At 52.7% G+C, this 57,671-nt stretch carries 55 protein-coding genes (1 of these 55 running past the window's edge); 21 read left to right on the plus strand and 34 right to left on the minus strand.

The features are described from left to right. The coding region (locus CJP72_RS25645) for a hypothetical protein (RefSeq protein ID WP_238340123.1) at nucleotides 1-106 on the plus strand (106 nt) is incomplete at its 5' end. Nucleotides 107-149: 43 nt separating this feature from the next. Here the strand turns inward: CJP72_RS25645 and CJP72_RS19890 are convergent. Then, nucleotides 150-1,346 (minus strand): nicotinamide mononucleotide deamidase-related protein YfaY, encoded by a 1,197-nt coding sequence (locus tag CJP72_RS19890; protein ID WP_162383051.1) that lies wholly within the window; start codon nucleotides 1,344-1,346, stop codon nucleotides 150-152. 124 nt (nucleotides 1,347-1,470) lie between these two features. Continuing rightward, a complete protein-coding gene (locus CJP72_RS19895) occupies nucleotides 1,471-2,013 on the minus strand; it encodes a YfaZ family outer membrane protein (RefSeq protein ID WP_162383052.1) in 543 nt (180 codons plus the stop codon). Between the two features lie 272 nt (nucleotides 2,014-2,285). Here CJP72_RS19895 and nudI point away from each other — a divergent pair, with 272 nt between their 5' ends. After that, nucleotides 2,286-2,711: a nucleoside triphosphatase NudI gene (gene nudI / locus CJP72_RS19900; RefSeq protein ID WP_162383053.1), complete on the plus strand. Its 426-nt coding sequence runs from the start codon at nucleotides 2,286-2,288 to the stop codon at nucleotides 2,709-2,711. 72 nt (nucleotides 2,712-2,783) lie between these two features. Here the strand turns inward: nudI and CJP72_RS19905 are convergent, their stop codons facing one another. Next, a complete protein-coding gene (locus CJP72_RS19905) occupies nucleotides 2,784-3,389 on the minus strand; it encodes a lipopolysaccharide core heptose(II)-phosphate phosphatase (RefSeq protein ID WP_162383054.1) in 606 nt (201 codons plus the stop codon). 281 nt (nucleotides 3,390-3,670) lie between these two features. Between CJP72_RS19905 and arnB the strand changes: the two genes are divergently transcribed. Genes arnB through arnF form a run of 7 tightly spaced genes read left to right on the plus strand, consistent with a single transcriptional unit; the run spans nucleotide 3,671 to nucleotide 11,044 of the window. Then, nucleotides 3,671-4,810: a UDP-4-amino-4-deoxy-L-arabinose aminotransferase gene (gene arnB, locus CJP72_RS19910; RefSeq protein WP_162383055.1), complete on the plus strand. Its 1,140-nt coding sequence runs from the start codon at nucleotides 3,671-3,673 to the stop codon at nucleotides 4,808-4,810. A gap of 2 nt (nucleotides 4,811-4,812) precedes the next feature. Beyond that, on the plus strand, nucleotides 4,813-5,796 hold the full coding sequence (gene arnC / locus CJP72_RS19915) for an undecaprenyl-phosphate 4-deoxy-4-formamido-L-arabinose transferase (protein WP_162383056.1): 984 nt from the start codon (nucleotides 4,813-4,815) through the stop codon (nucleotides 5,794-5,796). After that, nucleotides 5,793-7,778 carry a bifunctional UDP-4-amino-4-deoxy-L-arabinose formyltransferase/UDP-glucuronic acid oxidase ArnA gene (gene arnA / locus CJP72_RS19920; RefSeq protein ID WP_162383057.1) on the plus strand — a complete coding sequence of 662 codons (1,986 nt, stop codon included), beginning with the start codon at nucleotides 5,793-5,795 and terminating at the stop codon, nucleotides 7,776-7,778. Before arnC ends, arnA begins: the two co-directional genes overlap by 4 nt. Beyond that, nucleotides 7,775-8,674, plus strand: a complete 900-nt coding sequence (arnD, locus tag CJP72_RS19925; protein ID WP_162383058.1) for a 4-deoxy-4-formamido-L-arabinose-phosphoundecaprenol deformylase — start codon at nucleotides 7,775-7,777, stop codon at nucleotides 8,672-8,674. Before arnA ends, arnD begins: the two co-directional genes overlap by 4 nt. Continuing rightward, nucleotides 8,674-10,329, plus strand: coding sequence for a lipid IV(A) 4-amino-4-deoxy-L-arabinosyltransferase (arnT, locus tag CJP72_RS19930; protein ID WP_162383059.1), 1,656 nt, complete (start codon nucleotides 8,674-8,676; stop codon nucleotides 10,327-10,329). The genes arnD and arnT overlap by 1 nt, the downstream gene beginning before the upstream one ends. Further along, a complete protein-coding gene (gene arnE / locus CJP72_RS19935) occupies nucleotides 10,326-10,661 on the plus strand; it encodes a 4-amino-4-deoxy-L-arabinose-phosphoundecaprenol flippase subunit ArnE (protein WP_162383060.1) in 336 nt (111 codons plus the stop codon). The genes arnT and arnE overlap by 4 nt, the downstream gene beginning before the upstream one ends. Continuing rightward, nucleotides 10,661-11,044 carry a 4-amino-4-deoxy-L-arabinose-phosphoundecaprenol flippase subunit ArnF gene (gene arnF, locus CJP72_RS19940; RefSeq protein ID WP_162383061.1) on the plus strand — a complete coding sequence of 128 codons (384 nt, stop codon included), beginning with the start codon at nucleotides 10,661-10,663 and terminating at the stop codon, nucleotides 11,042-11,044. Before arnE ends, arnF begins: the two co-directional genes overlap by 1 nt. Before the next feature lie 4 nt (nucleotides 11,045-11,048). Here arnF and menE read toward each other — a convergent pair whose 3' ends face one another. The 8 genes from menE to CJP72_RS19980 form a co-directional block, all read right to left on the minus strand. Continuing rightward, nucleotides 11,049-12,428: an o-succinylbenzoate--CoA ligase gene (gene menE / locus CJP72_RS19945; protein ID WP_162383062.1), complete on the minus strand. Its 1,380-nt coding sequence runs from the start codon at nucleotides 12,426-12,428 to the stop codon at nucleotides 11,049-11,051. Then, nucleotides 12,425-13,387, minus strand: a complete 963-nt coding sequence (gene menC / locus CJP72_RS19950; protein WP_162383063.1) for an o-succinylbenzoate synthase — start codon at nucleotides 13,385-13,387, stop codon at nucleotides 12,425-12,427. Before menC ends, menE begins: the two co-directional genes overlap by 4 nt. Next, complete coding sequence (menB, locus tag CJP72_RS19955; RefSeq protein WP_162383064.1) at nucleotides 13,387-14,244, minus strand: 1,4-dihydroxy-2-naphthoyl-CoA synthase; 858 nt, start codon at nucleotides 14,242-14,244, stop codon at nucleotides 13,387-13,389. The genes menC and menB overlap by 1 nt, the downstream gene beginning before the upstream one ends. Nucleotides 14,245-14,258: 14 nt before the next feature. After that, nucleotides 14,259-15,017 carry a 2-succinyl-6-hydroxy-2,4-cyclohexadiene-1-carboxylate synthase gene (menH, locus tag CJP72_RS19960; RefSeq protein WP_162383065.1) on the minus strand — a complete coding sequence of 253 codons (759 nt, stop codon included), beginning with the start codon at nucleotides 15,015-15,017 and terminating at the stop codon, nucleotides 14,259-14,261. Beyond that, on the minus strand, nucleotides 15,014-16,684 hold the full coding sequence (gene menD / locus CJP72_RS19965; protein WP_162383066.1) for a 2-succinyl-5-enolpyruvyl-6-hydroxy-3-cyclohexene-1-carboxylic-acid synthase: 1,671 nt from the start codon (nucleotides 16,682-16,684) through the stop codon (nucleotides 15,014-15,016). The genes menH and menD overlap by 4 nt, the downstream gene beginning before the upstream one ends. 84 nt (nucleotides 16,685-16,768) lie before the next feature. Then, complete coding sequence (gene menF, locus CJP72_RS19970; RefSeq protein WP_162383067.1) at nucleotides 16,769-18,067, minus strand: isochorismate synthase MenF; 1,299 nt, start codon at nucleotides 18,065-18,067, stop codon at nucleotides 16,769-16,771. A gap of 104 nt (nucleotides 18,068-18,171) precedes the next feature. Next, the gene (elaB, locus tag CJP72_RS19975; protein WP_162383068.1) at nucleotides 18,172-18,477 is read right to left on the minus strand and encodes a stress response protein ElaB; all 306 of its coding nucleotides are present in this window, start codon (nucleotides 18,475-18,477) and stop codon (nucleotides 18,172-18,174) included. A gap of 53 nt (nucleotides 18,478-18,530) precedes the next feature. After that, complete coding sequence (locus CJP72_RS19980; RefSeq protein WP_162383069.1) at nucleotides 18,531-18,992, minus strand: GNAT family N-acetyltransferase; 462 nt, start codon at nucleotides 18,990-18,992, stop codon at nucleotides 18,531-18,533. A 65-nt stretch (nucleotides 18,993-19,057) separates the two neighbouring features. Between CJP72_RS19980 and rbn the strand changes: the two genes are divergently transcribed. Together rbn and CJP72_RS19990 are read left to right on the plus strand one after the other, a co-directional pair. Then, a complete protein-coding gene (gene rbn / locus CJP72_RS19985; RefSeq protein WP_162383133.1) occupies nucleotides 19,058-19,975 on the plus strand; it encodes a ribonuclease BN in 918 nt (305 codons plus the stop codon). 64 nt (nucleotides 19,976-20,039) lie between these two features. Beyond that, on the plus strand, nucleotides 20,040-21,023 hold the full coding sequence (locus CJP72_RS19990) for a chemotaxis protein (protein ID WP_162383070.1): 984 nt from the start codon (nucleotides 20,040-20,042) through the stop codon (nucleotides 21,021-21,023). 33 nt (nucleotides 21,024-21,056) lie between these two features. On the opposite strand, the gene CJP72_RS19995 is transcribed toward CJP72_RS19990, so the two are convergent. Next, nucleotides 21,057-22,580, minus strand: a complete 1,524-nt coding sequence (locus tag CJP72_RS19995; RefSeq protein WP_446714982.1) for a vWA domain-containing protein — start codon at nucleotides 22,578-22,580, stop codon at nucleotides 21,057-21,059. A 192-nt stretch (nucleotides 22,581-22,772) separates the two neighbouring features. Here CJP72_RS19995 and CJP72_RS20000 point away from each other — a divergent pair, with 192 nt between their 5' ends. Continuing rightward, complete coding sequence (locus CJP72_RS20000; RefSeq protein WP_162383072.1) at nucleotides 22,773-24,008, plus strand: hypothetical protein; 1,236 nt, start codon at nucleotides 22,773-22,775, stop codon at nucleotides 24,006-24,008. Nucleotides 24,009-24,093: 85 nt separating this feature from the next. Beyond that, nucleotides 24,094-25,451 (plus strand): IS3 family transposase gene (locus CJP72_RS20005; protein WP_162383073.1). Its coding sequence is split into 2 segments (ribosomal slippage): nucleotides 24,094-24,556 and nucleotides 24,556-25,451, totalling 1,359 coding nucleotides; the frame shifts between segments, so codons are not numbered across the junction. A 64-nt stretch (nucleotides 25,452-25,515) separates the two neighbouring features. On the opposite strand, the gene nuoN is transcribed toward CJP72_RS20005, so the two are convergent. The 14 genes from nuoN to lrhA all read right to left on the minus strand — a co-directional run bounded on the left by nuoN (nucleotide 25,516) and on the right by lrhA (nucleotide 42,219). After that, complete coding sequence (gene nuoN / locus CJP72_RS20010; RefSeq protein ID WP_162383074.1) at nucleotides 25,516-26,973, minus strand: NADH-quinone oxidoreductase subunit NuoN; 1,458 nt, start codon at nucleotides 26,971-26,973, stop codon at nucleotides 25,516-25,518. 6 nt (nucleotides 26,974-26,979) lie between these two features. Continuing rightward, complete coding sequence (nuoM, locus tag CJP72_RS20015; RefSeq protein ID WP_162383075.1) at nucleotides 26,980-28,509, minus strand: NADH-quinone oxidoreductase subunit M; 1,530 nt, start codon at nucleotides 28,507-28,509, stop codon at nucleotides 26,980-26,982. A 152-nt stretch (nucleotides 28,510-28,661) separates the two neighbouring features. Beyond that, on the minus strand, nucleotides 28,662-30,503 hold the full coding sequence (gene nuoL, locus CJP72_RS20020; protein ID WP_162383076.1) for an NADH-quinone oxidoreductase subunit L: 1,842 nt from the start codon (nucleotides 30,501-30,503) through the stop codon (nucleotides 28,662-28,664). Beyond that, a complete protein-coding gene (gene nuoK / locus CJP72_RS20025) occupies nucleotides 30,500-30,802 on the minus strand; it encodes an NADH-quinone oxidoreductase subunit NuoK (protein ID WP_000612644.1) in 303 nt (100 codons plus the stop codon). The genes nuoL and nuoK overlap by 4 nt, the downstream gene beginning before the upstream one ends. Next, complete coding sequence (gene nuoJ / locus CJP72_RS20030; protein WP_162383077.1) at nucleotides 30,799-31,353, minus strand: NADH-quinone oxidoreductase subunit J; 555 nt, start codon at nucleotides 31,351-31,353, stop codon at nucleotides 30,799-30,801. The genes nuoK and nuoJ overlap by 4 nt, the downstream gene beginning before the upstream one ends. An 11-nt stretch (nucleotides 31,354-31,364) precedes the next feature. After that, nucleotides 31,365-31,907 carry an NADH-quinone oxidoreductase subunit NuoI gene (gene nuoI, locus CJP72_RS20035; RefSeq protein WP_162383078.1) on the minus strand — a complete coding sequence of 181 codons (543 nt, stop codon included), beginning with the start codon at nucleotides 31,905-31,907 and terminating at the stop codon, nucleotides 31,365-31,367. A gap of 14 nt (nucleotides 31,908-31,921) precedes the next feature. Continuing rightward, a complete protein-coding gene (gene nuoH, locus CJP72_RS20040; RefSeq protein WP_162383079.1) occupies nucleotides 31,922-32,899 on the minus strand; it encodes an NADH-quinone oxidoreductase subunit NuoH in 978 nt (325 codons plus the stop codon). Next, on the minus strand, nucleotides 32,896-35,622 hold the full coding sequence (nuoG, locus tag CJP72_RS20045; RefSeq protein ID WP_162383080.1) for an NADH-quinone oxidoreductase subunit NuoG: 2,727 nt from the start codon (nucleotides 35,620-35,622) through the stop codon (nucleotides 32,896-32,898). The genes nuoH and nuoG overlap by 4 nt, the downstream gene beginning before the upstream one ends. Before the next feature lie 184 nt (nucleotides 35,623-35,806). Beyond that, nucleotides 35,807-37,144: an NADH-quinone oxidoreductase subunit NuoF gene (gene nuoF, locus CJP72_RS20050; protein ID WP_162383081.1), complete on the minus strand. Its 1,338-nt coding sequence runs from the start codon at nucleotides 37,142-37,144 to the stop codon at nucleotides 35,807-35,809. Beyond that, on the minus strand, nucleotides 37,141-37,641 hold the full coding sequence (nuoE, locus tag CJP72_RS20055; protein WP_006683660.1) for an NADH-quinone oxidoreductase subunit NuoE: 501 nt from the start codon (nucleotides 37,639-37,641) through the stop codon (nucleotides 37,141-37,143). The genes nuoF and nuoE overlap by 4 nt, the downstream gene beginning before the upstream one ends. A 2-nt stretch (nucleotides 37,642-37,643) precedes the next feature. Next, on the minus strand, nucleotides 37,644-39,446 hold the full coding sequence (gene nuoC / locus CJP72_RS20060) for an NADH-quinone oxidoreductase subunit C/D (RefSeq protein ID WP_162383082.1): 1,803 nt from the start codon (nucleotides 39,444-39,446) through the stop codon (nucleotides 37,644-37,646). Between the two features lie 86 nt (nucleotides 39,447-39,532). After that, a complete protein-coding gene (gene nuoB, locus CJP72_RS20065; protein WP_003028075.1) occupies nucleotides 39,533-40,195 on the minus strand; it encodes an NADH-quinone oxidoreductase subunit NuoB in 663 nt (220 codons plus the stop codon). Nucleotides 40,196-40,210: 15 nt separating this feature from the next. Continuing rightward, a complete protein-coding gene (gene nuoA / locus CJP72_RS20070; RefSeq protein ID WP_162383083.1) occupies nucleotides 40,211-40,654 on the minus strand; it encodes an NADH-quinone oxidoreductase subunit NuoA in 444 nt (147 codons plus the stop codon). A gap of 626 nt (nucleotides 40,655-41,280) precedes the next feature. Beyond that, nucleotides 41,281-42,219 (minus strand): transcriptional regulator LrhA, encoded by a 939-nt coding sequence (gene lrhA / locus CJP72_RS20075; RefSeq protein ID WP_162383084.1) that lies wholly within the window; start codon nucleotides 42,217-42,219, stop codon nucleotides 41,281-41,283. Nucleotides 42,220-43,140: 921 nt separating this feature from the next. On the opposite strand from lrhA, the gene alaA reads away from it, so the two are divergent. Together alaA and yfbR are read left to right on the plus strand one after the other, a co-directional pair. Beyond that, nucleotides 43,141-44,358, plus strand: coding sequence for an alanine transaminase AlaA (gene alaA, locus CJP72_RS20080; protein ID WP_162383085.1), 1,218 nt, complete (start codon nucleotides 43,141-43,143; stop codon nucleotides 44,356-44,358). A 91-nt stretch (nucleotides 44,359-44,449) separates the two neighbouring features. Continuing rightward, nucleotides 44,450-45,049: a 5'-deoxynucleotidase gene (gene yfbR, locus CJP72_RS20085; RefSeq protein WP_162383086.1), complete on the plus strand. Its 600-nt coding sequence runs from the start codon at nucleotides 44,450-44,452 to the stop codon at nucleotides 45,047-45,049. A 101-nt stretch (nucleotides 45,050-45,150) separates the two neighbouring features. Here yfbR and CJP72_RS20090 read toward each other — a convergent pair whose 3' ends face one another. The 4 genes from CJP72_RS20090 to yfbV form a co-directional block, all read right to left on the minus strand. Next, nucleotides 45,151-46,983, minus strand: coding sequence for an SLC13 family permease (locus CJP72_RS20090; RefSeq protein WP_162383087.1), 1,833 nt, complete (start codon nucleotides 46,981-46,983; stop codon nucleotides 45,151-45,153). Between the two features lie 77 nt (nucleotides 46,984-47,060). Further along, the gene (locus CJP72_RS20095; RefSeq protein ID WP_193568807.1) at nucleotides 47,061-47,759 is read right to left on the minus strand and encodes a sugar phosphatase; all 699 of its coding nucleotides are present in this window, start codon (nucleotides 47,757-47,759) and stop codon (nucleotides 47,061-47,063) included. Next, nucleotides 47,731-48,225, minus strand: coding sequence for a YfbU family protein (locus CJP72_RS20100; RefSeq protein ID WP_162383089.1), 495 nt, complete (start codon nucleotides 48,223-48,225; stop codon nucleotides 47,731-47,733). The genes CJP72_RS20095 and CJP72_RS20100 overlap by 29 nt, the downstream gene beginning before the upstream one ends. Before the next feature lie 84 nt (nucleotides 48,226-48,309). Beyond that, nucleotides 48,310-48,765, minus strand: coding sequence for a terminus macrodomain insulation protein YfbV (gene yfbV, locus CJP72_RS20105; RefSeq protein ID WP_162383090.1), 456 nt, complete (start codon nucleotides 48,763-48,765; stop codon nucleotides 48,310-48,312). Nucleotides 48,766-49,102: 337 nt separating this feature from the next. Between yfbV and ackA the strand changes: the two genes are divergently transcribed. Continuing rightward, entirely contained in the window at nucleotides 49,103-50,305 is a 1,203-nt protein-coding gene (gene ackA / locus CJP72_RS20110) for an acetate kinase (protein WP_162383091.1), read from the plus strand. A gap of 75 nt (nucleotides 50,306-50,380) precedes the next feature. Continuing rightward, complete coding sequence (gene pta / locus CJP72_RS20115) at nucleotides 50,381-52,522, plus strand: phosphate acetyltransferase (RefSeq protein WP_162383092.1); 2,142 nt, start codon at nucleotides 50,381-50,383, stop codon at nucleotides 52,520-52,522. Between the two features lie 88 nt (nucleotides 52,523-52,610). On the opposite strand, the gene yfcD is transcribed toward pta, so the two are convergent. From yfcD to yfcF, 3 genes are read right to left on the minus strand one after another with little or no spacing between them, the layout of a single operon-like run. Then, nucleotides 52,611-53,156, minus strand: coding sequence for an NUDIX hydrolase YfcD (gene yfcD, locus CJP72_RS20120; protein WP_162383093.1), 546 nt, complete (start codon nucleotides 53,154-53,156; stop codon nucleotides 52,611-52,613). 55 nt (nucleotides 53,157-53,211) lie between these two features. Further along, nucleotides 53,212-53,763, minus strand: coding sequence for a phosphodiesterase (yfcE, locus tag CJP72_RS20125; protein ID WP_162383094.1), 552 nt, complete (start codon nucleotides 53,761-53,763; stop codon nucleotides 53,212-53,214). 55 nt (nucleotides 53,764-53,818) lie between these two features. Further along, nucleotides 53,819-54,463, minus strand: a complete 645-nt coding sequence (gene yfcF, locus CJP72_RS20130; protein WP_162383095.1) for a glutathione transferase — start codon at nucleotides 54,461-54,463, stop codon at nucleotides 53,819-53,821. Between the two features lie 140 nt (nucleotides 54,464-54,603). Here yfcF and yfcG point away from each other — a divergent pair, with 140 nt between their 5' ends. From yfcG to CJP72_RS20150, 4 genes are all read left to right on the plus strand, one after another. Then, complete coding sequence (yfcG, locus tag CJP72_RS20135) at nucleotides 54,604-55,227, plus strand: GSH-dependent disulfide bond oxidoreductase (protein ID WP_162383096.1); 624 nt, start codon at nucleotides 54,604-54,606, stop codon at nucleotides 55,225-55,227. Nucleotides 55,228-55,303: 76 nt separating this feature from the next. Further along, nucleotides 55,304-55,666, plus strand: coding sequence for a dihydroneopterin triphosphate 2'-epimerase (gene folX, locus CJP72_RS20140; RefSeq protein ID WP_162383097.1), 363 nt, complete (start codon nucleotides 55,304-55,306; stop codon nucleotides 55,664-55,666). 21 nt (nucleotides 55,667-55,687) lie between these two features. Continuing rightward, the gene (locus tag CJP72_RS20145; protein ID WP_162383098.1) at nucleotides 55,688-56,581 is read left to right on the plus strand and encodes a TIGR01777 family oxidoreductase; all 894 of its coding nucleotides are present in this window, start codon (nucleotides 55,688-55,690) and stop codon (nucleotides 56,579-56,581) included. Between the two features lie 70 nt (nucleotides 56,582-56,651). After that, nucleotides 56,652-57,161 carry a GNAT family N-acetyltransferase gene (locus tag CJP72_RS20150; RefSeq protein WP_162383134.1) on the plus strand — a complete coding sequence of 170 codons (510 nt, stop codon included), beginning with the start codon at nucleotides 56,652-56,654 and terminating at the stop codon, nucleotides 57,159-57,161. 70 nt (nucleotides 57,162-57,231) lie between these two features. On the opposite strand, the gene hisP is transcribed toward CJP72_RS20150, so the two are convergent. Beyond that, nucleotides 57,232-57,671 carry the 3' portion of a histidine ABC transporter ATP-binding protein HisP gene (gene hisP, locus CJP72_RS20155; protein WP_162383099.1) on the minus strand. It continues 334 nt past the right edge of the window, so 440 of the gene's 774 nt are visible here — the last part of the coding sequence; its start codon lies beyond the right edge, outside the window; it ends in the stop codon at nucleotides 57,232-57,234.

Here is a 57,671-nt window from a genome sequence, read left to right on the forward strand (position 1 = left end):
AGATATCGTGGTCACCGACTGCGAAACCTGTAAATGGCAAATCGAGATGTCCACCAGCAAACGTTGCGAACATCCGATCACGCTGTTAGCGCAAGCGCTGGGTTGATAGCGTCTTACCCGATGGCGTAGCGCCATCGGGTATTTCAGAGCTATACCGACAGCGATTCAACCACGTCAATCCAGCCATGTTCGCTGGCGATGTCCATCCCGTTTAACCAGCGACGTAACATGTTCAACGCCATCATGGCACAGACCTCCTGACGCACCTGCACACTGTGCCGATTAACGCTGAGATGCACACGTAAAGCGAACGTGCCTTCCGGTGTCGCCAGTGCAAAATTGAGGTGTTCGTTTTCGAGGCCTGAAACAGCTAACGCCAGCCCGGCGTAATGGTTGCTACGCCGCTCCGTCGTCCAGTGCGCGGTCTGATCCAGCGTTTCTTCCTGAGAGGGCACCACTTCACTGGCCAGCAATGGTGCGCCCGCACGTGAGAGCTGAAGCGCTAACAGACCGCCGGTATATTGCTCGCTCAGGGTCAGGCTCAGTTGGCGCTCTTGTAAGCAACGGGCAATTTGCGCCGGCAGCCCTTCAACACCCTCGAAAATCATACTTTGCCCGGCGACACGTTTGATCTGCGGCCATATCGCCTGCATCGCGGCGCGCTGCGAGTCAGGTCCGGTGAGTTTCAGCTCAATGATCGGCATTGAGGAGCGATACCCCATCGTGACGCCCGGCGGCAGTGCCAGTGAATCAAGACGTTGTGCAAGCTCGCTTTCCGAACGCCCGAACGTGGTCAAACGCAGACAAAGCGGAGGTTGAGGCAGTGAAAAACGCTCCCGTAAACGCGGAAGAATTTCATGTTCGACCATCACCTTAAATTCGGACGGGACGCCCGGCGTAAAAAACATCAGACAACGATTGAGCTTTAGGGCGAATCCGCACGCCGTCCCCACTGGGTTATTGATAAACTCGGCGCTGGCAGGCAGTTCAGCCTGCTTGCGGTTAGCGGGCGCCATGACTCGCCCGCGCTCGCGAAAGAAACGTTCCATTTCCGCCAGCCAGGCCTCATGAAGCACCAGCTCTTCACCTTTTGCCGTCGCCGCAGCCAGCGCACTCAGATCATCGCTGGTGGGTCCCAGACCACCGTTGACGATGAGCACATCAGCCTGTTCGCTACGTTCACGTAACACCGCGACCAGGGCGTCAAGATTGTCACCCACCGTATTTCGACGTGATAACGGCACTCCCTGGTTAAAGAAAAAATCAGCCAGCCAGGCGGCATTGGTGTCCACGATTTGTCCGTGCAACACTTCATCACCGGTGGATAACATCTCCACGTTTAACATCGTGTTCTCCTGCAACTTGAAGTATGAGGAGTATATAACGCAAAACGCGCAGAGAGGGGGAAGAAACCGAGAGGAGGAGAAGAGTGAGGATAAAGCAGGCGCGACGAAGGTCGCGCCATCAGGATCAGAAGCTGGCGCTCACACCCACATACGGGCCATCAGCAATCGTATTATCAGGCGCACCGTCTTTCCCTGTGAGGGTCAAATAACGGTATCCGGCTTCGATGCTCAGCGGACGCAGAATATTTAAACGCGCGCCTGCATTCGCCTCTTCATAGCTCTCAATTCCGCTGGAGAGCGAATCCGGAGAGTAGTAATACTCGCCAAACAGGTTAAAGTTTTGGCCGATCTTCCACTGTAAACCACCGCCGACTGCGGCAGCATAACCTTCATCGTTATCTTGCGGGTTGGTCCAAAGACCTTTTCCGCCAACGGTCGCCATAAACGGTCCCAACGGGATGTTCACGCCAAGGCCAAGGCCTGCCGTATCGCCGTCGTCGTCGCTATGCATCCAGTTACCGCTCAACGCCAGTCCAGAAGATTCCGTACCGATACCAACAGCAAGGTTAGTGTACTCCTCACCAGCCTGCCCGCTAATACTGATTGCATTCGCTGACGCAGAAACAAACAGTATCCCAGCAAGACCGAATAAAACGTTTTTTTTCATTTTTTCCCTTTCCAGCAAGCAAATAAATTTAATACCCCAAAACCGCAGGATTGTACTGCCAGTACACCAGGAATCAATGATCTAAAAAAGCGATCCGATAGCATATTGTAACCAAATACTACTCATAACGTTTCTAAATGGTTACATACTTTAAATTAACAGAAACAATAACCGTATTGTGACGATCTTTATGGCAAAATAATCACTTCCACAGGTGCCCCGGTATCCGTATTCTTTATCGGCCCTTCCCCTCTCCTGCAAGGAATATAGTAATGCGTCAAAGGACTATTGTTTGCCCATTAATTCAGAATGATGGCTGTTATCTATTATGCAAAATGGCCGATGACCGTGGCGTATTTCCCGGTCAGTGGGCGCTCTCCGGCGGCGGCGTTGAACCAGGTGAACGTATCGAAGAAGCCTTGCGCCGGGAAGTCAGGGAAGAACTTGGCGAGCAACTCATTCTGACCGGGATTACTCCCTGGACTTTCAGCGATGATATTCGCACCAAGACGTATGCGGATGGTCGTCAGGAAGAAATCTATATGATTTATCTTATTTTTGACTGTGTTTCAGCGAATCGCGATGTACAAATTAATGAAGAGTTCCAGGACTGGGCCTGGGTAAAACCGGAAGACCTTGCAGGTTACGATCTCAATGTCGCCACCCGCAAAACGTTATCGTTAAAAGGTCTGTTGTAATTAGACCCAACATAATTAAAGGTTATTATCACGACGTTTCTCACGCTGTCATAATAACCTCATGCGTTTCACTTATCTGAAAACGAGTTCACCATCCAGTATCAGCTTCCCATTCTCCGAATGCATCACCAGCGAATCCAGATAGTCAGGCTCAAATTTGACACCGCGCTTATCCTTCACAATATAAGATAAACAATGATTGTGCGTAAATATCACCACATTTTTGTTTTGTGATTTTGCCTGTAATGCTTCAATTGAACGATAAATACGGTGACCGCATTCCTGCATATTTTTATCGACGGTGACTTTTTTGTCGGCAGAAAACCAGGTGGCTGACTGGATTGTACGCACCGCATTGCTGGAATAGAGATCGTAATCTTTCATCTTTTCACTAAACGCGCGACCACGTGCTCTGGCGTTATATGCTCCGTTAACAGTAATACCGGTTTTATCCGACAGACATTCGTTGCTGGAGCGATCACAACGCTCAGCGTGGCGGAATAACACCACGACAGGATGCTGCTGGGCGATCGCCGCTACCGTCTCGCTGTCGATCCGGGGTAATCCGTTGCTGCTCCAGGCTAACCGGGTATTGAGTCCAGCCATAATCACGAATGCCATCATCAAGATAGCGATATTTTTTTTAGATTTTACTGAACGTAGTGTCAATGCTAACACGATATTTTCCACCCATCAAAACAGATAAACCGCCCCATCAGGACAGCTCGATAATAAAAAAGCAATAAACGCAAAATGCCTTAAAAAAAGGATAAAGGCAAAAAATAAATAGTTAAAAGCATAAACATTATATTATTTACCACCCATCTTAAGTTCTTAAGGTTAAATTAATATTCAATCTCTAATCTGCATGATCAAATGAAATAGTTAACATTGCACTCTGCTTTTTATCATTTCTAAAAATATACAGGTGACCGCGTTTCACGGCTAAAGGAAATATGATGTCTGACTTTTTGCCTTTTTCCCGCCCTGCGATAGGTGAGGCAGAACTTGCTGCTGTCCGGGAAGTTCTGGACTCTGGATGGATCACCACCGGTCCCAAAAACCAGGCGTTAGAAGACGCCTTTTGTACGCTAACCGGAAACCAGCATGCCATTGCCGTGAGTTCTGCCACCGCAGGAATGCACATCACGCTCATGGCGCTTGGCATCGGCGCAGGCGACGAGGTGATTACACCGTCAATGACCTGGGTTTCCACGCTCAACATGATTGTGTTGCTGGGCGCGACTCCCGTGATGATCGATGTTGATCGCGACACGTTGATGGTCACGCCGGAACAAATCGAATCGGCGATCACGCCGCGTACCAAAGCCATTATCCCGGTGCATTACGCGGGCGCACCGGCCGATATGGACGCGATTTACGCGATTGGCGATCGCTACGGCATTCCGATTATTGAGGACGCCGCCCATGCTGCTGGCACGCGCTATCAGGGACACCATGTCGGCTGGCGCGGCACCGCCATTTTCTCTTTCCATGCCATCAAAAACGTCACCTGTGCGGAAGGCGGGTTAATTGTCACGGATAACAACGCACTCGCCCAACAGCTTCGCAGCCTTAAATTTCATGGACTGGGCGTTGATGCTTATGACCGGCAAACCTATGGCCGTGCGCCACAGGCCGAGGTTATCTCTCCCGGTTTTAAATACAATTTGACCGACATTAATGCCGCTATCGCTCTGGTACAGCTGCGTAAGCTGGAGCAACTTAATGCCCGTCGGGCGGAGATTGCCCAGCGCTATCAACAGGCGCTGGCGAATACCCCCTTTCAACCGCTGGCTCTGCCCACCTGGGCGCATGTCCATGCCTGGCACCTGTTTATTATCCGCGTTGATGAAGCACGTTGTGGAATCGACAGGGACGCGCTCATGGAGGCGCTGAAGGCCAAAGGGATGGGTACAGGTCTTCATTTTCGCGCCGCCCATACACAAAAATATTACCGTGAGCGTTTCAAAGATCTGCGGCTTGCGAATACCGAGTGGAACAGCGCGCGTATCTGCTCACTGCCGTTATTTCCCGATATGACTTCCGATGATACTGAGCGCGTCATTACGGCGCTCCAACAGTTAGCAGGACAATAACGATGTTTGACGCCGCCCCCATTAAGAAAGTTTCGATTGTTATCCCTGTTTATAACGAACAAGAAAGCCTGCCTGAACTGCTCAGAAGAACGAATGCCGCATGCCAACAGCTTGGCAAAGAGTATGAAATTTTGCTGGTGGATGATGGCAGTAGCGACAGCTCAGCAGAACTGCTGATCAATGCCTCTCAGGGCTATGGCAGCCATGTTGTGGCTGTGTTATTGAATCGCAACTATGGTCAACATTCGGCCATCATGGCCGGTTTCAGTCACGTCACAGGAGATTTGATCATCACTCTGGACGCCGATCTGCAAAATCCGCCAGAAGAGATCCCGCGCCTGGTCGCGACCGCAGACGAGGGATTTGATGTCGTCGGCACAGTACGCCAAAACCGGCAGGACAGCCTGTTTCGCAAAACAGCCTCCCGAATGATCAATCATTTGATTCAACGGACCACGGGCAAAGCGATGGGAGACTATGGTTGCATGCTGCGTGCTTACCGTCGTCACATCGTCGATGCCATGCTGCATTGCCAGGAACGCAGCACATTCATCCCCATTCTGGCCAATATTTTCGCCCGTCGCGCCACGGAAATTCCGGTGCATCATGCAGAGCGTGAATTTGGTGATTCCAAATACAGCTTCATGCGTCTGATCAATTTGATGTATGACCTTGTGACCTGCCTGACGACCACACCTCTGCGTATGTTAAGTCTGTTGGGCAGCGTGATCGCCGCTTCCGGTTTTACGCTGGCAGTACTTCTTGTCGTCCTTCGACTGACGCTCGGACCTCAGTGGGCCGCTGAGGGGGTGTTTATGCTGTTTGCCGTTCTGTTTACGTTTATCGGCGCGCAGTTTATCGGTATGGGGTTACTTGGCGAATATATCGGTCGCATCTACAACGATGTCCGCGCCCGTCCCCGCTATTTTGTCCAGCACGTTATCCGTCCGGAAAACCCGCAGTCAATTGAGGAAAGCCACGCATGAAAACCGTCGTCTTCGCGTATCACGATATGGGATGTCAGGGAATTGAGGCATTACTGGACGCAGGTTATGAAATAGCCGCTATTTTTACGCACACCGATAACCCCGGAGAAAAAGCATTTTTTGGTTCGGTGTCCCGCCTGGGCGCGGATGCCGGCATCCCGGTTTTTGCCCCGGACGATGTCAATCACCCTTTGTGGATCGAACGTATTCGCCAGTTCGCCCCTGATGTTATTTTCTCATTTTACTATCGCCATTTACTGAGTGATGACATTTTGTCTCTCGCCCCGGCAGGCGCATTCAATCTTCACGGTTCACTGCTGCCCAAATACCGGGGTCGTGCGCCGCTAAACTGGGTATTAGTCAATGGCGAAACCGAAACGGGCGTGACGCTTCACCGCATGGTGAAACGGGCTGATGCGGGGGCGATTATCGCTCAACAACGCGTCGCCATCGCTCCAGAAGATGTCGCAATCACCCTGCATCGAAAATTATGTCAGACCGCCCGTCAGTTACTGGCCGACATTCTGCCCGCCATTAAAAAAGACCACATTGAAGAGGTACCTCAGCGGGAGTCCGACGCCAGTTGTTATGGACGTCGCACACCAGAAGACAGTGTTCTTGACTGGAAGAAACCCGCGGCAGAATTACATAATATGGTTCGCGCGGTGACAGATCCCTGGCCTGGCGCCTTTAGCTACGTCGGCACCCAAAAGTTCACAATCTGGTCATCACGCGTACATCCTGAGATACCTGTTAAACATCCGGCGGGCACTGTTATCTCCATTAACCCGTTACTGATCGCCTGCGCTGATGGCGCACTGGAGATTGTCACCGGGCAAGCCGGTGACGGTATCTATATGCAAGGCTCGCAGCTGGCGCTGGCGCTGGGCCTGGTGACGGGGTCTCGCCTGAATACGCCGTCTGTTTCCACCCGCACACGGCGTACCCGCGTGCTGATCCTCGGTGTTAACGGCTTTATTGGTAACCATTTGACCGAACGGTTGCTGCGCGAAGAGAACTACGAAGTTTATGGTCTGGACATTGGTAGCGATGCGATTGGACGTTTTCTCAATCATCCGCGCTTTCATTTCGTGGAAGGTGACATCAGCATTCATTCTGAATGGATTGAATATCATGTCAAAAAATGCGATGTCGTGTTGCCGCTGGTAGCGATTGCGACGCCCATTGAATATACCCGTAACCCGCTGCGCGTTTTCGAGCTCGATTTTGAAGAAAACCTGAGAATCATCCGCTACTGCGTGAAATACCGTAAACGGATTATTTTCCCGTCGACCTCTGAAGTCTACGGTATGTGTACAGATAACGTTTTTGATGAGGATAGCTCGAATCTCATTGTCGGACCGGTGAATAAACCACGCTGGATTTACTCGGTTTCCAAGCAATTATTGGACCGCGTAATTTGGGCTTACGGCGAGAAAGAAGGCTTACAGTTCACCCTTTTTCGCCCTTTCAACTGGATGGGACCGCGTCTGGACAGCCTTGATGCCGCCCGTATTGGCAGTTCGCGCGCCATTACCCAGTTGATCCTGAATCTGGTTGAAGGTTCTCCCATCAAGCTCATTGAAGGCGGAAAACAGAAACGCTGCTTTACCGATATTCGCGACGGCATTGAGGCGTTATTCCGCATCATTGAAAATGAAGGGGGACGTTGCGATGGCGAAATCATTAACATCGGTAACCCGGATAATGAAGCGAGCATCCAGGAGCTGGCGGAAATGTTGCTCAGTCGTTTCGAGAAACACCCGCTGCGTCAGCATTTCCCGCCATTTGCCGGTTTCCGGGTGGTAGAAAGCAGCAGTTATTACGGTAAAGGTTATCAGGACGTCGAGCACCGCAAACCCAATATCCGCAATGCAAAGCGCTGTCTGAATTGGGAACCGTCCATAGCTATGGATGAAACCATCGAAGAGACGCTGGACTTCTTCTTACGCAGCGTGGATTTAACGGAACACGCATCATGACAACCGTGGGCTTGCGTATTGACGTCGATACCTTCCGGGGGACGCGCGAAGGCGTACCTCGTCTTCTGGAGACGTTGAACCGATATCAAATTCGGGCAAGTTTTTTCTTCAGTGTCGGTCCCGATAACATGGGGCGCCATCTCTGGCGTCTCGTGAAGCCCCAATTTCTGTGGAAAATGTTGCGTTCAAACGCGGCATCGCTTTACGGCTGGGATATCCTGCTGGCAGGCACCGCCTGGCCGGGTAAAGAGATTGGGACTGCGAATGCACAAATTATCCGTGATACCGCAGAGCGTCACGAAACGGGGCTGCACGCCTGGGATCATCATGCCTGGCAGACCCACAGCGGAAGCTGGGATGACTCCGCGCTGATTAACGATATCGCACAAGGTATCACGGCGCTGGAGGCGATAACCGGACGCCCCGTCACCTGCTCCGCCGTCGCGGGCTGGCGCGCCGACCAGCGCGTCGTTGACGCAAAAGAAACCTTCCATTTGCGCTATAACAGCGACTGTCGGGGGACATCATTATTTCGCCCCATACTGGATTCAGGCCAAATGGGCACACCGCAGATCCCCGTCACGCTCCCCACCTGGGATGAAGTGGTAGGACGGGAAGTGAAGGCAGAGGATTTCAATACCTGGCTCCTCTCCCGTATAGCGATGAGCGAAGGCACCCCGGTCTATACCATTCACGCCGAAGTTGAAGGTATTGCCCATCATCAAGAATTTGAAGACCTGCTCATTCGTGCTGCACAGGCGGGGATTGTTTTCTGCCCTCTTGGCGATTTACTTCCGGCCTCGCCGGAGGCATTACCTGCGGGGAAAATTGTTCGTGGCAAAATCGCAGGCAGAGAAGGCTGGCTGGGCTGCCAGCAACAGGTGAGTGACACTTGATGAAATCTCTACGTTACTATCTGGCATTCGCCACATTTTTTGCGCTCTATTATATTCTCCCCATAAACAGTCGCCTGCTCTGGCAGCCTGATGAATCACGCTACGCCGAAATCAGCCGTGAGATGCTGACCTCCGGCGACTGGGTAGTTCCGCATTTTCTGGGATTACGCTATTTTGAAAAACCCATTGCGGGTTACTGGCTCAACAGTCTCGGGCAGTGGTTATTTGGCTCCACCAATTTTGGCGTTCGGGCTGGAGTCATCGTTGCAACATTCCTCACCGCATTACTGGTGGGCTGGCTTGCATTCCGACTCTGGCAGGATAAACGCACCGCCACCCTCGCCTGTGTTATCTATCTGACAATGTTTGCGGTGTACAGCATTGGCACTTACGCCGTACTCGACCCAATGATCGCCCTGTGGTTAATGGCCGGTATGTGCTGCTTTTGGGAAGGCATGCAGGCGACGTCAACAAAAGCCAAAATCATCGCTTTCCTTCTGCTGGGCGTAGCCTGCGGTATGGGGGTGATGACCAAAGGTTTTCTTGCGCTGGCCGTGCCGGTGGTTAGCGTGCTGCCGTGGGTGGTTGTCCAAAAACGCGGGAAAGATCTGTTCATTTACGGCGGACTGGCGATCCTGAGCTGTATTGCTATCGTACTTCCGTGGGGGATTGCCATCGCCCTGCGCGAGCCGGATTTCTGGCACTATTTCTTCTGGGTCGAACACATTCAACGTTTCGCGATGGACGACGCCCAGCATAAAGCTCCGGTCTGGTACTACCTGCCTGTGTTAGTCGCGGGAACGCTTCCGTGGCTGGGACTCCTCCCCGGTTCACTGTGGGCGGGCTGGAAAAACCGCGATGCCGCACGCACTACCGGCTATTTGTTATGCTGGATCGTGATGCCTCTGCTCTTTTTCAGTATCGCCAGGGGAAAATTGCCAACCTATGTGCTTTCCTGTTTCGCACCGTTAGCCATCTTAATGGCGCATTACGGCCGACAGGCGGCCCAAAAAGAGAGCCGCGCGCTGCATGCCAATGCCTGGATTAACATCGCTTTTGGCGTTATCGGGATCATCGCGACCTTTATCGTCTCCCCCTGGGGACCGTTGAAGTCCCCCATCTGGGTACATATCGAACTGTACAAAGTCTTTTGTTCATGGGGAATCTTCGCTATCTGGACATTTTTTGGCTGGTATACCCTGGGTAACCCCCGCGCCACATGGATCTACTCTGCGTTGAGTCCACTGGGACTGGCAATATTCTTTGGTTTTTCGATCCCCGATCGGGTTATGGAATCGAAGCAACCGCAATTTTTCGTCGAGATGACCCGGGAGTCGCTGGCATCAAGTCGTTTCATTCTGACTGATGGCGTTGGTGTCGCTGCCGGTCTGGCCTGGAGTCTGAAGCGAGATGACATCATCATGTACGGGCAGAAAGGAGAGCTAAAATATGGTCTCCATTACCCGGATGCAAAAGGCCGTTTTGTTAGCCGCGCTGATTTTAATGACTGGCTCAGTCAACATCGTCAGGAGGGGAAAATTTCACTCGTGCTTTCCGTTTCAAGAGATGAAGACATCAAAGACCTTGCCATACCGCCTGCTGATAATATTGATAATCAGGGGCGTCTGGTGCTAATTCAGTACTATCCCAAATGATTTGGCCTGTCTTAGTGTTAGCCAGTTTGCTCAGCGTTGGCGGACAGTTATGCCAGAAGCAAGCAACCCGCCCTGTTCATTCGCGCGACCGAAAACGTCACATTGCCCTGTGGCTCGGTCTTGCGCTGGCCTGCCTCGGTTCGGCAATGGTGCTGTGGTTACTGGTTTTACAAACGATTCCCGTCGGCATTGCCTACCCGATGCTCAGTCTTAACTTTGTCTGGGTAACGCTGGCAGCCTGGAAAATTTGGCATGAGCCCGTCTCTGTTCGCCATTGGCTTGGCGTCGGGCTGATTATCACCGGCATTTTTTTGCTTGGGAGCGCGGTATAATGGGATTACTGTGGGGACTTCTCAGCGTCTTGATGACGTCGGCAGCCCAGTTGAGTCTTGGCTTTGCCATGGCGTCATTGCCGCCTATGCTGCATCCAGTCGCCTTCATCGCGGCGCTGTTTGCCGATCACGCCAGTACCATCGCGTTATTTTCCGGACTGCTGGGCTATCTGGCTTCCGTCTTTTGCTGGCATAACGCACTGCATCATCTCGAACTCAGTAAGGCCTACGCCTTACTGAGTCTCAGTTATATTCTCGTCTGGATTGCATCGATGGTGCTACCTGGAATGCAGGGCGCGTTCTCTCTGAAAGCGCTGCCAGGTGTTGCGTGCATTATGGCCGGGCTAATGATGATTTTTATACCCTCAGCACGCCGAACCTGACCCGTCACTTTTCATCATCAGACGCTTCCACTGTCTGAACCCACTCCAGCAGTGCGCGGCGAGAAATTTTGATGCCACCGGTTTTCAACGCTGACGGGAGTGTCAACCAGCGAACAGGTTGCTGAAAGCGCGCCAGTTTACCCTGAACCCACTCGGCGAGGTCCATGTTTTCAGCCTGAGCGTCATATTCAACCACCGCCACCGGACGATGGCCAAATTCGCGGTCTTCAACAGGCACCACAAAGGCCTGTAACACGTGGGGGTGCGCGGTGATCACACGCTCCACTTCTTCAGGCTGGATCCCCTCACCGCCGCTGAAAAACAGATTATCCAGACGCCCCGCAATCGTCAGCCTGCCGTTTTGCAACACACCGCGATCGCGAGTGGCAAACCAGCCCAGGTCATTGACTAACGGTATCAGTTGGCCGTTGCGCCAGTATCCTTCTGCCATGCTGGCGGCACGCAACCAGACCTCGTCATTGACGATCTTAACTTCCCGCCCCGGCAACGCCGAGCCAACATCGCCCAGTCCATCCGCCTCTTTCGCACACACCGTGGAAGCAAACTCGGTCAAACCGTAACCGCACCAGCAGCGAATTCCCTGCTCCTGTGCCTTTTCTGTCAGCTCAACCGGGATCGCCGCACCGCCTAACAGCACCGCTTTTAAGGTGACCGATGAACGGTTGGTAAGCAAACGCCAGAGTTGCGTCGGCACCAGAGAGGCGTGAGTACAGCCTGCCAGCATCTGCTCCAGCGGCTGTTTGTCGCGCACGGTCATTCGCGCGCCGGCAAACAGCCAACGCCATAAAATACCCTGACCAGAGACATGAAACAGCGGCAACGAGAGAAGCCAGTCATCGCCTTCCCCAAAAGGCATCAACGATAAAACACCCTCTGCACTGGCCAGATGCGCGTGACAACTGTGCACCGCCGCTTTGGGCAATCCCGTCGAGCCAGAAGTCAGCGTCATGGAACTCAGACGCTGCGGCTGCCATGTACAGGCATAACCGCTTTCCATTTCCTGCATCTGCAACGGAGTCAGCTCAGGAAAGCTATTGTCCCCGTCCAGCACCAGCGCAAAGCGCAAAGTGAGTTCAGGTAACAGAGCGTCCAACAGGGGTTGAGGCAGTTGCGGATTGACGGGCAGAATTCTCGCGCCGCATTGTAACAGGGCGAGCCAGGCCAACAGGGACTGCGGATGATTCCAGGCGCGTAGCATCACACCACGGCCTTCTTCCACGCCCTGGGCGGCAAACCCCGCCGCCAGGCGATCAATACGTGTACAGAGCGCGCGCCAGCTTAACACCTCGTCATTCAGGCGTAAGGCTGGCGCATCCCCCCGAACCTGCCGCCAGTACCGCCACGGCCAGTCAGGGAAGATCATAGCAGACGTTCCAGGGCATCAACGTCCACGCACGGCAGAGCACTTCCCGGCCAGGTACGCAACTGTTGAATTTGCATCAGGCTTAACGTATCCAGACCAGGAATCGTGTCTGGCGTCAGCCAGGCTGCAATGCGCGCCAGCTGCGTCAAACCCAGACTGGATTCGATGGAAGAGCTGATCACGGCGGTCAGTCCGAGCGCATGCGCTGCCTGAACCTGTTCGCGTACTTTTGCCAGACTGCCGGTCAAGGTCGGTTTGATCACCACCGCGCTGACGCCCTCTTCGGCCATAAAGGTAAAATCGGCCTCGCGCAGACTTTCGTCCCAGGCAATTGCAATGCCAGTTTCACGGGCAAACGCGCGGGAATCATCCCGGGTTTTGCACGGTTCTTCGAGAAAGGCAATGCGGGAACGGAAATCCGGGTTCACATATTTCGCAAACTGCTGCGCTTTCAGCGGTGTCCAGGCACGGTTGGCATCCAGGCGTAAATGCAGATCCGGAATCGCCTCCAGTAACAGATTAACGACCATGCCATCGCGGACAGCTTCGTAGAGACCGATTTTTACCTTCGCCACTTTTTCGCCAGGCATATCAGCAAGCTGGAGTACCAGATCATCAGGATCACCGGTACACAACGGCGCTGCACGGTAATCAGCCGTTTCGGGCAAGGTGCCTTCCAGCTCCGCCAGCGCACAGCTGGCGCCAAAGGCCACGGACGGCGTCTCCGGCAGCGAGGATACCCCCGCAAGCCAGTCGTTAACCCACGCTAACAGGACGGTCTGCGCCTCTTCCCAGGTTTCCTGGCTAAAGCCCGGCAGTGGGGAGATCTCCCCCCACCCTTCGCGCTCGCCGTCACGAAGACAGACATACAAACCGTCGCGAGTTTTTAACCGCCGATCGCGCAGAACCACCCCCGCGTCCATGGGGATCTGCCAGCGGTATACCTGCGCGCTACGCATTACGGATTCCGTTTGAATTTACTGAAATCAGGCTGACGTTTCTGGTTAAAGGCGTTACGGCCTTCCTGACCTTCTTCCGTCATATAGAACAGCATGGTGGCATTACCGGCCAGTTCCTGCAGACCCGCCTGACCATCACAGTCAGCGTTCAGCGCCGCTTTCAGGCAACGCAGCGCCATCGGGCTGTTTTGCAGCATTTCACGGCACCAGCGAACGGTCTCTTTTTCCAGATCCGCCAGCGGAACCACGGTGTTGACCAGGCCCATGTCCAGCGCCTGCTTCGCGTCGTACTGACGGCACAGGAACCAAATTTCACGCGCTTTTTTCTGACCGACAATACGAGCCATGTAAGACGCGCCCCAGCCGCCGTCGAAGGAACCGACTTTCGGGCCAGTCTGACCAAATACCGCGTTTTCCGCGGCGATAGTCAGGTCGCACATCATATGCAGTACGTGGCCGCCGCCGATGGAGTACCCAGCGACCATCGCCACAACCGGCTTCGGACAGGTACGGATCTGGCGCTGGAAGTCCAGCACGTTGAGATGATGGACGCCGGAGTCATCCTGATAGCCGCCGTAGTCGCCGCGAACTTTCTGATCGCCGCCTGCGCAAAACGCTTTGTCGCCAGCGCCGGTCAGAACAATCACGCCGATGTTGTCGTCATAACGCGCATCCGCCAGCGCCTGGATCATCTCTTTGACGGTCACAGGACGAAATGCGTTGCGTACCTGCGGACGGTTAATGGTGATTTTTGCGATACCATCGGTGGATTTCTCATAACGAATGTCAGTGTAGCCCTCGGAGCAATCATGCCATTCAACCGGTGCGTAAAGCATTGTTTCATCAGGGTAGATCATAGTGTGTCCTTTAGTCAGAGACGCAGAATCTGAGCCAGACTTTCCACCACGCCTGCGGGATTTTCCCGATGCGCGTTGTGTCCGGCATTACGAATCACATGGACAGGCACAGACAGTTCGCTCGCCAGTGCGCGAAATTTACTGTCCCGCTCGCCACATAAATAATAAAACGCAAATGTACGCGCATTAAGCGCATCACGTAAATCAGGTTGCACGCCAAGCGACGTTGCTTCCAGCATCGCCGCCAGCGTTTCGCCGTTGTTCTGGCTACGCAGTGCGACCAGTGCTTCTCGTTGCTGCGCGTTCAGCGAGGCAAAAACCGGCTGCAGATACCAGTCGTTAAAAACGTCACGCAGCGGTTCATGACGAAAACGTTCCGCCCAGCGACGATCAGAGCATCGGCGTGACTCTCGTTCAGCCTCGCGTTGCAATCCTGGATGACCGCCTTCAACGACCAGACCACACAGTCCGGGCATCCCCTGGCTCGCCGCCATCATCGCCACCCTGCCGCCCAGGGAGTATCCCACCAGCCAGTAGTTAAGTATGTTGTAACTCAGCAAGGTTTGGCGCAGCAACGCCATCACATCGCTAAACCCTTCCACACGCAGCGTTGCGGAACCGCCGTGCCCTGGCAAGTCAACATACAACCGCGAGCAGGTCTGAAACTGCTCGCCAACCGTTTGCCATTCACGACAATCGCCGGAAAACCCATGCAAAAAGACCAGCCAGGGCGAGCCCGGCTGACCCTTTACTGCGTGGGCATGCAGGGTCACAGGTGGCTGACCTGCGCTAATAACTGTTGCAGCGTTTGCGTACCGTCGGTGTCATTAACCACCAGCTCAATCACTGTCGCTGTCGGAGTTCGCCACGCGCCCGCCAGCGCGTCTTCCAGCTCAGCCCAGTTTTCCGGACGATGGTATTTCAAATTGAACATGGCCGCCGCATGGTCAAAATGGACGTTTTGCGGCATCAGATAAAAACGTTCGCGTTCGCTCTGCGGAGTGGGTAACAGTGAGAAAATTTGCCCACCATTATTGTTCACAACGATCAGCACGAATGGTGCGGAGACCTGACGCAATAACGCCAGCGCATTAAGATCGTAAAGCGCCGACAAGTCGCCCACAATCGCCAGCGTCGATTTCGCGCTCGCCCGCTGGACGCCCGCAGCCGTTGAGAGTAAGCCGTCAATCCCGCTCGCGCCCCGGTTACTGTATACCGGATACCCGGCAGGCAATTGCGACAGCGCATCAATCAGTCGCACCACCAGGCTGTTCCCCACGAACAGTTGCCCCTGTTCTGGCAAATATTCGCGGATTCGGTGAGCCAGTTGAGCCTCGCCAAAACTTTCGCGACGGGCAACCACCGCTTGCCATGCCTGCTCGGCCAGACGCGGGATCTCCACGCACCAGGGATTGCGTTTCTCGGCCGGGTGCAGATCCAGCCAGTCGGCAATTTTCGACACCAGCCGGCGCCCGCGATGGTGAGCTGGATCCAGACGGCCTTCGATATTGTCGATAATCCAGTACTCTTGCGGAGAGCAGCTGGCCTGCCATTGAAGAACACGTTTACCGGTCAGGCTACTGCCCAATTGCACGACAATTTGCGCCTGCTGTAGTTCGGTAACGGCCTTCGCATTAGCCAACCAGAGATCGGCACAAGGCAGCGGCTGTCCGGTTTGCGACAGCACATCGCCAATCAGCGGCCAGCCCAGCGTTTGCGCCCAAAGCGCGGCTTTCTTGCCCTCTTCCGCGCTCATCCGCCCGGCAACCACCACGCCGCGCTTTTGCCGCCAGAAGAACCAGTCACGCTGTTTTTCACTCTCCAGTCGACGCGCCTCGCGCAGCCAGGGCTTATCGTCCTGCCACCAGTCGCCAAGATGCTGCTGCCACTCAACGCCTGTATCGTCCATCTCGCCATACAGCGGCTCCGCAAAGGGACAGTTGATATGGACTGCCCCGGCATGTAACGAGGCAAGCGCATTATCAAGCGTAGAAACCAGCCAGCTTGCCGGAATATCCTGAGTCGGTCGCGGTAAAGAGAGTGTCTGCGAAGGATGTGAAGCAAACATCCCTGACTGGCGAATCGCCTGATTGGCGCCACAGTCGATCAATTCTGGCGGACGATCCGCCGTGAGCAAAATGAGTTTTTCACCGGTAAGTCCGGCTTCGATCAGCGCCGGATAGAGGTTAGCCACCGCCGTCCCGGAAGTAACGATCACCGCAACCGGCTGTTTACTGACCTTCGCCAGCCCCAATGCCAGGTGGCCCAGCCCACGCTCATCAAAGTGCGTGTGGTGGATAAAAGCAGGATTTTCCGCCGCCGCCAGCGTTAATGGCGTAGAACGAGAGCCAGGGGCAATGCATACATGCCTCACGCCGTGGCGGGTTAAAGCTTCCAGAATGACCGCCGCCCAGCGTCGGTTAAATGCGCTTACTGACATGAGATTGTCCGGTATCAATATTGCGACTAAGTATAGAGAATCGAAATAATGGATTTTTGATATGAGTCGGGAATGTGTAACTCATTACGCTTCCATCTGTAATAAAGTGCGCAACCCTGCCGCTTTATTGTTTATTTCTTGCCATTCTTGCTCAGGATCTGAGCCGCGCACAATCCCCGCGCCTGCGTACAACCTCACAATATTGGTGGTAATTTTCGCCGAACGGAGCGACACGCAAAATTCACTTTGCTTTAGCGACAAATAGCCCGCCGAACCCGCGTACCATTCACGCTCGAAGGGTTCATTTTGCTGAATAAATTGACGTGCCAGTTCGCGGGGAATGCCCGCGACCGCCGCCGTCGGCTGTAACTGGTGTAAACAGAGCGCGTCGTCCGGCTGATTGAGCGCCGTCCAGATGCAACGCCGCAAATGCTGAACTTTACGCAATCTGAGGACCTGTGGAGGGAGAACATCAAGCGTATGGGTGCAGTTTTGCAGTCGCTGACAGATATCTTCCACGACCAGCATATTTTCACGCTGATTTTTATCGTCCTTCATCAGCCACTCGCCCAGTTGCCAGGCACGGTGATCGTCGGGATGATTCGCCACCGTCCCGGCCAACGCTTCAGTACGAAGCGCCGTATCACGCCGCCGCCAGAGGCGTTCAGGCGAAGAGCCCAGGAAAGCGCTGTCGGCAGAGAATGCCATGAAAAAGTGGTAACAGTTCAGGTTCAGGCGGCGGCTTGAGGCCATCACCGCCGCGGCATTCACCGGACGAGAAAACTGCAAATCCGTCGCCCGTGCCAGCACCACTTTATCAAGCTGTTCCTGAGCGATAGTGCGGGTTGCGAGCTGGATTAAATTTACCCACCCGGTTTTATCCGGCGAGTGTTTTTCATCGGTTAGGATCAAATGCAGCGCTGGCAGCGATTTAATGCTCACCAGCGAGGAGAGAAAGCGAACCGCGCCTGCAGCATCTTCACGCAAGGAATGCTCGCTATAGAGATGCAGTCGCAACGTCGCCTTCCCGCTACAGCGCCGCCACTCCAGGCGCGGCAGCACCAGGTTCCCGCGCTGCGGCTCAAACGCGTTGAGTCCCCAGACTCGCAGATCGGCATGTTGCGCATGCAGGCGCAAAAACTGTTGCGCCAAATCCAGTGAGCGGAATGAGACCACCGCGCCGAGCACGGCGGCTTCTTCATCGCCATTGCGCTGCTGCCAGTAAAACTGCGGCCAGATGGGTTGGCTCGCCAGCCAGCTCAGGGCGTCAAACGCATCGTTTAGAGGAAAAGGAACGTCGAAAACACGAATTCCGGGTGCCGCTGGTATCTCTTGCGACAACTGACGCATCAGATTTTCCAGCGCTGTAGTAATTGAATGCACGCGGACCTCTCCCTGTTAAAAACCTCACATTATACGGGGTACTGCAAAGAAATTGCAGTACCTCAGTTTAGGGAGGAAATGCGATCCCGGTTACAAGACTGAATTTAACGTCGCGCCAGCAGTAATCCGAGCACCAGTCCAACTGCCGCCCCCGCGCCAATTCCCTGCCAGGGTTTTTCATGAACATAGTCATCAGCCAGGTAAACAGCTTGTTTTGCCCGGTAATAATAGCTGTCTGATGCGTGACTCACACGATTTTTGACCTCTTCCAGCGCGGCTTCCGCCCGCGCTTTGAGTTCAACATATTTCTGATCGGCTGGGTCGCCCGAGGAGCGCAGAACTTCTTCCAGCGTTTCGCTCAAAAGTTCGATGTCGTCATCGATACGTGAATTATAAGAATGAAATGACATTGTCTTCTCCCTTGCGATTAACGTATCCGCTAACTATAGACAACTGAGCCAGGTTACGCCTGTCCAGGCTCCCGCGCCATACCGATATGGGGAATACCGTCTTCGTCATAGACTCCGGTCACTGGGGTAAAGCCAAAACGCGCATAGAACGACTGTAGATGCGCCTGTGCCCCCAGATAAAATGCCTTTTCCGGCCAGTGGTTAACGCAAGAGGCTAACGTTTTAGCCATCAGCTGTTCACCCACTTTTGCGCCTCGCTGTGCTTCACTGACAATCACCCGGCCAATCACGACAGGCTCCAGTTCGTCATCACTTTTCAGAATCCTCGCATACGCGACCAGTTCATCGTTGTGCCACCCCAGAATATGGCGATTCTCTCCTACCAGATCGTCGCCATCGACATCCTGATAAGGGCACTGCTGTTCAACCACAAACACCGCGCAACGCAATTTGAGCAGCGCGTAAAGCGCGGTGACGGATAATTCAGAATGGTGAAGATCTTGCCAGTGGATCATTGTGCGCTCCTTTGTCGTATTCGCTTTATACTAGCCAGATTGAAGTTCAAACGTGTAATGGAATGATGGAACTCATTTTCTTAGGTACTTCTGCGGGCGTTCCTACACGCTCACGCAATGTGACGGCGACCTTACTGAATCTACAGCACCCTACGCAGGCTGGGCTATGGTTGTTTGACTGTGGCGAAGGTACGCAGCACCAGATGCTCAGTACCGCGTTTAATCCGGGTAAACTCGAACGCATCTTCATTAGCCATCTGCATGGCGATCACCTTTTTGGTTTACCAGGACTGTTGTGCAGTCGCTCAATGTCAGGCAACGCCCATCCTCTGACGCTTTATGGGCCACGTGGTTTGCGTGAATTCACTGAAACCGCATTACGCCTCAGCGGTTCCTGGACCGACTATCCGCTGGAGATTATTGAAATCACCGCCGGTGAGATTCTGGACGATGGTTTACGCAAAGTGACGGCGTATACGCTGGAACATCCGCTGGAATGCTACGGTTACCGTATTGAAGAGCACGACAAACCCGGCGCGCTGGATGCGAAAGCGTTAAAGGCGGCAGGCGTTAAGCCCGGTCCACACTTTCAGGATCTGAAGGCCGGAAAAAGCGTCGTGCTGGAAGATGGTCGATGGATCCACGGCGCGGAATTTCTCGCGCCGCCCGTTGCAGGAAAATCGGTGGCGATCTTCGGCGATACCTCGCCTTGTGCCGGCGCGTACGAACTGGCAAAAGGCGTGGATGTGATGGTGCATGAAACCACGCTGGATACGTCAATGGAAGAAAAAGCCAATAGCCGCGGGCACAGCTCAACCCGACAAGCCGCGCTGTTGGCGAAGGAGGCGCGCGTCGGTCGCCTGATCATTACCCACGTAAGTTCGCGTTACGATGAAAAAGGCTGTCAGCGACTGCTGGAAGAGTGTCAGGCGATCTTCCCTGCGACCGAACTGGCTTACGATTTCGCCGTTTTCACGGTTTAACGCTCCATTTTTTGCCCTCAGTGCCGATAACAGTGACAAGGCTGGTTTTCACATTGAGGACAGAATGGACAATTTCCAGAAAGATATTGATGACAGGGCGAACCTGACCCTGTCCAACCGTTTTGAATTGCTGCTGTTTCGTCTTGGTACATCAGTGCAGGAACAGAAATCAGAGCTTTTTGGCATCAACGTATTTAAGCTGCGCGAAATTGTTCCTATGCCGACGTTTACGCGCCCTGCCGGAATGAAAGCGCCTCTCTTAGGGATGGTCAACATTCGCGATCAGGTGATCCCGGTCATTGACCTTCCGGCCGTCGCCGGATGCAAACCCGAGACAGGGTTAAACATTCTGCTGATCACCGAATATGCCCGCAGTGTTCAGGCATTCGCCGTTGAGTCTGTCGAGAATATCATGCGTCTGGACTGGCAGCAGGTTCATACCGCCGAGAAAGCCGTCAACGGTCGCTATATCACCAGCATCGCCTGTCTGGATGACGACAAAGAAACCAACAACCTGGCGCTGGTGCTCGACGTTGAGCAGATCCTCTATGACATCGTACCGTCAAATCACGATCTGCGCGCCGCCAATCTGAAGACCAATAAGTTCAATATCACGCCAGGAGCGGTGGCCATCGTCGCAGAAGATTCGCGAGTGGCTCGCGCGATGCTCGAGAAAGGCTTAAATGCTATGGAAATTCCGCATCAGATGCATATCACCGGTAAAGATGCCTGGGAGAAGATCCAGCAACTGGCCAAAGAAGCCGAAGCGGAAGGTATACCGGTTAGCGAGAAAATAGCCCTTGTGTTGACCGACCTCGAAATGCCGGAGATGGACGGTTTTACCCTCACCCGCAAAATCAAAACCGACGAACGACTGAAGAAAATCCCGGTGGTTATCCACTCTTCGCTTTCCGGCAGCGCCAACGAAGACCATGTACGCAAAGTGAAAGCCGATGGCTATGTGGCAAAATTTGAAGTCAATGAGTTGTCATCGGTGATTCAGGAAGTGCTGGAGCGCGCGGCGCATCCGGCACTTCCTGATTGTTAGGAAAAATGGCAGGGACCTTTCCCTGCCGCTCTCTTAACGCGATAGCCCCTCTGCTAACCCCACCAGACGGATAAATTCAGCCCGATACCCCTGCGGATCGGAGCCTTTAGCTTGCTCGCCCCATTGCGCAATCTGCTGCCAGGACGTTTTCGCCAGCGTATCGGAACCACGCAGTTTTTGTCCGTAGGCCGCCACAGCGGAGAGAAAACGCATATCTGTAGATGCCATATCAAAACGGTTTTGTACCGTAGCTGCCATCACCGGCTGACTGATTAAACGGCTGTTTTCCGCCTGCGGCGTCTTATAACGCAGCTTTACCCACAGCAATTCACTCTCTTTACCGGTTGTGGCTTTCATCGGATCTTTGGCGTAGCGCAACGCATCAACTGATCCCTTTTGCCCCGCCAGCGTCAGCTCAAACAAAACCGTGACGTGTTTACCCGCTCCGATATCGCCAGCATCGACGGCATCGTTATTGAAGTCTTCATCGCGCAATTGGCGTTTTTCGTAGCCAATCTGACGATACTCAACTACCTGCTGCGGGTTAAATTCGATTTGTGCTTTGACGTCTTTGGCCACTGTCACCAGCGTCTGACCCATTTCCTGGTTCAACACCTTTTGCGCTTCGGATAAAGAGTCGAGGTAGCTGTAATTACCGTTCCCTACGTCAGCAATGTTTACCATCATCGCTTCATTAAAGTTGTCATCGCCGACGCCGAGTGTTGAGAGAGTAACGCCTGAATCACGCTCTTTTTTTACCAGCGCTTCAATGGCTTTCGGGTCGTCGATGCCAACGTTAAAGTCGCCATCCGTCGCCAGCAAGATGCGGTTGACGCCGCCTTTGATAAATCCTTTCTCAGCTTGCTGATACGCCATTTGCAACCCAGCACCACCGTTCGTGCTGCCATCTGCGTTCAGATCGTTCAAGGCATTGATAATGGTTTTTTTCTCAGCGCCGGACACCGCCGACAACAACACGTCGGACGAGCCTGCGTAGGTGACAATTGAGATGTGATCCTGTGGGCGCAAGTCATTAACCAGCATTTTTATAGCTGACTTCACCAGCGGCAGACGCTGGTCGAGCGCCATGGATCCCGACGTATCAATCAGGAAAACCAGGTTGGCAGGAGGGCGTGCACTGCTGGAGATTTCTTTTGCGGCAATATCCAGACGCAGTAACGTGTGCTGTTCATTCCACGGTGCTGGTGCAAGTTCATAATTGATGTTGAACGGTGAAGACTCACGGGAAGCGGTATTGGCAGAGACAGGTTTATCTGGCGGAAAATAGTTCACCATCTCCTCAACCCGCACCGCATCCGGAGGAGGTAACTGCCCCCCGTTGAGAAAACGCCGCACATTAGCGTAACTGCCCGTATCCACGTCCAGGCTGAACGTCGCCAGTGGTATTTGTGCAACCTGTTTGACGGGGTTGTCGTCGTAGTGAGTGTAATGAGCAGCAGCGTCCTGGGAGACTCTCCCATATAATAGCTCAGCAGGTGCTGCTGTATTCATATAATAAGCATGACTGGTTGGTGCCTGGCTACAACCACTCAACATCAGCCCCAAAATAGATACCTTGAATGCTTTATTCATTTATATACAAAATCCTTTTTTATTTAAACCAAACCTGGAAATAGACTATCGGTTACAACAAAAACCTTTCTTTAGAGAAAGAACTTAATAGATGATATCGTACCAAGGATTCAACTTATCAATTGTATCAAGATACAAAATCAACTCATGGAGGAAATGATGATATCGTTCTCAACGGGTGATGTAATCATCATTATGATGTATATTGCGTTAGCTTTTATTGTTCCAATAGCCTTTATCATCCCTTTTCTACTTAGAAGGAAGAGGGAGGAAAATGACAACGCGGGGTTTATCTCTTTAATTTATCTGGAGTTACCGATCGGCGTTACCGCCTTACTTCACACCATTTATTTTCATCACTATTTTGACAATGTGTTTGATTGTGTTTTCAATCTTATTCCGTACACCTTAATATTGTGGTTTGTGTATTTTTCACGACAGAAAACACCGTGGAGTTCAACTAAAATCCTGCGCACAGGTTGGTGTTTATTTGCCCTTACCTTCATCCTGCATACACTTTGTTTACTCCCAACGAAAAATACAGCAGATTATGATACCGCTGTAAATATAGCGTTAAGAAAAGGCGATGGTGCAGCATTAGATTCACTATGGAAGACGTGCCCTGAAGGAATTGACTCACTTTTATTCGATATGAAATTTAACTACAATGGTAATAACGATTTTGACTATCCCATCGCCTCATTTGAGAAAGTGCTTCAATGTAGCGACTATAAAAATGACTACACCAGCAATTATGCTATCAACGACTCTTTCCGCGACTCGACAAGCATCAATTTCTTAACTTTGTTGTACAGCAGAATAGACGCTAATAAAAAGAAAGAAATTCAGAGTGATAAAACCATCATAAATAACAGGTTAAGTAATTTAAGGCAATGCATGAGAGATGACGAGTGCAGCAAAATAAAAATCAAAATGCTTAATTTTTTGCTGAAGCTTGAGCCAAAATGGCAGGATGATTTAACGATTACGTTGAAAGACCTGCACAATGCGATCATGAATTCAAATAAAATAAGCATATCTTATTTTGAAAAATTCGTAAAACCTGAAAATGAAAATGATGTTATCGCGATGGCGGTTGTTTTCGGTGACAATCAAAGTGTCATATCAAAAATAAAAGATAAAAAACGCCTGCAATCGGTAATTGGCAAAGAATATGGTGATTTCGGTGATGATATAACGCTAGTGGAATTCATCATAAGAAATGGAACAGAACCAATGATAGATTTTATTATTAATGATTTAAACGTAGATGTGATCTGTTATTCATCTGCATCTACTATAAATTATAATAGCATCGTCTCATCGGAATATAATTATAAGTACAATAAACGTTTCGAAAACAGCACATGCACTCACCCGATCAAGTCATAAACGGAAGGTATGGGCCATAAAAAAACCGCCGATTTGAACTGCACCCCAAAAGTTGGACACCCAACGAAGTAATGTGCAGTTTTTTATGAGCAAGTATTCTCTCACTTTTAAGCTTAAGGTCGTCCGGCACTATCTTTCCGGGAAGGAAGGACAAAAAGCGACAGCAAGGCGTTTTGGTGTCGATCACAGCGCCGTTCGTAAGTGGTCTGCTGCCTGGAAGCTTCATGGTGAATCCGGGCTTACAACCCGGCATTTCACTTATTCTCCTGCATTTAAAGAGTCCGTTATCCTGCATATGCGTGAACACCGACTGTCTGTTCGCGAAGTCTGTGCAATATTCGCTATTCCGGCCTTCTCCACGGTTTGTCAGTGGGAACGCCTGTATGATGAAGGAGGATTCGAAGCCCTCACTACCAGCCGACGCAGGAAAAAAATGATGCCCTTTCCCCCTGAAAATGCGCCCGTGAACCCTTTGCAGACGCCCCTCAGTCCTGATGAACGTAAGGAGCTTGAACAACTGCGTGCTGAAGTGGCTTATCTAAAAAAGCTGCAGGCCTTACTCAGGGAAAAAAGCACGCCAGAACGCGGGATAAAGCGCAGGTTGTGAATGAGTTAAGGCTGCAGTTCCCTCTTGCGCACTTGTTAAAAGCGGCAGGACTGGCGAGAAGCACATTCTACTGGCAACTGAGCAGCAGTAAAAAACCGGACAAATATGCCGATGATAAACGCCGTATTTTAACGCTGTTCCACAAACATAAAGGCAGGTATGGATACAGGCGTATCACGCTGGCTTACCGCCGGGATGGACGTTTACTGAATCATAAAACGGTTCAGAGGTTAATGAAGGAACTGGACTTAACAAGCTGTATCAGAAGGAAAAAATATAACTCTTACAGGGGCAGGTACGGGAAAGTTGCAGGTAATGTGCTGAACCGGCGGTTCAGTGCGGATAAGCCAAATCAGAAGTGGGTAACAGATGTCACGGAATTTAATATCAACGGAGAAAAGCTGTATCTGTCCCCGGTACTGGACCTGTATAACGGGGAAATCGTTGCGTATCAGATGGAGCCCCGTCCTCTTCTGTCGATGGTGGATGACATGCTGACGAAGGCGATGTCGGTCCTGGATAAAGGGGAATGCCCGCTGCTTCACTCAGATCAGGGCTGGCAATATCAGATGGCGCACTATCAGAACAGGCTGAAGGAAGCGGGCCTGAAACAGAGCATGTCAAGAAAGGGAAACTGTTACGACAATGCGGTGATGGAGAGCTTCTTTGGCACGCTGAAATCTGAATGTTTTTATCTTACGGAAAACAGGAGTATCAGTGAGTTACGCATTGCCATCGATGAGTATATCCACTATTACAACCATGAAAGAATAAAACAGAAACTAAAAGGCCTGAGTCCGGTAGAGTACCGAACCCAGGCCCAGTTAGCCGCTTAATCTAAACCGTCCAATATTATGGGGTCAGTTCAGATTCGGCGGTTTTTTCGTTTCTGCGTTTTGCTTACATCAGCGGTGCGGCCAACTGCACGATGCTGATCAACGGCTGCGGGTAGACGCCGAGAATTAGCACCAGCAGCGCGGAAATCAGTACCACGATACCCCCCGCGCTGTACTGCCAGTTTGACGGCGCATCACGGTTAAGCTGCTGCGGTGCACTCAGGTAGAGGCTCACGGCAACGCGCAGGTAGTAGTACAAACCAATCGCGGAGCCAATCACCACGCCACCAACCAGCCACCACAGGTTAGCCTGCACACCGACGGCAAGGACGTAGAATTTACCGATAAAGCCCAGCGTCATCGGGATACCCGCCAGAGACAGCATCATCACTGTCAGCACAGCCGCGAGGATCGGACGATGCCAGAACAGACCACGGTAGGAGAACAGTGAATCCGCATCCGGACCACGGTACGGGCTGGACATCAGGCTCACCACGCCGAACGCGCCGAGGCTGCTGAACAGGTAACCGGCCAGGTAAACGCCAACCGCTTCCATCGACATCTCACCGCTCTGCAGGGCAATCAACGCCACCAGCAGATAACCCAGGTGAGAGATAGAAGAGTAACCGAGCAGACGTTTAATGTTGGTCTGGCTCAGCGCCATCAGGTTACCGAAGATGATGGAGGCAAAGGCAATCACGCCCAGCACCACACGTACCGCTTCGCTGTCGCCAACTGGTGCGTACAGGAACAGACGCATCACCACGCCGAAGATAGCGATCTTGCTCGCCGTCGCCAGGAAAGTGGAAACCGGCGCAGGCGCCCCCTGATAAACGTCTGGCGTCCACAGATGGAACGGCACCAGAGAGAGTTTAAAGCCAAGGCCGACAATCATCATGCCAAAGCCCGCCAGCAACAGCGGCTCGTTCAGCATCCCATCGCCGAGGCTCTTACCGAGCGCGACAAACGACAGGTTGCCAGACTGCGCGTACACCAGCGCCATACCAAACAGCAGGAATGAAGACGCTGCGGCAGACAGAATGGTGTATTTGATACTGGCTTCCAGCGAACGTTTCTGACGGAACGCGTAACCCACCAGGCCAAACAGCGGCAGAGAGATGAGTTCAATACCGAGGAACAACGCCGCCAGATGGTTAGCGTTAGCCAGCAAGATCCCGCCAAGGGCGGCAATCAACACCAGCAAGTAAAACTCTTCCCGGTTGTCGTCATAGCCTTCCAGCCACGGGTAGGCAAAGGTACAGGTGGCGAGGCTCGCCAGCAGTACCAACCCAGTGTAGAGCATGGCGAAACCGTCAACCCGCATCAGCGGCGTCACGTCCATCGCGCCTGCCTGGCCAACAAACCAAAGCGAAACCAGAGCAGCGTTAAGCCCAATGACCGACAGCGTGGCATTGAGGAAATGATTGCGTCGCCACGCAATGGAGAGCATCACAACCACCACCGTCAAGCCGACGATCAGCAGCGGTAGCAGCGCAATCAGGTGTTGTGGAGTTATTGTCATGGCGATTTACGGCCTTGTAGTAGTAACGGAATTAACAAACCACTGCTGGATGTTGCTCATCGCAGAATGCGAGGTATCCAGAATCGGCTGCGGATAGAAGCCAAGCAGTACCAGAAGCACAACCAGCAACAGGATGATAAACAGCTCGCGCAGCGACATCCCTGGCAGTTCAACACTGGCAATCTGGCTTTTCGCCTTACCGAAGTAAGCGCGATGCAGCATCGCCAGCGAGTAAACGGAGGCAAACACCAGACCAAAGGTCGAGATCACGGTGATAACCGGAACCACCTGGAAGCTGCCGAACAGAATCATAAATTCGCCGACGAAGTTACCGGTTCCCGGCATACCCAGCGTACAGACCGCGAAGAACATCGACAGTGCAGGCAACCATTTCATTTTGCCCCACAAACCACCCATCATACGCATATCACGGGTGTGCAGACGTTCGTACAACTGCCCACACAGAATGAAGAGGCCCGCAGCGGACAGACCGTGCGCGATCATCTGGATAACCGCCCCCTGGTACGCCAGTTGGTTGCCGGTGTAGATAGCAATTAGCACGAAGCCCATGTGCGAAACAGAGGTGTAAGCAATCAGACGTTTAATGTCGTACTGAGCGAACGCCATCCATGCGCCGTAGAAGATACCGATAACACCCAACCACATAGCGATTGGTGCGAACTCCGCAGACGCGTTCGGGAACAGCGGCAGGGAGAAACGCAGCAGACCGTAGGCCGCGGTTTTCAGCAAAATCCCCGCCAGGTCAACAGAACCTGCGGTCGGTGCCTGGGAGTGTGCGTCCGGCAACCAGCCGTGCAGTGGAACCACCGGCATTTTCACCGCGAAGGCGATGAAGAAGCCCAGCATCAGCAGATATTCCACACCGTGGGACATCGGAGTATTCAGCAGTTCTTCATAGTTGAAGGTCCAGACGCCGGTCGCATTGTAGTGAACAAACACCAGCGACAGGATGGCAATCAACATCACCAGACCACTCGCCTGGGTATAGATGAAGAACTTAGTGGCCGCCGTGATACGCGTTTTACCGTCAGAAGCTTTATGCCCCCACAACGCGATCAGGAAGTACATCGGCACCAGCATCATTTCCCAGAAGAAGAAGAACAGGAACATGTCGATGGCAAGGAACACGCCGATAACGCCGCCGAGGATCCACATCAGGTTCAGGTGGAAGAAGCCCTGGTATTTTTCAATTTCATTCCAGGAACACAATACCGCCAGAACACCCAGCAGACCGGTCAGCACCACCATCAGCAGTGACAGACCATCAATGGCCAGATGGATTGAGATGCCAAAGCGCGGGATCCACGGCAGCACGAACTCAGACTGCCACTGCGGAATGCCAGCGGATTGCGTCAGTGAATAGCCGCCCTGCAACCACAGTTGCAGACCAAGCGCCAGCGTCAGTCCCATGGTTACCAGCGCTATCCAGCGCGGCACCTTCACGCCAAAGCGTTCGGTCTGCCAACACAGGAAGCCACCGATAAAGGGAATCAATATTAGCCAGGGTAGTAACATGGCGATTTTTATTCCTTGTTAAAGTCCCAACAGGACCTGATTTTTACTTCTGATTGTCGGTTTGTTTGCCCGGTAGCGCACTGCGACCCGGGCCTACAGAATGGTAGGTCGGATAAGCGCAGCGCCATCCGCCCCCCACAAAACAATCAAACTCAACGCAATACCATCAACAGTGCCAGCACCACGACCGCACCAATACTCATGGACGCCACATACCAGCGCAGATAACCGTTCTCGCTGAACAGCAGGCCTTTACCTGCAAAGCGAGAAAGGATCGCCGGAATGTTCATCATTGCGTTCAGCGGGTCCCTTTTCAGCAACCAGGCGATACCCATGAACGGCTTCACGAACACCTTGTCGTACAACCAGTCGAAGCCCCAGGCGTTATACCACCAGGTGCCCAGCAGACGACCTGGGGCACTGTTGGCAATCGAGGTCACCAGAGTGCGTTTACCCAGCCACAGCCAGGCTGCCATCAGAATGCCCACAATCGCCACAACGCCAGAGGTAATTTCCAGGGTCATCACGCGGCCGTGCTCAAGCTCGGTTGTTGCCGGCAGTACACCCTGCAGTGGCGGCACAATCAGCGCGCCAACGAAGGTGGACAGGATCATCAGCACAATCAGCGGCAGATGATGGGTAATCCCCTTCCCTGCGTGAGCGTGAATTTGCTCTTTACCGTGGAACACGATGAAAATCATACGGAAGGTATACAGAGAGGTCATGAAAGCACCGACCAGACCTGCAACCATCAGATTGATATGACCATTCGCCATCGCACCGGCCAGAATCTCATCCTTACTGAAGAAGCCCGCAGTGATCAGCGGCAGAGCTGACAACGCCGCGCCACCGACCAGGAAGCAGAGATAAACCAGCGGAATGGATTTACGCAGGCCGCCCATCTTGAAGATGTTCTGTTCGTGATGGCAGGCCAGAATCACCGAACCGGATGCCAGGAACAGCAACGCTTTAAAGAAGGCGTGCGTCATCAGGTGGAAAATCGCCGCATCCCATGCCTGAACGCCCAGCGCCAGGAACATGTAGCCAATCTGGCTCATGGTGGAGTAAGCGAGTACACGTTTGATGTCGGTTTGCACCAGCGCGGCGAAACCGGCCAGCACCAGCGTAATCGCACCAACGATACCCACCAGATGCAGAATTTCCGGGGTCATCAGGAACAGGCCGTGAGTACGGGCAATCAGATAGACACCGGCGGTGACCATTGTCGCAGCGTGGATCAGCGCGGAGACAGGCGTTGGGCCCGCCATCGCGTCTGCCAGCCATGTCTGCAACGGCAACTGCGCAGATTTACCGACCGCGCCACCCAACAGCATCAGCGTCGCCCAGGTCAGCATGTTATTGCCTGCGGCGAAGTGCGCTGGCGCCAGTTCCACCATTTCGCGGAAGTTCAGGGTGCCCAGTTCGTTGTACAGAATGAACAGCGCAAAGGCGAGGAAGACGTCACCCACACGGGTTACGACAAACGCTTTCATCGCAGCAGCGCCATTCTTCGGATCGGTGTAGTAGAAACCGATCAGCAGATAGGAGCACAGGCCCACGCCTTCCCAACCGAGGTACATCAACAGCAGGTTGTCGGCCAGCACCAGGACAACCATGCTCGCGATAAACAGGTTGGTGTAAGCAAAGAAGCGAGAGTAGCCCTCTTCACCGCGCATATACCAGGACGCAAACATGTGGATCAGGAAGCCCACGCCGGTGACCACCGACAGCATGGTCAGGGAGAGACCATCCAGTACCAGGTTAACACCAATGTTGAAGTTACCGACCGACATCCAGGTCCACAGCGGGACGCTAAACGCTTGCTGACCGTTCGCGAAGAAGTCCATGCCGACCAACGCTGTCACCAGCGCCGCCAGACCAATGGAACCCACGCCCACGGTAGCGGAGAGGTTTTCCGACCAGCGACCGCGAGAGAACGCCAGTAGTACAAAGCCAATCAATGGCAGAATAATGGTTAAGGCAAGCATGTTCATCCACGCATCTCACTTACTGAATCGATGTTCAGGTTCTGGCGACGGCGATGCAGTTGCAGTAACAGCGCAAGTCCGATACTCGCTTCAGCAGCCGCAAGGCTGATGGCGAGGATATACATCACCTGACCATCGGTCTGGCCCCAGTAGCTACCGGCGACCACAAAGGCCAGCGCGGAAGCGTTAATCATGATTTCCAGACCGATCAGCATAAACAGCAGATTGCGGCGGATAACCAGACCGGTTAAGCCCAGAACGAATAAAATCGCAGCGAGGATCAGTCCATGTTGTAAGGGGATCATGCGTGCTCCTCCGTTTTTCTTTTCGCACGGTCTTCAGTGCGGTTGCTCAGCACTTCGCCTGCACGTTCTTCACGACCGACGTGGAAGGCTACAACCAGACCCGCCAGCAGCAGCATGGAAGCCAGTTCAACGGCCAGAACGTAAGGTCCGAACAGAGAGATGCCGACAGCTTTCGCGCTAACTGGCGTACCGTCGATACCCTGGTCATTAACACCCAGAATGGCGTACACAATAACCACCAGCATGATGGCCGACAGAATCGCCGGGCCAATCCATACCTGGGGTTTCAGCCATTGACGTTCCTGTTCGATTTCCGAACCGCCCAGGTTGAGCATCATCACCACGAACACGAACAGCACCATGATGGCGCCTGCGTAGACGATAATTTCCAGCGCACCCGCGAAGTAAGCCCCCAGCGAGAAAAACACCCCAGAAATCGCCAGCAGCGAAATAATCAGATACAGCAACGCATGCACCGGATTGGTGTGGGTGATCACTCGCAAGGTGGCGAGAATGGCTACCAGCCCACAGATATAAAAAGCGAACTCCATTGCCCCTCTCCTTACGGTAACAGGCTCTTGACGTCGATAGGCTTGGCTTCGTTCTCTGCTTCGCCCTTATCTTTGCCGTCGATTGCCATACCTGCCATCCGGTAGAAGCTATATTCCGGGTATTTACCCGGACCGGAGATCAGCAGATCCTCTTTCTCGTAAACCAGATCCTGGCGCTTGTACTCACCCAGTTCGAAATCTGGCGTGAGCTGAATTGCCGTTGTCGGACAGGCTTCTTCACACAGTCCACAAAAAATGCAGCGTGAGAAGTTAATGCGGAAAAACTCCGGATACCAACGACCATCTTTGGTCTCTGCTTTTTGCAGAGAGATACAGCCTACCGGGCAGGCTACCGCACACAAGTTACAGGCAACACAGCGTTCTTCACCGTCCGGGTCGCGCGTCAGTACGATACGGCCACGGAAACGGGGTGGTAGATAGACCGGTTCTTCCGGGTACATCTGCGTTTCGCGTTTGGCGAACGCATGCAGGCCGATCATCCAGATACTGCGTACCTGGGTGCCGAAGCCTACTAACAATTCTTTTAAGGTCATGGTCTTTTCGCCCCTTATTGCGCCTGCCAGAGAATGACAGCCGCCGTTACCAGCAAGTTGACAAGCGTCAGCGGCAGGCAGATCTTCCAGCCGAAGGACATCACCTGGTCATAACGAGGACGAGGTAATGACGCGCGAATCAAAATGAACATCATCATGAAGAATGCGGTTTTCAGCGCAAACCAGACGAATGGCGGTAAGAACGGGCCATGCCAGCCACCGAAGAACAGGGTTACCATCAGCGCAGAAATGGTGACGATACCGATGTACTCCCCCACGAAGAACAAACCGAACTTCATACCGGAATATTCAATGTGGTAACCATCTGCCAGTTCCTGCTCGGCTTCCGGTTGGTCAAATGGGTGACGGTGACACACCGCCACGCCCGCGATGGCGAAGGTGATAAAACCAAAGAACTGCGGGATAACGTTCCAGATATCAGCCTGGTTATTGACGATGTCGGTCATGTTAAATGAACCGGCTTGCGCCACCACGCCCATCAGGGAAAGTCCCAGGAACACTTCATAACTCAGGGTCTGCGCAGAGGCACGCATCGCACCCAGCAGCGAGTATTTGTTGTTACTCGACCAACCGGCAAACAGCACCGCGTAGACCGCCAGACCCGCCATCATCAGGAAGAACAGAATCCCGATGTTCAGATCCGCAACCACCCAACCCGGGCTTACTGGCACAATAGCAAAGGCCAGCAGCAGCGAGGTAAAAGCGATCATTGGCGCCAGCGTAAAGATGACGCGATCCGAGAATTTCGGGATCCAGTCTTCTTTAAAGAACATTTTGATCATGTCCGCGACCAGCTGGAGCGAACCGCCCCAGCCAACACGGTTTGGTCCATAACGGTTCTGGAACAGACCCAGCAGGCGACGTTCACCAAAGCTCATGAATGCTCCGCAGGTGACCACCACCAACAGGATCACCACCGCTTTGAGAATGCTCAGCAGGATCTCAATCAGATCCGGTGTAATCCAACTCATTGTTGTGCCTCCTGCAGATCCTCAAGACGCGCGCCCGCCAGCACCGGCGCAATGCCAGGCATACCCATCGGCAAACCAACCTGCCCTGCCGTCAAACCTTCAGCAATTTCAACCGGCAGCGTGACCGTGTTGCCATCATAACTAAAGGAGACACGCGTACCGGCATTCACGCCCAACTTCGCGGCATCGGCCGGGTTGAGTTTGATGTACGGCTGCGGCATACGGCTCTGGAAGACCGGAGAACGCTGTGACATCTCGTCGCTACCAAACAGATGGTAGTACGGCGCGATACGCCATTTACCCTCTTCTGCCTGGAAACCTGCCGGAACGGTCGTGAAGTACTCCAGACCGCCCTCAGACGCTTCGATCAGGCGAACGCCCGGATCGCCATGACGCAGTTTTCCGCCCACTTCAGCCTGGAATTTGTTCCATGCTTGCGGGGAGTTCCAACCTGGGGCCCAGGCAAATGGAATCTGCGAACGTGGTGCGCCCGGCTGGTTGTTCCCTTCCATCGAGAAGGCAAACATGGTGTCTTTGTCCTGCGGCTGACGCGGTTCGTGAACGCTAATGTTGGCACGCATCGCGGTACGACCGCTGTAACGGTGCGGCTCACGCGCCAGTTTCTGACCATTCACGCGGAACGTCGCGTCCGGCGCGGCATCTTTGATCCCCGCCAGTTGCGGCAGTGCGGCAATCGCGGCGTCGATGACGTGGTCAAGTTGCGTCCAGTCGACTTCACGGTTACGTACAGTACTGTGCAGCGAGTGCAGCCAGCGCCAGCTTTCCAGCATCACGGTATTGGCTTCGTAATACGCCGGGTCATACACCTGGAAGAAACGCTGTGCGCGGCCTTCGTTGTTGATAACCGTACCGTCGCTTTCAGCAAAGCTTGCTGCGGAGAGCACCAGGTGGGCACTGTCCATAATCGCTGTACGCTGATGATCAATCACCATCACCAACGGTGCTTTCGCCAGCGCAGCGTTAACGCGAATGGCCGAAGCATGGCGATGCAGATCGTTTTCCAGCACCACGACGGCGTCAGCACGACCGGTTTCCAGTTCGGTTAACGCATCGTCAAGCGTTCCACCGCCAATCATACCGAGGCCCATGCTGTTCACGGAACGGGCAATCATGGTGATACCAACGTCAGCGCCACGGCCTTTCAGTGCTTTTGCCACGTTGGCAGCCGCCTGAATCACTTCCGCGCTACCGGCATTGGTGCCGGAGATAATCAACGGTTTTTTCGCTCCGGCCAGTGCCTGAACGATCACATCAATTTTGTTTTGCAGTGAACGGTCTATTCCTTCCACCGCCGGTGCGCTGTTATCAAGCGCATGCGCAATAGCAAAACCTAAGCGAGCCTGATCTTCGACTGGCGCACGGTACGTCCACGCCGCAATATCATCCAGACGGGTGTTATCGACGTTAGTCACGAACAACGGATGCTTCGCACGTTGACCAATGTTAAGGATTGCCGCAATCTGCCAGTCAGCCACTTTCTGTGCTGCGGCCATTTCGCGAGCTTTCCCCTTCACTGCCTGACGCACAGCCAGCGCAACGCGTGCCCCGGTCTGCGTGATGTCTTCACCCAGCACCAGCACGGCGTCGTAAGATTCGATATCACGTAATGCAGGGGTATGAATGCCACCTTCCTGCAGCACTTTCAGCGCCAGTTGCAGACGTTCCTGCTCACCCTGGGCGATACCGGTGTAGAAGTTTTCCGCCCCTACCAGTTCACGCAGCGCGAAGTTGCTCTCTACGCTTGCGCGTGGAGAACCAATACCAATCACTTTCTTCGACTGACGCAGAATATCCGCAGCACCCTGCATCGCCTGCTCGGCGTTCAGCGAGATCAGATCATCACCACGGCGTTGAACCGGCTGACGTGGACGGTCTTTCAGGTTGACGTAACCATAGCCAAAACGACCACGGTCGCAGAGGAAGTAGTGGTTAACGGTGCCGTTATAGCGGTTTTCGATACGACGCAGTTCGCCGTAACGCTCACCCGGGCTGGTGTTACAGCCAATGGAACACTGTTGGCAGATGCTTGGCGCAAACTGCATGTCCCATTTACGGTTATAACGCTCGGAGTGCGTTTTATCGGTGAATACGCCGGTCGGGCAAATTTCGACCAGGTTGCCGGAGAATTCGCTTTCAAGCGTACCGTCTTCCGGGCGACCGAAATAGACGTTGTCGTGTGCGCCATAAACGCCCAGGTCGCCGCCATCAGCGTAATCTTTGTAGTAACGCACGCAGCGGTAGCAAGCGATGCAGCGGTTCATTTCGTGGGAGATGAACGGCCCTAAATCCTGATTGCGGTGAGTACGTTTGGTGAAACGATAGCGACGGAAGTTATGGCCAGTCATCACGGTCATATCCTGAAGATGGCAGTTACCGCCCTCTTCACACACCGGGCAGTCGTGCGGGTGGTTAGTCATCAACCACTCGACCACGCTTTCACGGAACTGTTTCGCTTCTTCGTCATCAATAGAGATAAAGGTGCCTTCGGTAGCCGGTGTCATACAAGACATCACCAGGCGACCACGCGTGTCTTCCGCGTTTTGATATTGCTTCACCGCACACTGGCGGCAAGCACCGACGCTTCCCAGCGCCGGATGCCAGCAAAAGTACGGAATATCAAGGCCGAGGGACAGACATGCCTGTAACAGGTTGTCTGAGCCATTGACCTCATATTCTTTGCCGTCTACATGAATCGTAGCCATAGTCAGCATGCTTCCAGTTGGCTCAGTCTAGACTGAGCATTAATCGAAATTCTTTTTCCGCTTTATCCTTCAAGCTGCCTCTGCGTTGGCTTCCCTCGTTCACCCCAGTCACTTACTTCAGTAAGCTCAGGGGATTCTCTCGGTCGCCGCCTTGACGCATCTTGAATGATTTCGCGTAAGACGTTTACCAGCGCTCTTTCAGCAGGTTCGGCTGAATACCACCAATCGAGTGGGTATTACTGAACGGTTGCTTGATGCCGGCTTCGAATTCTTCGCGGAAATATTTAATGGCGCTCTGCAAAGGTTCAACCGCACCTGGCGCGTGCGCACAGAAGGTTTTCCCCGGGCCGAGGAAACGACACAGTTGTTCAAGTGTCTCGATATCCCCCGGCTGGCCTTCGCCACGCTCCAGCGCACGCAGAATTTTTACGCTCCACGGCAGACCGTCGCGGCACGGCGTACACCAGCCACACGATTCACGGGCAAAGAACTCTTCCAGGTTACGCACCAGAGGCACCATCCCGATCTCATGGTCAACCGCCATCGCCAGCGCGGTTCCCAAACGGCTGCCCGCTTTCCCGATGCTTTCGAACTCCATCGGCAGGTCAAGGTGCGCTTCGGTCAGGAAATCGGTACCTGCGCCGCCTGGCTGCCAGGCTTTGAACTTCAGACCATCGCGCATACCGCCGGCGTAATCTTCGAGGATCTCACGCGCGGTGGTGCCAAACGGTAACTCCCACAGACCCGGATTCTTCACGCGACCGGAGAAGCCCATCAGCTTGGTGCCCGCATCTTTGCTCTTCGAAATGTTCTGATACCACTCGACGCCGTTATCGAGGATTGCCGGGACGTTACACAACGTTTCGACGTTGTTGACGCAGGTCGGTTTGCCCCATGCGCCAGAGCTTGCCGGGAACGGCGGCTTGGAGCGTGGGTTAGCGCGACGACCTTCGAGGGAGTTGATAAGCGCAGTTTCTTCACCGCAGATATAACGCCCTGCCCCGGTATGGACAAACAGCTCGAAGTCGAAGCCGGTGCCCATGATGTTTTTGCCAAGCCAACCCGCCTCGGTCGCTTCGGCAATGGCGCGGCGCAGATTCACTGCCGCTTCAATGTATTCACCGCGCAGGAAGATGTAACCCCGGTACGCTTTCAGCGCAAACGCAGAGATCAACATACCTTCCACCAGCAGGTGCGGCAGTTGTTCCATCAGCAGACGGTCTTTATAGGTACCCGGCTCCATTTCATCGGCGTTACACAGCAGGTAACGGATGTTCATGGATTCGTCTTTCGGCATCAGGCTCCACTTCAAACCCGTGGAAAAGCCTGCGCCGCCGCGCCCTTTCAGGCCAGCGTCTTTAACCTGGTTGACAATCTCATCCGGAGAGAGACCGCTCAGCGCTTTACGCGCCCCTTCATAACCGTTTTTGGCACGGTATTCGTCCAGCCATACCGGCTGGTTGTCATCGCGCAGACGCCAGGTCAGCGGATGCGTTTCGGGAGTACGGATAATGTTTTTCATTTATACCGCTCCAGTAATTCAGGAATGCCTTCCGGGGTCAGGTGAGCATGCGTATCGTCATCGATCATCATGTTCGGCCCTTTGTCACAGTTCCCCAGACAGCAGGTCGGCAGTAGCGTAAAGCGGCCGTCAAAGGTCGTCTGTCCCGGCTTGATATTGAGCTTTTTCTCAAGCGCAGCCTGAATCCCCTGGTAGCCGTTGATATGGCACACCACGCTGTCGCAATAGCGGATCACATGGCGACCAACCGGCTGGCGGAAGATCTGGCTGTAGAACGTTGCAACGCCTTCGACGTCGCTGGCCGGAATACCCAGTACGTCAGCGATCGCATAGATCGCGCCATCCGGCACCCAGCCACGCTGCTTCTGAACGATTTTCAGCGCTTCAATGGACGCCGCACGCGGGTCTTCGTAGTGGTGCTTCTCGTGCTCAATGGCTTCACGCTCTGCCGCACTCAGCTCAAAAGCCTCGGTTTGTGGTTGTTGATTCTCGTGCATAATTAGCGGTCCACATCTGACATAACAAAATCGATACTACCCAGATGGACGATCAGGTCGGACACCAGGCTGCCGCGAACCGCGACCGGGATCTGCTGCAGGTGCGCATAGCTCGGGGTACGGATACGCGTACGGTAGCTCATGGTGCTGCCATCGCTGGTCAGGTAGTAACTGTTAATACCCTTGGTCGCTTCCACCATCTGGAAGGACTCGTTCGCCGGCATCACCGGTCCCCACGACACTTGCAGGAAGTGAGTGATCAGGGTTTCGATATGTTGTAGCGTGCGCTCTTTCGGCGGCGGCGTCGTCAGCGGGTGATCCGCTTTGAACGGGCCTTCCGGCATGTTATTGAGGCACTGCTCAAGGATGCGCAGACTCTGACGCAACTCTTCTACTTTCAACATGACGCGGGTGTAGCAGTCGGAAACACCGCCGCCAACCGGTACTTCAAAGTCGAAGTTTTCGTAGCCAGAGTACGGACGTGATTTACGCACGTCGAAGTCAATCCCGGTCGCGCGCAACGCGGCCCCCGTACAGCCCCAGTCCAGCGCTTCTTTCTTACCGTAAGCGGCAACGCCCTGTGAACGGCCTTTCAGGATGGTGTTACGCAGCGCGGCTTTCTCATAGGAATCCAGACGCTTCGGCATCCAGTCGAGGAAGTCACGCAGCAGTTTGTCCCAACCGCGCGGCAGGTCGTGGGCAACACCGCCGATACGGAACCAGGCCGGGTGCATACGGTAACCGGTGATCGCTTCTACCACGTCGTAGATTTTCTGACGGTCGGTAAAGGCAAAGAACACAGGGGTCATTGCGCCGACGTCCTGAATAAACGTCGAGATGTACAGCAGGTGACTGTTGATGCGGAACAGCTCGGAAAGCATCACGCGGATTACGTTGACGCGATCCGGCACGGTGATACCCGCCAGTTTTTCAACGGCCAGCACGTAGGGCATTTCGTTGACACAGCCGCCGAGATACTCGATTCGGTCAGTGTACGGAATGTAACTGTGCCAGGACTGACGTTCGCCCATCTTCTCGGCGCCACGATGGTGGTAACCGATATCCGGTACGCAGTCTACGATCTCTTCGCCGTCAAGCTGAAGCACAATACGGAATGCACCGTGGGAAGACGGGTGGTTCGGACCGAGGTTGAGGAACATGAAGTCCTCGTTATCGGTACCGCGAGTCATTCCCCAATCTTCTGGCTTAAAGGTCAGCGCTTCCATTTCCAGATCCTGCTTGGCTTTGGTCAGCTCAAACGGGTCGAATTCGGTCGCACGCGCTGGGTAGTCTTTACGCAGCGGATGGCCCTGCCAGGTATGCGGCATCAGCAGTCGCGTCAGGTGCGGGTGGCCTTCGATATCAATACCAAACATTTCCCAGGTTTCACGCTCATACCAGTTAGCGTTAGGGAACAGTTTGGTGAAGGTCGGCACACGCAGGTCGTTTTCAGACAACGCCACCTTGAGCATGATGTCGCGATTGCGTTCAATGGAAATCAGGTGATAGAAAACGGAAAAATCCGCGGCGGGTAACCCGTCACGGTGTGTACGCAGACGCTCGTCCATGCCGTGTAAGTCAAACAGCATGACGTAGGGTTTTGGCAATCTCTTTAAGAAATCGCCAACTTCCAGCAATTGTTCTCGTTTAACCCAAACAACGGGTACTCCGGTGCGGGTCGCCTGAACGGTAAAGGCATCCGGCCCAAAACGGTTGCGCAGCTCGCCAATGACCGGGTCATCCAGATGGTCCCGGGTTTGCCATGCGGCTTCTTGCGCGGTTAAGTCGGTCATATTGTTCACCATTGCAAATGGTCCGTGGTGGTCGGCAGGGCTTCGCGCTATTTATGTAGTGATGAGCGAAGTGAAGTACAGCTGCCGACAGGCGCAAATTAAATCTCGTCTGGTGTACGAAGATTCGTTACTGCAATGCGTTCGCCGCGTTTACGCTCGCGCTCTGACTGCATATTGGCGCGATAAACGCCCTGATCGCCAACCACCCATGAGAGCGGACGACGTTCTTTGCCAATCGAATCCTGCAGCAGCATCAGCGCCTGCATGTACGCTTCCGGGCGCGGCGGGCATCCCGGGATGTACACATCCACCGGGATAAACTTATCTACACCCTGAACCACCGAGTAAATATCATACATACCGCCAGAGTTGGCACATGCGCCCATGGAGATAACCCACTTTGGCTCCAGCATCTGGTCATAAAGACGCTGAATGACCGGCGCCATTTTGGTGAAGCAGGTTCCCGCAACCACCATCAGGTCAGCCTGGCGCGGCGAAGCACGCAGTACTTCCGCACCAAAGCGCGCCACGTCATGCACGGCGGTGAACGAGGTCACCATCTCTACGTAGCAGCAGGAAAGGCCGAAGTTGTACGGCCAAATTGAGTTCTTACGGCCCCAGTTAACCATGTCATGCAGTTTGCCCATGAACACGTTTTTGTTAACTTCTTGCTCCAGGGGGTCGGTTACGATCTCCTGTTTTTGCAGGGGGTAACGGTCATTCTCACCGTTAGGATCTATGCGGGTGAGCGTATAATCCATCTTAATGCCTCGCGGTTAGCGTTGACGATTAGCGATACTGTTCGTTTCCGGGTTCATACGCTCGCGGCGTGAACGCGCGGGCGTCCAGTCCAGCGCGCCAATACGCACCAGATAAACCAGACCTGCCAGTAACACAAAAATAAAAATTGCAGCTTCCACAAAGCCAATCCAACCGCTTTCGCGGATAGAAGTTGACCATGCGAACAGATACAGCGCTTCAACGTCGAAGATAACGAAGAACATGGCTACCAGATAAAACTTGGCAGACAGGCGTAAGCGGGCGGAGCCAACTGAGTCAATACCTGATTCAAACGGAACGTTTTTCGACCTCGCGCGCGCGCGACCGCCTAAAAACCAACCGCCGACGAGCATCAGGCAGCACAGTCCAATGGCAACAATAAGAAAGATAGCGAATGCCCAGTGATGAGCGATGATTTCAGTGGATGTTGACATACTCATTGCTTACTCATCAAAAGTAGCGCCAAATTCTCTGCTCTTTTCGGCAGATGAACGCCACATCGATTCATGGGGAGGAATAAAAAAAACCCTACAATAACTGTAGAAAATGATTAAACAGCTAATTGATGTGGTTTTTTACTCCTTTCTATAACCTTTTGTCAACTTTAACAAAAGTTACCTCACATTAATTTACATCAAAACAACAAAGTTAACATTTAATGCCCTTATGACTGGCTTCGATCGCATCGTCAGTCGGCTTTAACTTTGTTGAATCGTGTCCGTTGTGAGGTTAAAGAGATAATGCGCCTCTATTTTGACAGGATTTCGTGCAGATGCCTCCCCCTAAATAGGAGTATTTTCTTGATCTGTGACACGCTTTTGTTAATCCACCCTAAAAAACAGCAACAATTTCTCTAGTTTTTTAACATTGGCAGAAACTCAAGCCTCAGATGTGCGTTTTATGCGCAATACTGAAAATTAATCTTTACTCACTGATTTAATAAAACTTTTTCTCACCCGTAAATACCATTTCACGCACTTTGTACAAAAAAAGAACCGCTGAGTGATTTTTCATCATCAGCGGTTCTTTTTTACACTTACATTTAATCACGTTTTTGGCTGGCGCGTTACCCGAAGTCACCTTCAACCATCAGAGAATCATCTCCCCCTTCCGGGGTAAATTGCGAGTACTGCCAGGGATTCTGATAGCTGTCCATCGCCTGGTAGATAATCTGCGCGAGTTCGTTCTGACTGGCCGGATCTCGACACAGCAAATATTCTGTGTCAGGTAACGGCGGCAGTCCATCTACAGCGCTCAACACGCGTAGATCCGGGCTCATCATCTCGACTGGACGCGCGGTTATCCCTAATCCAGCCTTCACCGCCGCGCGGACTGCCGGTAGCGTCGACGCAACATACGCCAGACGCCACGGGATGTTCGCCGCATTTAATGTTGCCAGCACGATGTCACGAAACGGACTGGGATCATCCAGCAACACTAACGGAATCGGCTCGCCTTTTTGCAGCACATACTCTGCGGCACAATACCAGTGAGTGGGCGATGTGCGCAGGTTAAGGCAGTCGAAAGCGCCAGGTCGATTGGTGGTCACAATCAGATCCACTTCCTGCGACTTCAGCATATCGACCATAAAAGCGTTACGCTTCACCCTGACGTCAAGTGCAAGTTTCGGATAAACCGAACTGATGCGATTGAGTAAAAAAGGCAGTATCGTATCGGCTGATTCATCGGAAGCGCCGATTGTTAATACCCCCTGAAGATTACTGAACATTAATGATGAACAGGCTTCATCATTAAAACGCAGAATTTTTCGGGCATATCCCAGAAGTTGGATACCGTGTTCAGTCAAAAGCTTGTTACGACCATGTCGGGCGAACAATTCCTTTCCTACGAGCTGCTCAAGGCGTTGCATTTGCTGACTTACCGCAGACTGAGTACGGCATACAGCCGCAGCCGCAGCCGCGAAGGTGTTCAGATCCGCAACAGCAACAAACGTTCTCAGCAGATCGAGGTCGAGATTAATGATCGGACGATTTGCATTTATCATAATTTTTCACTTACTGGCGGCTCATACTGAGCTGAGCGGGCTAATGCTGTGTATTCGGAAACAAACAATTCCATTTGTAATGTCCCTCCCTGGCAGTATCACTCTGATGTCACTGAGCAAAGTAAGAGTGAATATCACGTCGCTGACAACATGACTTCCCTCTCCGATATACACTTAAATATATATCGTTAAAAAGCGTCTTATCTATTAGATGCTCGTGCTTTCTTACTAATGGTAAACGTGTAAGCATGGTAAATGTTAGAATAGTCAACGCACTCCCGCAGTACACAAAAAAAGCAAGTTGCGCAATGAGTTAGTTATAAAAACATCCCCTGTCTAATAGCAGATATCATAACCTTAGAGCCATTTTTCATGGTCATCTTACCCTAAATCCGCATTATTTATAAGTCTTAATGCGATTAATCTGATGCAAAGTTATGTTATGCTGATCAAAGTATTCTTTATTATTAATGCCTTCAGTAAATGCTTTTTAAATATTAAATAATAATTAATTAATAAACACAGTATTCATTAATTCTACTTAACAATAGATTCACACCCTTAAGTTCACCGAACACATTTATAACAGCCACCTGCGGCAAGCTTTCAGTATTTACGAAATATGTCCCTGCAGGAGGTCCTGATAGAACACTGGTCGATACAAAAATAGATTATTTTTTAACAACACAAAACACCCACAAATGCACCAATGAATAGGATTATATCATACCAAACACACAGACAAACGAACATACAACCAATAAATTAGCATCGATAAAGTCATTAACCGCACATTCACGCCCCCAAAACTGACAAAATCTTCTACTGCAGACCCTTCAAAACTCACCGTCGTGGGAGTACATTGTTCCGTGCTGACTTCCACGGCAGGGAGTGGCGATAACAGCTAAAAGGTTAAGGTTCATGTCCCCTATTGAAAAATCCAGCAAATTAGATAACGTCTGTTACGACATCCGCGGCCCGGTTCTGAAAGAAGCAAAACGTCTGGAAGAAGAAGGCAATAAAGTTCTGAAACTGAACATTGGCAATCCAGCGCCTTTTGGATTTGAAGCGCCCGATGAGATTCTGGTTGATGTCATCCGTAATTTGCCAACGGCGCAAGGATATTGCGACTCAAAAGGTCTGTACTCTGCCCGTAAAGCGATTATGCAGCATTACCAGGCTCGTGGAATACGCGATGTCACCGTAGAAGATATCTATATTGGTAACGGCGTATCTGAGCTTATCGTTCAGGCAATGCAAGCGTTGCTGAATAGCGGAGATGAAATGCTGGTGCCAGCGCCGGATTATCCGTTGTGGACGGCCGCCGTTTCGCTTTCAAGTGGCAAAGCAGTACACTACCTTTGTGATGAGTCTTCTGACTGGTTCCCGGATCTTGATGATATTCGCGCCAAAATTACTCCGCGCACCCGTGGTATTGTCATCATCAACCCCAACAACCCCACTGGCGCTGTGTATTCCAAAGAGCTGCTGATGGAAATTGTTGAGATTGCTCGCCAGCATAATCTCATCATTTTTGCCGACGAAATTTACGACAAAATTCTCTACGATGACGCCGAACATCATTCCATCGCTGCACTGGCGCCGGATCTGCTGACGATCACCTTTAACGGCTTGTCTAAAACCTATCGTGTGGCTGGATTCCGCCAGGGCTGGATGGTTCTGAACGGGCCGAAGAAACACGCGAAGGGGTATATCGAAGGCCTGGAGATGCTGGCGTCAATGCGTCTGTGTGCAAACGTACCAGCGCAGCACGCGATTCAAACGGCATTAGGCGGATACCAGAGCATTAGCGAATTTATCATGCCTGGCGGCCGACTTTACGAACAGCGTAACCGTGCATGGGAATTGATTAATGATATTCCCGGTGTTTCCTGCGTGAAACCGCGTGGCGCACTGTATATGTTCCCCAAAATTGATGCAAAACGCTTTAATATTCATGACGATCAGAAGATGGTGCTCGATTTCCTGTTACAGGAAAAAGTGCTACTGGTTCAGGGTAGCGCGTTCAACTGGCCATGGCCGGACCACTTCCGCATCGTGACGCTGCCACGTATTGACGACATTGAGATGTCGCTCAGTAAGTTTGAGCGTTTCCTGTCAGGTTATCACCAGGCTTAAGGCCACCGTCTGAAATTGGCTGCCGGTATTTGCATCCGGCAGCTTTCTCTGCGCAAAATAACCTCCAGGTTGTCATGATGAAAAGGTCACTATGAAGCAGAGCCATTTTTTTGCCCACCTCTCCCGCCTCAAACTCATTAACCGCTGGCCGCTGATGCGTAATGTACGCACCGAAAACGTCTCCGAACACAGCCTGCAGGTTGCCATGGTCGCTCATGCGCTGGCAGCGATTAAAAATCGTAAATTTGCAGGTCAGGTCAATGCGGAACGTATTGCTCTGTTAGCAATGTATCACGATGCCTCTGAAGTCCTGACGGGCGATCTGCCTACTCCGGTCAAATACTTTAATTCACAGATTGCGCAGGAATACAAAGCCATTGAGAAGATCGCTCAGCAGAAACTGGTCGATATGGTGCCTGAGGAACTACGCGATATTTTCGCGCCGCTGATTGATGAGCAAACCTACAGCGAAGAAGAAAAATCGATTGTTAAACAGGCCGATGCGCTGTGCGCTTATCTGAAGTGTCTGGAAGAGTTGTCAGCGGGCAACAATGAATTTTTACTGGCAAAAGCGCGTCTGGAAAAAACACTGGAATCGCGCCGTAGCGAAGAAATGGACTATTTTATGGAAGTCTTCGTGCCAAGCTTCCACTTATCTCTGGATGAGATTAGCCAGGACTCCCCTTTGTAAGCGTTGCCGGAGGACGGCGTAAACGTCTTAACCGGCCTATGAGACAGTTCTCATTTCAGGCCGGATAAGCGGCTAACGCCATCCGGCAACGCGACACAAAATCAGAACGGAAACAGCATCGGTATCATGACCACACATACCACCATCACGATGACGGTGAACGGCACACCCAGTTTCACAAAGTCACTGAAGCTGTAGTTCCCCGGTCCCAGAACCAGCGTATTGACTGGCGACGATACCGGCGTCATGAAGGCCGCTGATGCCGCCATCGCGATCACCATGGCAAAAGGATACGGCGAAACGCCCATCGACTTCGCCGCCGCCAGCGCAATGGGTGCCATCAGCACGGCCGTCGCCGTATTAGAAATAAATAATCCAATGCTGGCACACATCACAAACAGGCAGGCCAACATCATATACGGACCGTAACCACCTCCAACGTCCATCAATCCTTTCACCACCAGATCGACACCGCCGGTTTTTTGCAGCGCCAGCGCAAAAGGCATCATGCCGACAATCAGAATGATGCTCGGCCAGTGAATGGCTTTATAGGCGCTTTCTGCGTCAATGCAGCGGAATTTACCCATCAACAGACAGGCGATAATGGCGGCGACGGGGTTAGGGATTTCATCTGTCAGCATCAGGGCTACCATCAGCACCAGACAAAAAATCGCGTGCGGCGCCTGGCTGTGTGCGGGTGAAGCCTCACTGACCTCCTCCGGCATGTTGAGAACCACAAAATCGCGCCCCTGCTGCGCCAGCAGGCTTATCTGTTTCCAGTTTCCCACCACCAGAATAATATCGCCCATCAGCAACGGTTCATCGACAACCGCCCCTTCCATCGCAACGCCATCACGTTTCAGCCCCACAACATTCAGGCCGTGACGTGTACGAAAGGCCATTTCTCGTACTGATTTGCCAATTAACTCTGATTCAGGGATCAACGAAATTTCTGCCATCCCGACATCCAGCGCCTGATCGGAAAAATACTCCCCACGCAGCACCATCGGCTCCAGCAATTGTTCGCTGCAAAACTGGCGGAGATCCACCTCAGCAGCCGACATATCGATCAGTAACACGTCGCGGGCGCGAAATTCTGAGACACCATTAACATTGACAATCACTCGACGAAAACGCCGCCAGCGCTCCACGCCAATGACGTTTGCGCCGTAACGCTCGCGCAATTTCAGATCGTCCAGACGCTGCCCCACCAGCGGAGAACCCGGGCGAATAGCAAGGCGGCGGGCGCGTCCTGCCAGGCGATACTCTTTGATTAAATCGCGGAAGGTACGCCGCTTCCACCCCTCACGTTGCTGCCCCGGCGTATCGCCTTTGAGCATGAAACGCATCAGCAGCATATAGATGATCCCAAGAACCAAGACCACCAGGCCAATCGGCGTCACGCTAAAGAAGTTAAAGCCGCGTAGCCCTTCGCGCAGCAATTCGCTGTTGACCACCAGGTTGGGGGGGGTAGCAACCAGCGTCATCATCCCACTAATAAGCCCGGCAAAACTGAGCGGCATCATCAAACGCGAAGACGACGTCTGCATACGCATTGACACGCTTAATACCACGGGAATGAAGATAGCAACGACACCCGTTGAGCTCATAAACGCGCCCAGACCGGCCACGGTGATCATCAGCAGCACCAGCATTTTGACTTCACTGCTACCGGCCATTTTTACCAGCCAGGTTCCCATGACGGTTGCCACGCCAGTGCGCACCAAACCATCACCGATAATAAATAGCGCGGCGATCAGGATAACGTTAGGGTCGCTAAAACCAGAAAACGCCTCTGTGATGCTCAGCGTTCCACTCAGAATAAAAGCCACGATGACCAGCAAAGCAACCGCGTCCATACGCACTTTGCCCGTCGCAAACAGAATAACGGCGATTGCCAGTAAGGAGAGAACCCATATCAATTCACCGTTCACAACATATCCTTGTGTAATGAGGGGTATCGACTGATTCTGCCATAAAAAAGCCCCGATTGGGCGGGGCTAAATCATGATCAGGTATGTCTGAGAACCACGACATTTCCGTTGGGTTGTTTGGTCACGGAAATCTGTTCAAGACTCTTCAGGGAAAAATCAACATCATCAAGACATGAAGCCGTTTCCGGCGCATTCACCGCTATAACATGACATCCCGCGGCAAGGCCGGAAAGGATCCCGGCCGGCGCATCTTCAACCACGGTACATTCATGCGGCGAAAGTCCGAGCAACTGTGCGCCCAGCAGGTACGCATCAGGTTCCGGTTTGCCTCTTTTGACCCGCTCGGCCGTGACAAAGACTTCCGGGACAGGAAGTCCCGCCGCCTTATGACGAGCACGCGCGACCGGCATGGAGCCTGACGTGACAATCGCCCAAGGGATCCCGGCTTTGTTGAGGTGATTCAGCAATGCAACCGCGCCAGGCAGAGCGACGATTCCGGCGGTATCGGTGGCCTCTATTTGTTCCAGACGTGAGAACTCGGCCGCAATCTCCGATTCAGGCTTGCCCACCATAAAGTGTCTTAGTGAGGTTATCGCCTGTTTGCCGTGTATAAAGCCCAGCACCTCGTCATGATTGAGCCCAAAACGATCGGCCCAGTTGCACCACGCTCGCTCTACGGCGGGTAATGAGTCGACCAGCGTTCCATCCAGATCAAACAGAAAACCTTTACACTGCACACTGACCCCCTCAGGCATTAATGATTTGATTAATTTCATTCGCGCTCAGGTGATACTGACGAGGGCAAGAATGCCAGACATTCAGCATGCGTTGATACTTCTCCCACATCGGCGTCTGAGCATTAAAACCATGGGTGCCCGCATCAAAATGAGTATAGCGCCCTTCCACATTCACCATAAAACGAACATAGCCGAGGTAACGTGCTTCCGTGGCCGCGTCAAAACCCAGGAACGTCACGCGACGTTCATCAATCGATTGCGCGTCTTTCAGGTTAGTCCAGGAAACGTGTAACGCGTGGTACATTTCCATAATATCGATCACCGTGCGGCAGGTTTCTTCGGTCAACTCGCCAAACTCACGATCCAGCTCACGCATCTGCAAACCATAACCACGTTCAATAATCGTCTGTATACGGCGATAGCGTTCAGCATTGCTCGGGTCGAGCATGGTCATCATTTTGTACTGGTTAGACAAAATAAGACGTTGAGCGTTAGTCATTTCCATTTTGGGACTCCTGTATCACTTCTACTACGGTGAAAAAAAAGAAGGCATCTTATGCCTTCTTTTATATGCGTAATCAGGGGTCAATTACAAATCATCAAGAAAAGTTTTATCCAGTTGTTTGAAAGCGCGCTTAAGCGTGTCAGCTAATGCCTGGTAATCAGGCTTACCTTCTACTGGCGCCAGCGCCTGCCCAGCCTCCTGTAATTTACTGCGAACCTCATAAAACCAACTCAAAATAGAGGGGGGCAGTGGTGTTACAGAGCGTTTACCCAGCCACCATAAACCCTGCATAGGCAAACTGAGAGCGAACAAGGCGGTCGCGACGGCAGGGCCTAACTGCCCTCCCAGCGCAATTTGCCAGCACAGCGTAAACACCGCGATGGGCGGCATAAAGCGAATGGCATAACGCGTCATCCGAATCACGCGATTCTCGACAAAAACGGGTGCGAGTCGTTTTTCCATTGGCCACGTCTTTGCGTAGTGCTGCCCCCGGCGAAACAAACTAAAAAAATTTACGGAGCGATTATCCGGTGTCGACATGGCTTTACCTCAACTTCACATACAAAAATTAAAATATTTGTGCAAAACAACAACTGCAGGGAACAACGTTCAAAACATTTTGTCTTCGATACCCACTATCGGGTATCCTGTGTCGGCCTGTATGGTCAGTAGTACAAAATTATTGAGTCGTCAAATTTACATACAGTATGCCATTGGCTGAAAAATACGCAAAATGGCATAGACTCAAAGGTATTTCTTCCATCATGCAGAAAAGATAATTGAGCATGATGTTAATCATAAATGTCAGCGTCATCATGCGCTACGCTCTATGGCTCACTGACGTTTTTTTAGCCACGTATCATAAATAGGTACTTCCATGTCGAGTAAGTTAGTACTGGTTCTGAACTGCGGTAGCTCCTCACTGAAATTTGCAATCATCGATGCAGTCAATGGTGAAGAGTACCTTTCTGGTTTAGCCGAATGTTTCCATCTCCCAGAAGCACGTATCAAATGGAAAATGGACGGCGGTAAACAAGAAGCGGCTTTAGGTGCAGGCGCCGCTCACAGTGAAGCGCTGAACTTTATCGTTAATACTATTCTGGCACAAAAACCAGAACTGTCTGCGCAGTTGACCGCTATTGGTCATCGTATCGTACACGGCGGTGAGAAGTATACCAGCTCCGTAGTTATTGATGACTCCGTTATTCAGGGCATCAAAGACTCTGCCTCTTTCGCGCCGCTGCATAACCCGGCTCATTTGATCGGTATCGCAGAAGCGCTGAAATCCTTCCCGAATCTGAAAGACAAGAACGTTGCCGTGTTTGACACCGCGTTCCATCAGACTATGCCGGAAGAATCTTATCTCTATGCCCTGCCGTACAGCCTGTACAAAGAGCACGGTGTTCGTCGCTACGGCGCGCACGGCACCAGCCACTTCTTCGTTACCCAGGAAGCGGCAAAAATGCTGAACAAACCGGTTGAAGAACTGAACATCATCACCTGCCACCTGGGCAACGGTGGTTCTGTTTCTGCTATCCGTAATGGTAAGTGTGTCGATACTTCTATGGGTCTGACCCCGCTGGAAGGTCTGGTGATGGGTACCCGTTCCGGTGATATCGACCCGGCGATTATCTTCCACCTGCACGATACTCTGGGCATGAGCGTTGACGCAATCAACAAAATGCTGACCAAAGAGTCTGGCCTGCTGGGTCTGACCGAAGTCACCAGCGACTGCCGTTACGTTGAAGACAACTACACCACCAAAGAAGACGCTAAACGTGCAATGGACGTTTACTGCCACCGTCTGGCGAAATACATCGGCTCTTATACTGCGCTGATGGATGGTCGTCTGGACGCCGTTGTCTTCACCGGTGGTATCGGTGAAAACGCCGCGATGGTTCGCGAACTGTCTCTGGGCAAACTGGGCGTGCTGGGCTTTGAAGTTGATCACGAGCGCAACCTGGCTGCCCGTTTCGGCAAATCTGGTTTCATCAATAAAGAAGGTACCCGTCCTGCGGTGGTTATCCCAACCAACGAAGAACTGGTTATCGCGCAAGACGCGAGCCGTCTGACTGCCTGATTTCACACCGCCAGCCTCGCTGGCGGTGCTGTTTTGTAACCCGCTGAAACCGGCGGTAACGAAAGAGGATAAACCGTGTCCCGTATTATTATGCTGATCCCTACCGGAACCAGCGTCGGCCTGACCAGCGTCAGCCTTGGCGTGATCCGTGCTATGGAACGTAAAGGCGTTCGTCTGAGCGTCTTTAAGCCAATCGCTCAACCGCGCGCCGGTGGCGATGCGCCAGACCAGACGACAACCATCTTACGTGCAAGTTCTTCTGTGCCAGCAGCAGAACCGCTGAACATGAGCTACGTAGAATCTCTGCTTTCCAGCAACCAGCAAGATGTGCTGATGGAAGAGATCATCGCGAACTATCACGCGAACACCAAAGATGCAGAAGTCGTTCTGGTTGAAGGTCTGGTACCGACCCGTAAACACCAGTTTGCTCAGGCTCTGAACTTTGAAATCGCGAAAACGCTGAACGCGGAAATCGTGTTTGTCATGTCTCAGGGCACTGACACCCCAGAACAGCTGAACGAGCGTATTGAACTGACTCGCAGCAGCTTCGGTGGTGCCAAAAACGCCAACATTACTGGCGTTATCGTTAACAAACTGAACGCTCCTGTTGACGAACAAGGCCGTACTCGCCCGGATCTGTCCGAGATTTTTGACGACTCTTCCAAAGCGAAAGTGGTCAAAGTTGATCCGGCTAAATTGCAAGAATCCAGCCCGCTGCCGGTTCTCGGCGCAGTGCCGTGGAGCTTCGACCTGATCGCAACGCGTGCGATTGACATGGCGCGTCATCTGAACGCTACCGTGGTTAACGAAGGCGATATCAACACGCGTCGCGTGAAGTCTGTCACCTTCTGTGCGCGCAGCATTCCGCACATGCTGGAACACTTCCGCGCAGGTTCTCTGCTGGTGACTTCCGCTGACCGTCCGGACGTGCTGGTTGCAGCATGCCTGGCCGCCATGAACGGCGTAGAAATCGGTGCCCTGCTGCTGACTGGCGGCTACGAAATGGACGCGCGCATCACCAAACTGTGCGAACGCGCGTTCGCCACTGGCCTGCCGGTATTTATGGTGAACACCAACACCTGGCAGACCTCCCTGAGCTTGCAGAGCTTCAACCTGGAAGTACCGGTTGACGATCACGAGCGCATCGAGAAAGTTCAGGAATACGTGGCTAACTACATCAACGCTGACTGGATCGAGTCTCTGACTGCGACCTCTGAGCGTAGCCGTCGTCTGTCTCCGCCTGCGTTCCGCTACCAGCTGACCGAACTGGCGCGTAAAGCCGGTAAACGTGTTGTGCTGCCGGAAGGCGATGAACCGCGTACCGTTAAAGCTGCCGCCATCTGTGCTGAACGTGGTATCGCCACCTGCGTACTGCTGGGCAACCCGGATGAGATCACCCGCGTGGCCGCCTCTCAGGGCGTTGAACTGGGTGCTGGCGTAGAAATCGTTGACCCGGATGTGGTGCGCGAAAGCTATGTGGCTCGCCTGGTCGAACTGCGTAAAAACAAAGGCATGACCGAAACCGTTGCCCGCGAACAGCTGGAAGACAACGTCGTTCTCGGCACCCTGATGCTGGAACAGGACGACGTTGACGGTCTGGTTTCCGGTGCCGTTCACACCACCGCGAACACCATTCGTCCGCCGCTGCAGTTGATCAAAACAGCGCCGGGTAGCTCCCTGGTCTCTTCTGTGTTCTTCATGCTGCTGCCGGAACAGGTTTACGTTTACGGCGACTGCGCGATCAACCCGGATCCGACTGCTGAACAGCTGGCAGAAATCGCGATTCAGTCTGCTGACTCCGCGATCGCCTTCGGTATCGAACCGCGCGTGGCAATGCTCTCCTACTCCACCGGTACTTCTGGTGCAGGTAGCGATGTAGAGAAAGTGCGTGAAGCGACCCGTCTGGCGCAGGAAAAACGTCCTGACCTGATGATCGATGGTCCGCTGCAGTACGATGCCGCTGTTATGGCTGACGTTGCGAAATCCAAAGCACCGAACTCTCCGGTTGCAGGTCGCGCTACCGTGTTCATCTTCCCGGATCTGAACACCGGTAACACCACCTACAAAGCGGTACAGCGTTCTGCCGATCTGATCTCCATCGGGCCGATGCTGCAGGGTATGCGCAAGCCGGTGAACGACCTGTCCCGTGGCGCGCTGGTTGACGATATCGTCTACACCATCGCTCTGACTGCGATTCAGTCTTCACAGCAACAGTAATATCTCGCCGGATAATCGAACAGATTATTTGGCGATGAGACGAAAAAGGCAGCCTGATGGCTGCCTTTTTTACGTCTGCAAAACAGTATTATTCTGTTTCTTCCGCCGTGGCGGTTTCATTCTTCGCATTGCGGGTCATCCACAGCGCCAACGCTTTCAGCGAGTCTGGCGTAAACTCATCGCAGCGCGCGGTAATCTCCTCGGGCGTCAGCCAGCAGACCTCACTGATTTCGGTTTCCTGAAGCGCAAACGGGCCGTGGGATACGCAGCTAAACAGTGCACCCCACACGCGGCAGTGTTTATCTTCGAAATAGAACTGGCCATGTTCAGCAAACGGTACGCCTGCAATACCCAGTTCTTCTTCCGCTTCACGGCGGGCAGATTCAAGCAATTGCTCATCTGCCTGTACCACACCACCCGCCGTGGCATCTAACATCCCCGGCAAAAAGTCTTTTGTTTCGGTACGACGCTGAACCAGGATTTTGCCCATGCCATCATGCACAACGATGTACGTTGCACGATGACGTAAACATTGCGCCCGCATTTGTTCGCGGCTGGATTGTGCGATGACTTCGTTGTCTTCATTCACAATATCCACCCATTCAGTACTTGCCAAACGACGCTGTTCCACCATCAGGAAACCTTCTTTATCTAGCGCTCTTACGGCGCGTTTACAATTGTGGGGTAAATTACGGATTAATTGTCATCTGCGCAATGAGACTTTGATCATTGAGTGCGATAACACGTAAAACATTATTATCCAGAATCCCGTAACTCGCCTTAAAGCCGCCTTTCGGGATGCTCACTGAACCTGGATTAAAGTGATATACCTCTCCCCGCTTTTCTGCAACAGGCAGATGTGTATGCCCATACACCAGCACATCTCCGGTATTTAATGCAGGAAGGTTCTCCGGACCGAAAAGGTGTCCATGTGTCAGAAACAGGCGCTGGTTTTCCATCAGAATCTGCTGCCAGGGTGCCGTTATCGGGAAATGAAGCAGCATTTGATCCACTTCGCTGTCACAGTTTCCTCGCACGGCAATGATCTGCCCGGCCAGTGTGTTAAGCAGGTCTGCAACCTGAGCAGGCGCATAGCCTTCCGGTAACGCATTGCGCGGGCCGTGGTTAAGCACGTCCCCCAGTATCACCAGCCATTGTGCACCGCTTTTAGCAAACAGTTCGAGTACACGTTCCGTTGCTGGCAACGACCCATGAATGTCTGATGCAAACATCAGTTTCATCACTCACTCCTCGTCGTAAATAACCCTTCTATGATACTGGAATACGCAGGGATTATCAGCCAGAACGCTTCGAGGAAAGCGCGATAAAACGCTGGACAGAAGCGCGCTGCCACTGGAATGCTGCATATTCAGCCAGCAATTCAGGCACCTCATCCCCCTGTAGCCGCAGGCGGTTAATCATTAACGCCAGATCGCTATCGGCAATGCACCATTCGCCAAATAAATTCGGTTTGCCGTGAGCGAGCAAATTGCCTGCCGTTTCAAACAATTTCGCGACGCTGGCTTTTCCCGCCTCGCTTAAAGGACCTTTTTTCGCGCCTGCGAACACCACATCCGTGGGGCGCTCTTCGCGAATTGGCATTAAATCACTTCGCAACCATGCCTGAATCTGGCGAGCGCGAGCACGTTTTTGCAGGTCAAGAGGATAAATGCGCTCCCATTGCGGCGGCGCAAAGCGATCTTCCAGATACTCCGCGATGGCCGAAGATTCGCTAAGCTCAAAACCCTCGATCTCCAGTACCGGGACACGACGGGTGAGCGCATAACCTTGCCAGGTCGGTTGTAAATGTTCACCGCTGTTCAGATCAACGGTTTTGAGGGTAAAGGGAAGCCCTTTCTCCTGCAGGGCAACGTAGACAGACATCACGTAGGGAGAAAAAAAGTTAGCGTCTGACCAGAGCGTTATCGCGGGCTTGCTCATAATATCCTCATTGATGTTTTGGCGTTATCACAAAATATAGAGTCTTTTACGCGCTGTCACTTGATGAAAACTCACGTACCGCAAGAGGCTTTCTATACTTGTGTTGATCAGCCATTTTTTCGATATGCACGGGAGCTGAAATGATCGACCTCTACTACGCCCCAACCCCCAACGGGCATAAAATTGCGCTGTTTCTGGAAGAGACCCGCCTTGACTATCGTCTGATCAACGTGGATATCAGTAAAGGGAGTCAGTTCCGCCCCGAATTTTTAGCTATCTCGCCCAACAATAAAATTCCGGCGATTGTTGACCATATGCCTGCAGACGGCGGCGCGCCGTTCAGTGTGTTTGAATCGGGTGAAATCTTGCTGTATCTGGCGGAAAAAACCGGGCAATTGCTGAGTGAAAAGTTACGCGAACGACATACTACGCTCCAGTGGCTTTTCTGGCAGGTCGGCGGGCTTGGCCCGATGCTCGGTCAGAATCATCACTTCAGCCACTTCGCACCACAGACCATCCCCTACGCAATTGAACGATACCAGATTGAGACACAGCGCCTGTACACCGTGTTGAACAAGCGTCTGGAGTCTTCCCCGTGGTTAGGCGGCGATCATTACAGCATTGCCGATATCGCTTGCTGGCCGTGGATAAATGCGCATCAACGGCAACGGATCGATCTCGATATGTTCCCGGCGGTCAATAACTGGTTCGAGCGCATCCGTACGCGCCCTGCGACAGTGCGGGCAATGCAGCACGCGCAGTAGACTGGCCATCGTTCGGAGATAAAGCGTTCCCATTCTCGTGTATCATGCAGATGTTCATACATGGAGGAGACCTGCAATGTCACAGTCTGACGCTATTATTCGTATAAAAAATCTTCGCCTGCGCACGTTTATTGGTATCAAAGAAGAAGAGATCAACAACCGCCAGGACATTGTTATCAATGTTGTTATTCATTATCCGGCGGAACATGCGCGCACCAGCGAGGACATCAGCGATGCGCTGAATTACCGCACCATCACCAAAAGCATCATTCGACATGTTGAGAGCAACCGCTTCTCATTACTGGAAAAATTAACTCAGGATGTGCTCGATATCGCACGTGAACATCACTGGGTCACTTATGCTGAAGTAGAGATCGATAAACTACATGCACTGCGTTACGCCGACTCCGTCTCAATGACGCTAAGCTGGCGACGCTAAGCGCAGACTTCGGGAGGCGGTATGGAAATAGTGGTAACCGGTGGTACTGGTCTGATTGGACGTCATTTGATCCCCCGTTTGCTGGAATCAGGGCATCAGGTGACGGTCGTGACGCGCAATCCTGAAAAGGCTCGCCAGATTCTGGACTCCCGGGTCATACTCTGGAAAGGGCTGGAGGATAAGAAAAACCTCAACCACGTTGACGCCGTGATTAATCTCGCCGGGGAACCTATTGCCGACAAACGCTGGACCGAACAGCAAAAGGAACGCCTGTGCCAGAGTCGCTGGAGCATGACACAAAAGCTGGCGGACTTAATTAACGCCAGCGACACGCCCCCTGCGGTGCTGATCTCCGGTTCCGCAGCGGGTTATTACGGCGATCTGGGTGAAGTGGTGGTAACAGAAGAAGAGCCCCCTCACAACGAGTTTACCCATAAACTTTGCGCACGCTGGGAGCAGATCGCCAGTAGCGCGCAAAGTGAAAAAACACGGGTTTGTCTGTTGCGGACCGGCGTGGTACTGGCGCCGAAGGGCGGGATTCTGGCGAAAATGATCCCCTCTTTTCGCATCGGGATGGGCGGACCTATCGGTACGGGTCGTCAATACCTGGCCTGGATCCACATCGATGATATGGTCAACGGTATTCTCTGGTTGCTCGATCACGAACTGCAGGGACCTTTCAATATGGTTTCGCCGTATCCCGTGCGTAATGAACAATTCGCCCATGCGCTGGGCCATGCGCTGAACCGTCCCGCCATTGTTCGCGTACCAGCCACGGCCATACGCCTGTTGATGGGGGAATCTTCAGTCCTGGTTCTCGGTGGACAACGCGCATTGCCCAAACGGCTGGAGGCTGCCGGATTTACTTTTCGCTGGTACGACTTAGAAGAAGCGCTGGCGGATGTAATCCACTGATCCTCTCTGCTGTTCATCACAATCGTTCCGGTGGTAAGGTTATATGCCTGGCTACCGGAATAACGACTTTATGGCGATCATTACGACATCACGACTCACACTCTCCCCTTTTCAACCTTCAGACTGGCTGTTTTTCCTTGCGCTGCGTGAAAACCCGGACATTATGCGTTTTATGGCCGATATCAGCCCGGAAAGAGAAACCCGCCTCCTGTTTGCCCGCCGCCTTGCCGCACAACATACCTTTGTGATTCGTGAGCAGGAAAACGGGACACCGCTGGGCGATATTGGGTTACAGATAAGCCATCTGCATCCGCAGGAAGCCGACGTCGGCTATACCGTGATCCCTTCGGCGCAGGGCAAAGGGATTGCCAGCGAAGCACTTCAGGCAATCTGTCAGTATGCCTTTACTCAAACGGGTGTGAATGCGATTAACGCTTACGTGCTGGCGGATAATACACCTTCCGCGCGTGTACTGGAGAAACAGGGGTTTGTACGTACTCAGGTGCTGGAGAAAGCGTATGAGGTCAATGGCATGCTCTATGATGACTGGGTCTATCGCCTGGAACGTAGCCCGGTATAAGCATCAGATGCACACGCCATAAAGACTATAAAACAAGCCCGGTTAGCGCTGTGGACCACCGGGCATAACGTTACTTCAACGATCCCTTAAGGAACTGCTGCAAACGGGGGCTTTGCGGATTACCAAACAGCTGCTCTGGATCACCTTCTTCTTCAATTTTCCCCTGATGCAGGAAAATCACGTGGGTGGAAACATGGCGAGCAAAGCCCATTTCATGGGTCACCACGACCATGGTTTTCCCCTCTTCCGCCAGTTGTTGCATGATGCGCAGCACTTCGCCCACCAGCTCCGGATCAAGCGCCGAGGTCGGTTCATCAAATAACAGCACTTCTGGCTCCATGGCCAACGCGCGCGCGATAGAAACGCGCTGTTGCTGACCACCGGAAAGATGCACCGGATATTTCCCCTGAGCGCGCTCATCAATGCCGACCTTCGCAAGGTACTTCACCGCGCGTTCGCGGGCTTCCTGCTTGCTCAGACCTAACACCTGAATGGGGGCTTCCATGACGT

This window comes from Citrobacter sp. NCU1 (genome assembly GCF_010231475.1).
Lineage (GTDB): Bacteria > Pseudomonadota > Gammaproteobacteria > Enterobacterales > Enterobacteriaceae > Citrobacter_D.

Excerpts from the sequence above, each read along its gene's own strand:
- nuoB (WP_003028075.1), bottom strand. The coding sequence starts at position 40,195 with ATGGATTATACGCTCACCCGCATAGATCCTAACGGTGAGAATGACCGT.
- nuoI (WP_162383078.1), bottom strand. The coding sequence starts at position 31,907 with ATGACCTTAAAAGAATTGTTAGTAGGCTTCGGCACCCAGGTACGCAGT.
- arnC (WP_162383056.1), top strand. The coding sequence starts at position 4,813 with ATGTTTGACGCCGCCCCCATTAAGAAAGTTTCGATTGTTATCCCTGTT.
- nuoG (WP_162383080.1), bottom strand. The coding sequence starts at position 35,622 with ATGGCTACGATTCATGTAGACGGCAAAGAATATGAGGTCAATGGCTCA.
- arnF (WP_162383061.1), top strand. The coding sequence starts at position 10,661 with ATGGGATTACTGTGGGGACTTCTCAGCGTCTTGATGACGTCGGCAGCC.
- CJP72_RS20095 (WP_193568807.1), bottom strand. The coding sequence starts at position 47,759 with ATGAAATTAATCAAATCATTAATGCCTGAGGGGGTCAGTGTGCAGTGT.
- CJP72_RS19990 (WP_162383070.1), top strand. The coding sequence starts at position 20,040 with ATGGACAATTTCCAGAAAGATATTGATGACAGGGCGAACCTGACCCTG.
- menC (WP_162383063.1), bottom strand. The coding sequence starts at position 13,387 with ATGCGTAGCGCGCAGGTATACCGCTGGCAGATCCCCATGGACGCGGGG.
- CJP72_RS19895 (WP_162383052.1), bottom strand. The coding sequence starts at position 2,013 with ATGAAAAAAAACGTTTTATTCGGTCTTGCTGGGATACTGTTTGTTTCT.
- ackA (WP_162383091.1), top strand. The coding sequence starts at position 49,103 with ATGTCGAGTAAGTTAGTACTGGTTCTGAACTGCGGTAGCTCCTCACTG.
- nudI (WP_162383053.1), top strand. The coding sequence starts at position 2,286 with ATGCGTCAAAGGACTATTGTTTGCCCATTAATTCAGAATGATGGCTGT.
- nuoN (WP_162383074.1), bottom strand. The coding sequence starts at position 26,973 with ATGACAATAACTCCACAACACCTGATTGCGCTGCTACCGCTGCTGATC.
- CJP72_RS19890 (WP_162383051.1), bottom strand. The coding sequence starts at position 1,346 with ATGTTAAACGTGGAGATGTTATCCACCGGTGATGAAGTGTTGCACGGA.
- menB (WP_162383064.1), bottom strand. The coding sequence starts at position 14,244 with ATGATCTACCCTGATGAAACAATGCTTTACGCACCGGTTGAATGGCAT.
- yfbR (WP_162383086.1), top strand. The coding sequence starts at position 44,450 with ATGAAGCAGAGCCATTTTTTTGCCCACCTCTCCCGCCTCAAACTCATT.
- arnA (WP_162383057.1), top strand. The coding sequence starts at position 5,793 with ATGAAAACCGTCGTCTTCGCGTATCACGATATGGGATGTCAGGGAATT.
- lrhA (WP_162383084.1), bottom strand. The coding sequence starts at position 42,219 with ATGATAAATGCAAATCGTCCGATCATTAATCTCGACCTCGATCTGCTG.
- rbn (WP_162383133.1), top strand. The coding sequence starts at position 19,058 with ATGGAACTCATTTTCTTAGGTACTTCTGCGGGCGTTCCTACACGCTCA.
- nuoJ (WP_162383077.1), bottom strand. The coding sequence starts at position 31,353 with ATGGAGTTCGCTTTTTATATCTGTGGGCTGGTAGCCATTCTCGCCACC.
- arnE (WP_162383060.1), top strand. The coding sequence starts at position 10,326 with ATGATTTGGCCTGTCTTAGTGTTAGCCAGTTTGCTCAGCGTTGGCGGA.
- CJP72_RS19995 (WP_446714982.1), bottom strand. The coding sequence starts at position 22,580 with ATGTTGAGTGGTTGTAGCCAGGCACCAACCAGTCATGCTTATTATATG.
- nuoM (WP_162383075.1), bottom strand. The coding sequence starts at position 28,509 with ATGTTACTACCCTGGCTAATATTGATTCCCTTTATCGGTGGCTTCCTG.
- nuoE (WP_006683660.1), bottom strand. The coding sequence starts at position 37,641 with ATGCACGAGAATCAACAACCACAAACCGAGGCTTTTGAGCTGAGTGCG.
- alaA (WP_162383085.1), top strand. The coding sequence starts at position 43,141 with ATGTCCCCTATTGAAAAATCCAGCAAATTAGATAACGTCTGTTACGAC.
- menD (WP_162383066.1), bottom strand. The coding sequence starts at position 16,684 with ATGTCAGTAAGCGCATTTAACCGACGCTGGGCGGCGGTCATTCTGGAA.
- yfcG (WP_162383096.1), top strand. The coding sequence starts at position 54,604 with ATGATCGACCTCTACTACGCCCCAACCCCCAACGGGCATAAAATTGCG.
- elaB (WP_162383068.1), bottom strand. The coding sequence starts at position 18,477 with ATGTCATTTCATTCTTATAATTCACGTATCGATGACGACATCGAACTT.
- CJP72_RS20145 (WP_162383098.1), top strand. The coding sequence starts at position 55,688 with ATGGAAATAGTGGTAACCGGTGGTACTGGTCTGATTGGACGTCATTTG.
- arnD (WP_162383058.1), top strand. The coding sequence starts at position 7,775 with ATGACAACCGTGGGCTTGCGTATTGACGTCGATACCTTCCGGGGGACG.
- nuoK (WP_000612644.1), bottom strand. The coding sequence starts at position 30,802 with ATGATCCCCTTACAACATGGACTGATCCTCGCTGCGATTTTATTCGTT.
- CJP72_RS20000 (WP_162383072.1), top strand. The coding sequence starts at position 22,773 with ATGATGATATCGTTCTCAACGGGTGATGTAATCATCATTATGATGTAT.
- CJP72_RS20150 (WP_162383134.1), top strand. The coding sequence starts at position 56,652 with ATGGCGATCATTACGACATCACGACTCACACTCTCCCCTTTTCAACCT.
- nuoF (WP_162383081.1), bottom strand. The coding sequence starts at position 37,144 with ATGAAAAACATTATCCGTACTCCCGAAACGCATCCGCTGACCTGGCGT.
- arnT (WP_162383059.1), top strand. The coding sequence starts at position 8,674 with ATGAAATCTCTACGTTACTATCTGGCATTCGCCACATTTTTTGCGCTC.
- CJP72_RS20100 (WP_162383089.1), bottom strand. The coding sequence starts at position 48,225 with ATGGAAATGACTAACGCTCAACGTCTTATTTTGTCTAACCAGTACAAA.
- yfcD (WP_162383093.1), bottom strand. The coding sequence starts at position 53,156 with ATGGTGGAACAGCGTCGTTTGGCAAGTACTGAATGGGTGGATATTGTG.
- yfbV (WP_162383090.1), bottom strand. The coding sequence starts at position 48,765 with ATGTCGACACCGGATAATCGCTCCGTAAATTTTTTTAGTTTGTTTCGC.
- CJP72_RS19980 (WP_162383069.1), bottom strand. The coding sequence starts at position 18,992 with ATGATCCACTGGCAAGATCTTCACCATTCTGAATTATCCGTCACCGCG.
- arnB (WP_162383055.1), top strand. The coding sequence starts at position 3,671 with ATGTCTGACTTTTTGCCTTTTTCCCGCCCTGCGATAGGTGAGGCAGAA.
- nuoC (WP_162383082.1), bottom strand. The coding sequence starts at position 39,446 with ATGGTGAACAATATGACCGACTTAACCGCGCAAGAAGCCGCATGGCAA.
- nuoH (WP_162383079.1), bottom strand. The coding sequence starts at position 32,899 with ATGAGTTGGATTACACCGGATCTGATTGAGATCCTGCTGAGCATTCTC.
- yfcE (WP_162383094.1), bottom strand. The coding sequence starts at position 53,763 with ATGAAACTGATGTTTGCATCAGACATTCATGGGTCGTTGCCAGCAACG.
- nuoA (WP_162383083.1), bottom strand. The coding sequence starts at position 40,654 with ATGAGTATGTCAACATCCACTGAAATCATCGCTCATCACTGGGCATTC.
- yfcF (WP_162383095.1), bottom strand. The coding sequence starts at position 54,463 with ATGAGCAAGCCCGCGATAACGCTCTGGTCAGACGCTAACTTTTTTTCT.
- menE (WP_162383062.1), bottom strand. The coding sequence starts at position 12,428 with ATGATCTTCCCTGACTGGCCGTGGCGGTACTGGCGGCAGGTTCGGGGG.
- folX (WP_162383097.1), top strand. The coding sequence starts at position 55,304 with ATGTCACAGTCTGACGCTATTATTCGTATAAAAAATCTTCGCCTGCGC.
- nuoL (WP_162383076.1), bottom strand. The coding sequence starts at position 30,503 with ATGAACATGCTTGCCTTAACCATTATTCTGCCATTGATTGGCTTTGTA.